The 55172-nt window shown below is 72.5% G+C and carries 41 protein-coding genes; 18 read left to right on the top strand and 23 right to left on the bottom strand.

What is annotated here, in order from left to right:
* The first annotated feature begins 51 nt into the window (after window positions 1-51).
* From ACIBZJ_RS42130 to ACIBZJ_RS42120, 3 genes are all read left to right on the top strand, one after another.
* The gene (locus ACIBZJ_RS42130) at window positions 52-17787 is read left to right on the top strand and encodes a type I polyketide synthase (RefSeq protein WP_395939233.1); all 17736 of its coding nucleotides are present in this window, start codon (window positions 52-54) and stop codon (window positions 17785-17787) included.
* A gap of 92 nt (window positions 17788-17879) precedes the next feature.
* Window positions 17880-18974, top strand: a complete 1095-nt coding sequence (locus tag ACIBZJ_RS42125; protein ID WP_395939232.1) for a Gfo/Idh/MocA family protein — start codon at window positions 17880-17882, stop codon at window positions 18972-18974.
* A gap of 43 nt (window positions 18975-19017) precedes the next feature.
* Window positions 19018-19779 (top strand): FkbM family methyltransferase, encoded by a 762-nt coding sequence (locus tag ACIBZJ_RS42120; protein WP_395939231.1) that lies wholly within the window; start codon window positions 19018-19020, stop codon window positions 19777-19779.
* 46 nt (window positions 19780-19825) lie between these two features.
* Here ACIBZJ_RS42120 and ACIBZJ_RS42115 read toward each other — a convergent pair whose 3' ends face one another.
* Entirely contained in the window at window positions 19826-21091 is a 1266-nt protein-coding gene (locus tag ACIBZJ_RS42115) for a glycosyltransferase (protein WP_395939230.1), read from the bottom strand.
* 156 nt (window positions 21092-21247) lie between these two features.
* On the opposite strand from ACIBZJ_RS42115, the gene ACIBZJ_RS42110 reads away from it, so the two are divergent.
* On the top strand, window positions 21248-22681 hold the full coding sequence (locus ACIBZJ_RS42110) for an NDP-hexose 2,3-dehydratase family protein (protein ID WP_395939229.1): 1434 nt from the start codon (window positions 21248-21250) through the stop codon (window positions 22679-22681).
* A 21-nt stretch (window positions 22682-22702) separates the two neighbouring features.
* Here ACIBZJ_RS42110 and ACIBZJ_RS42105 read toward each other — a convergent pair whose 3' ends face one another.
* The 4 genes from ACIBZJ_RS42105 to ACIBZJ_RS42090 form a co-directional block, all read right to left on the bottom strand.
* Window positions 22703-24571 carry a flavin-containing monooxygenase gene (locus tag ACIBZJ_RS42105; protein WP_395939228.1) on the bottom strand — a complete coding sequence of 623 codons (1869 nt, stop codon included), beginning with the start codon at window positions 24569-24571 and terminating at the stop codon, window positions 22703-22705.
* A complete protein-coding gene (locus ACIBZJ_RS42100; RefSeq protein WP_395939227.1) occupies window positions 24516-24725 on the bottom strand; it encodes a DUF5988 family protein in 210 nt (69 codons plus the stop codon). Before ACIBZJ_RS42100 ends, ACIBZJ_RS42105 begins: the two co-directional genes overlap by 56 nt.
* A 26-nt stretch (window positions 24726-24751) precedes the next feature.
* Window positions 24752-25450, bottom strand: a complete 699-nt coding sequence (locus ACIBZJ_RS42095; RefSeq protein ID WP_395939226.1) for a LuxR C-terminal-related transcriptional regulator — start codon at window positions 25448-25450, stop codon at window positions 24752-24754.
* A gap of 736 nt (window positions 25451-26186) precedes the next feature.
* Complete coding sequence (locus ACIBZJ_RS42090) at window positions 26187-27101, bottom strand: LysR family transcriptional regulator (protein ID WP_395939225.1); 915 nt, start codon at window positions 27099-27101, stop codon at window positions 26187-26189.
* Window positions 27102-27241: 140 nt separating this feature from the next.
* Between ACIBZJ_RS42090 and ACIBZJ_RS42085 the strand changes: the two genes are divergently transcribed.
* A complete protein-coding gene (locus ACIBZJ_RS42085) occupies window positions 27242-27865 on the top strand; it encodes an NADPH-dependent F420 reductase (protein WP_395939224.1) in 624 nt (207 codons plus the stop codon).
* Between the two features lie 139 nt (window positions 27866-28004).
* Here ACIBZJ_RS42085 and ACIBZJ_RS42080 read toward each other — a convergent pair whose 3' ends face one another.
* From ACIBZJ_RS42080 to ACIBZJ_RS42070, 3 genes are all read right to left on the bottom strand, one after another.
* Entirely contained in the window at window positions 28005-28742 is a 738-nt protein-coding gene (locus tag ACIBZJ_RS42080; protein ID WP_395939223.1) for a class I SAM-dependent methyltransferase, read from the bottom strand.
* Between the two features lie 62 nt (window positions 28743-28804).
* Window positions 28805-29275 (bottom strand): group II truncated hemoglobin, encoded by a 471-nt coding sequence (locus ACIBZJ_RS42075; RefSeq protein ID WP_395939222.1) that lies wholly within the window; start codon window positions 29273-29275, stop codon window positions 28805-28807.
* Window positions 29276-29404: 129 nt separating this feature from the next.
* Window positions 29405-30184 (bottom strand): MBL fold metallo-hydrolase, encoded by a 780-nt coding sequence (locus ACIBZJ_RS42070; RefSeq protein ID WP_395939221.1) that lies wholly within the window; start codon window positions 30182-30184, stop codon window positions 29405-29407.
* Between the two features lie 97 nt (window positions 30185-30281).
* On the opposite strand from ACIBZJ_RS42070, the gene ACIBZJ_RS42065 reads away from it, so the two are divergent.
* Window positions 30282-30932, top strand: coding sequence for a TetR/AcrR family transcriptional regulator (locus ACIBZJ_RS42065; protein ID WP_395939220.1), 651 nt, complete (start codon window positions 30282-30284; stop codon window positions 30930-30932).
* 4 nt (window positions 30933-30936) lie between these two features.
* Here ACIBZJ_RS42065 and ACIBZJ_RS42060 read toward each other — a convergent pair whose 3' ends face one another.
* Window positions 30937-31431 carry a MarR family winged helix-turn-helix transcriptional regulator gene (locus ACIBZJ_RS42060; protein WP_395939219.1) on the bottom strand — a complete coding sequence of 165 codons (495 nt, stop codon included), beginning with the start codon at window positions 31429-31431 and terminating at the stop codon, window positions 30937-30939.
* An 80-nt stretch (window positions 31432-31511) separates the two neighbouring features.
* Between ACIBZJ_RS42060 and ACIBZJ_RS42055 the strand changes: the two genes are divergently transcribed.
* Entirely contained in the window at window positions 31512-32075 is a 564-nt protein-coding gene (locus ACIBZJ_RS42055) for an NADPH-dependent FMN reductase (RefSeq protein ID WP_395939218.1), read from the top strand.
* 6 nt (window positions 32076-32081) lie between these two features.
* Window positions 32082-32954, top strand: a complete 873-nt coding sequence (locus tag ACIBZJ_RS42050; protein ID WP_395939217.1) for a dioxygenase — start codon at window positions 32082-32084, stop codon at window positions 32952-32954.
* Between the two features lie 486 nt (window positions 32955-33440).
* Here the strand turns inward: ACIBZJ_RS42050 and ACIBZJ_RS42045 are convergent, their stop codons facing one another.
* The gene (locus ACIBZJ_RS42045) at window positions 33441-34703 is read right to left on the bottom strand and encodes a hypothetical protein (RefSeq protein ID WP_395939216.1); all 1263 of its coding nucleotides are present in this window, start codon (window positions 34701-34703) and stop codon (window positions 33441-33443) included.
* Window positions 34700-35764, bottom strand: coding sequence for a HesA/MoeB/ThiF family protein (locus ACIBZJ_RS42040; RefSeq protein WP_395939215.1), 1065 nt, complete (start codon window positions 35762-35764; stop codon window positions 34700-34702). Before ACIBZJ_RS42040 ends, ACIBZJ_RS42045 begins: the two co-directional genes overlap by 4 nt.
* A 495-nt stretch (window positions 35765-36259) precedes the next feature.
* Here ACIBZJ_RS42040 and ACIBZJ_RS42035 point away from each other — a divergent pair, with 495 nt between their 5' ends.
* The 3 genes from ACIBZJ_RS42035 to ACIBZJ_RS42025 all read left to right on the top strand — a co-directional run bounded on the left by ACIBZJ_RS42035 (window position 36260) and on the right by ACIBZJ_RS42025 (window position 39603).
* A complete protein-coding gene (locus tag ACIBZJ_RS42035) occupies window positions 36260-36403 on the top strand; it encodes a hypothetical protein (protein WP_395939214.1) in 144 nt (47 codons plus the stop codon).
* Between the two features lie 295 nt (window positions 36404-36698).
* Window positions 36699-38465, top strand: a complete 1767-nt coding sequence (locus tag ACIBZJ_RS42030) for a putative bifunctional diguanylate cyclase/phosphodiesterase (protein ID WP_395939213.1) — start codon at window positions 36699-36701, stop codon at window positions 38463-38465.
* A 175-nt stretch (window positions 38466-38640) separates the two neighbouring features.
* Window positions 38641-39603, top strand: coding sequence for a Clp protease N-terminal domain-containing protein (locus ACIBZJ_RS42025; RefSeq protein WP_395939212.1), 963 nt, complete (start codon window positions 38641-38643; stop codon window positions 39601-39603).
* 43 nt (window positions 39604-39646) lie between these two features.
* Here ACIBZJ_RS42025 and ACIBZJ_RS42020 read toward each other — a convergent pair whose 3' ends face one another.
* On the bottom strand, window positions 39647-41506 hold the full coding sequence (locus ACIBZJ_RS42020; RefSeq protein WP_395939211.1) for a sensor histidine kinase: 1860 nt from the start codon (window positions 41504-41506) through the stop codon (window positions 39647-39649).
* Window positions 41503-42192 (bottom strand): response regulator transcription factor, encoded by a 690-nt coding sequence (locus ACIBZJ_RS42015; protein WP_395939210.1) that lies wholly within the window; start codon window positions 42190-42192, stop codon window positions 41503-41505. Before ACIBZJ_RS42015 ends, ACIBZJ_RS42020 begins: the two co-directional genes overlap by 4 nt.
* A 97-nt stretch (window positions 42193-42289) precedes the next feature.
* Here ACIBZJ_RS42015 and ACIBZJ_RS42010 point away from each other — a divergent pair, with 97 nt between their 5' ends.
* Genes ACIBZJ_RS42010 through ACIBZJ_RS41995 form a run of 4 tightly spaced genes read left to right on the top strand, consistent with a single transcriptional unit; the run spans window position 42290 to window position 45907 of the window.
* On the top strand, window positions 42290-43531 hold the full coding sequence (locus tag ACIBZJ_RS42010) for a hypothetical protein (RefSeq protein WP_395939209.1): 1242 nt from the start codon (window positions 42290-42292) through the stop codon (window positions 43529-43531).
* The gene (locus ACIBZJ_RS42005) at window positions 43528-44199 is read left to right on the top strand and encodes an ABC transporter ATP-binding protein (RefSeq protein ID WP_395939208.1); all 672 of its coding nucleotides are present in this window, start codon (window positions 43528-43530) and stop codon (window positions 44197-44199) included. Before ACIBZJ_RS42010 ends, ACIBZJ_RS42005 begins: the two co-directional genes overlap by 4 nt.
* Window positions 44196-45380, top strand: coding sequence for an ABC transporter permease (locus ACIBZJ_RS42000; RefSeq protein WP_395939207.1), 1185 nt, complete (start codon window positions 44196-44198; stop codon window positions 45378-45380). The genes ACIBZJ_RS42005 and ACIBZJ_RS42000 overlap by 4 nt, the downstream gene beginning before the upstream one ends.
* 20 nt (window positions 45381-45400) lie before the next feature.
* The gene (locus tag ACIBZJ_RS41995) at window positions 45401-45907 is read left to right on the top strand and encodes a hypothetical protein (protein WP_395939206.1); all 507 of its coding nucleotides are present in this window, start codon (window positions 45401-45403) and stop codon (window positions 45905-45907) included.
* A 25-nt stretch (window positions 45908-45932) separates the two neighbouring features.
* Here the strand turns inward: ACIBZJ_RS41995 and ACIBZJ_RS41990 are convergent, their stop codons facing one another.
* Window positions 45933-46976, bottom strand: a complete 1044-nt coding sequence (locus tag ACIBZJ_RS41990) for an alcohol dehydrogenase catalytic domain-containing protein (RefSeq protein WP_395939205.1) — start codon at window positions 46974-46976, stop codon at window positions 45933-45935.
* 172 nt (window positions 46977-47148) lie between these two features.
* On the opposite strand from ACIBZJ_RS41990, the gene ACIBZJ_RS41985 reads away from it, so the two are divergent.
* Window positions 47149-48231 carry a sigma-70 family RNA polymerase sigma factor gene (locus tag ACIBZJ_RS41985; RefSeq protein ID WP_395939204.1) on the top strand — a complete coding sequence of 361 codons (1083 nt, stop codon included), beginning with the start codon at window positions 47149-47151 and terminating at the stop codon, window positions 48229-48231.
* Here ACIBZJ_RS41985 and ACIBZJ_RS41980 read toward each other — a convergent pair.
* Together ACIBZJ_RS41980 and ACIBZJ_RS41975 are read right to left on the bottom strand one after the other, a co-directional pair.
* Entirely contained in the window at window positions 48149-48649 is a 501-nt protein-coding gene (locus tag ACIBZJ_RS41980; RefSeq protein WP_395939203.1) for a DUF3291 domain-containing protein, read from the bottom strand. The two genes, ACIBZJ_RS41985 and ACIBZJ_RS41980, sit on opposite strands and share 83 nt — an antisense overlap.
* Before the next feature lie 32 nt (window positions 48650-48681).
* Window positions 48682-49341 (bottom strand): helix-turn-helix transcriptional regulator, encoded by a 660-nt coding sequence (locus ACIBZJ_RS41975; protein ID WP_395939202.1) that lies wholly within the window; start codon window positions 49339-49341, stop codon window positions 48682-48684.
* A 317-nt stretch (window positions 49342-49658) separates the two neighbouring features.
* Here ACIBZJ_RS41975 and ACIBZJ_RS41970 point away from each other — a divergent pair, with 317 nt between their 5' ends.
* Window positions 49659-50030 (top strand): VOC family protein, encoded by a 372-nt coding sequence (locus tag ACIBZJ_RS41970; protein ID WP_395939201.1) that lies wholly within the window; start codon window positions 49659-49661, stop codon window positions 50028-50030.
* Between the two features lie 388 nt (window positions 50031-50418).
* On the opposite strand, the gene ACIBZJ_RS41965 is transcribed toward ACIBZJ_RS41970, so the two are convergent.
* The 3 genes from ACIBZJ_RS41965 to ACIBZJ_RS41955 form a co-directional block, all read right to left on the bottom strand.
* The gene (locus ACIBZJ_RS41965) at window positions 50419-50550 is read right to left on the bottom strand and encodes a hypothetical protein (protein WP_395932393.1); all 132 of its coding nucleotides are present in this window, start codon (window positions 50548-50550) and stop codon (window positions 50419-50421) included.
* Between the two features lie 110 nt (window positions 50551-50660).
* Window positions 50661-51155, bottom strand: a complete 495-nt coding sequence (locus ACIBZJ_RS41960) for an HIT family protein (RefSeq protein WP_395939200.1) — start codon at window positions 51153-51155, stop codon at window positions 50661-50663.
* 50 nt (window positions 51156-51205) lie between these two features.
* Window positions 51206-51379, bottom strand: a complete 174-nt coding sequence (locus ACIBZJ_RS41955; RefSeq protein ID WP_395939199.1) for a tetratricopeptide repeat protein — start codon at window positions 51377-51379, stop codon at window positions 51206-51208.
* A gap of 289 nt (window positions 51380-51668) precedes the next feature.
* On the opposite strand from ACIBZJ_RS41955, the gene ACIBZJ_RS41950 reads away from it, so the two are divergent.
* Complete coding sequence (locus tag ACIBZJ_RS41950; RefSeq protein ID WP_395939198.1) at window positions 51669-52073, top strand: hypothetical protein; 405 nt, start codon at window positions 51669-51671, stop codon at window positions 52071-52073.
* A gap of 21 nt (window positions 52074-52094) precedes the next feature.
* Here the strand turns inward: ACIBZJ_RS41950 and ACIBZJ_RS41945 are convergent, their stop codons facing one another.
* The 4 genes from ACIBZJ_RS41945 to ACIBZJ_RS41930 all read right to left on the bottom strand — a co-directional run bounded on the left by ACIBZJ_RS41945 (window position 52095) and on the right by ACIBZJ_RS41930 (window position 55026).
* The gene (locus ACIBZJ_RS41945) at window positions 52095-52970 is read right to left on the bottom strand and encodes an LLM class flavin-dependent oxidoreductase (protein ID WP_395939197.1); all 876 of its coding nucleotides are present in this window, start codon (window positions 52968-52970) and stop codon (window positions 52095-52097) included.
* A gap of 169 nt (window positions 52971-53139) precedes the next feature.
* Window positions 53140-53496 carry a hypothetical protein gene (locus tag ACIBZJ_RS41940; RefSeq protein ID WP_395939196.1) on the bottom strand — a complete coding sequence of 119 codons (357 nt, stop codon included), beginning with the start codon at window positions 53494-53496 and terminating at the stop codon, window positions 53140-53142.
* A gap of 100 nt (window positions 53497-53596) precedes the next feature.
* Window positions 53597-54727 carry an SPFH domain-containing protein gene (locus ACIBZJ_RS41935; RefSeq protein ID WP_395939195.1) on the bottom strand — a complete coding sequence of 377 codons (1131 nt, stop codon included), beginning with the start codon at window positions 54725-54727 and terminating at the stop codon, window positions 53597-53599.
* Between the two features lie 29 nt (window positions 54728-54756).
* Window positions 54757-55026, bottom strand: a complete 270-nt coding sequence (locus tag ACIBZJ_RS41930; RefSeq protein ID WP_395939194.1) for a hypothetical protein — start codon at window positions 55024-55026, stop codon at window positions 54757-54759.
* Window positions 55027-55172: the final 146 nt, after the last annotated feature.

The following is a 55172-nucleotide window of genomic DNA, read 5'->3' as shown; positions in this document are numbered from 1 at the left end:
GAGTTGTTTGTGCGTGGGGTGGAGTTGGAGTGGGTTCCGGCCGGTCGGCGGGTGGATTTGCCGACGTATGCGTTCCAGCACGAACGCTACTGGCCACCGGCGTCCGCCGGGATCGGTGACCTCGGGGCGGCCGGGCTGACCGCAGCTGGTCACCCGCTGCTGGGCGCCGCCGTCGCGCTGACGGACGGCGGACTGATGCTGACCGGGCGCCTCTCGCTGCAGACCCAGCCGTGGCTGGCCGGGCACCGCGTCGGCGGCACCGTGATCGTGCCGGGCACGGCACTGCTGGAACTGGCCGTCCGGGCCGGCGACGAGGTCGGTGTGAGCCGGGTCGAGGAGCTGACGCTGCAGACGCCGTTGCCGCTGCCGGCCGCCGGCGGCGTGTTGCTCCAGGTCGTGGTCGGGGCCGCGGACGGCGCGGGAGCACGTTCGCTCGAGATCCACGCCCGCCCGGAGAACACGGAGGACCCGTGGGTCTGCCACGCCGTCGGTGTGCTCGTGGCGGGACCGGTTCCGGCCGGCTTCGAGGCGTCCGACTGGCCGCCCGCCGGCGCCGACCGGATTCCGCTGGACGGTGTGTACGACGGTCTCCGCGCCGGTGGCCTCGACTACGGACCGGCCTTCCAGGGTCTCCGGGCGGCCTGGTCCGACGCTGAGGGCACCCTCTTCGCCGAGGTGGCGCTCGGCGCGGACGAGCGAGCCGACGCCGCGCGGTTCGGCCTCCACCCGGCCCTGCTCGACGCCGCCCTCCACACAGCGGCCCTGCCGGGCGCCGCCGGCGCGGACGCGACGCCGAGGCTGCCGTTCGCCTGGCGAGGCGTGTCGTTGCTGGCCACCGGAGCGGCCGTGCTGCGGGTCCGGATGCGCCGGCCGTCGGCCGGGGAGGTGTCACTGGAACTCGCGGACGGCAGCGGGCGGCCGGTCGCGACGATCGACGGATTGGCCCTGCGACCGGTGACGATGGACTCGGCGGAGGACACCGCGGCCGTCGCGCGCCGATCGCTGTTCACGGTGCGCTGGGAGCCGGCGGAGACGGCGGCCGGTCCGTCGCTCGGCGAGTTGCCGCTCCGCGACGAGTTCCCCGAGGGAGAGTTCCCCCCGGTCGTCCGGGTGGACGCGCCCACCGGCGACCCGGCCGACCCGGTGGGTTCGGCGCACGCGGTCGCGTCCTGGGGGCTGGCGACGGTGCAGAGCTGGCTGGCGGCTCCGACCGACAGCCGGTTGGTGATCGTCACCCGGGGTGCGGTCGAACCGGTGACCGACCTGGCCGCGGCGACGCTGCTGGGCCTCGTCCGCTCGGCGCAGACGGAGCATCCCGGCCGCTTCGCGCTGGTCGACGTCGACGACGACCCGGCATCCTGGGCGGTGCCCGTGGACGCGGCCGCGCCGCAGCTGGCGGTGCGGGCCGGACAAGTGCTCGCGCCGGTGTTGTCGCGGGTGAGCCCGGCGGAACAGCCCGCCGTGGAGTTCGACGGCACGGTGTTGATCACCGGCGGTACGGGCGGGCTGGGAGCGCTGCTCGCCCGCCATCTGGTGGCCGAGCGGGGCGTCCGCACGCTGGTACTGACCAGCCGGCGGGGTCTCGACGCCGCGGGCGCGCGGGAACTGTGCGACGAGTTGGCGGAGCTCGGTGCCTCGGTGCGGGTCGACGCCTGCGACGTGGCGGACCGGGAGGCCCTCGCCGCGCTGCTCGCGACGATCGAACCTCCGCTGGGCGCGGTGATCCACGCGGCGGGCGTTCTCGACGACGGTGTCGTGACCGGCCTGACCCCGGAGCGGCTCACCCGCGTACTGCGGCCCAAGATCGATGCGGCGTGGCACCTGCACGAACTGATCGGTGACATTCCGCTGGTCCTGTTCTCCTCGTTCGCGGGCATCGGGGGGTCGGCCGGGCAGGGCAACTACGCGGCGGCCAACGCGTTCCTCGACGCGCTGGCCGCGCATCGGCACGGGCGCGGCCTGCCGGGATCGTCGCTGGCGTGGGGAGCCTGGGCGGATCGGACGGAGCTCACCGCCGGCGCCGACCTCGAGCGAATGGCGCGGATCGGGTTGCCGCCGCTCACCGCGGGCCAGGGACTCGCGCTGTTCGACGCGGCGCGCGCGTTGACCGCAGAACCGCTCGTCCTGCCGCTGCGCCTGGACCTGTCCGCGCTCCGCCGGCACGCGCAGTACCTGCCTGCGCTCTTCCGGCGGCTCGTGCCCGCCACCCGGCGCCGCACCGCGGTCGACTCCGAGCAGACCGACGCGGCCCGGCAGCTGACCGCACTCCCGCCGGAAGAGCGGTTGCCGGCCCTGCTGGATCTGGTCCGGGCCCAGGTCGCGGCGGTGCTCGGCCACGCCGACCCGGCTCAGGTCTCGCCGGACCGCTCGTTCGCGGAGCTCGGGCTGGAGTCGGTGACCGCGGTCGAGTTGCGCAACCAGCTGACCGCGGCCACCGGTCTGCGGTTGCCGTCCACGCTCGCGTTCGACTACCCGACGCCGGTGGCGCTGGCCGAGTACCTGGCCGGTGAGCTGACCGGCTCGGCGGAGGTGGTGCGGCGCGGCGCGGCTCCGGTGCGCCGGGTGGACGGCGACCCGATCGTCATCGTCGGGATGGCCTGCCGGTTCCCCGGCGGGGTCACCTCACCGGAGGATCTCTGGCGGGTCGTCGCCGACGGCGTGGACACGATGGTGCCGTACCCGACCGACCGCGGCTGGGACCTGACCCCCTACCTGGCCGCCGCGGCGGAGTACACCCTCGTCGGCGGCTTCCTGGACGACGCGGCCGACTTCGACGCCGAGTTCTTCGGTGTCTCTCCCCGCGAGGCCCTGGCCATGGATCCGCAGCAGCGACTGCTGCTGGAGACGTCCTGGGAAGCCCTGGAGCGCGCCGGAATCGATCCCACCGCGCTGCACGGCAGTCAGACCGGCGTCTACGCCGGCCTGATGTACCACGACTACGGCACGTCGGCGAACTTCCCCGACGACGCGCTGGCCTTCGTCGGCACCGGTTCGGCCGGCAGCGTCGCCACCGGCCGGGTGGCCTACCTGCTGGGCCTGGAGGGCCCGGCCGTCACCGTGGACACCGCGTGCTCGTCGTCGCTGGTGTCGCTGCACCTGGCCGCGCAGGCCCTCCGCGGGGGCGAATGCGACCTGGCCCTGGCCGGCGGCGTGACCGTGCTCGCCCAGCCGACCCTCTTCGCCGACTTCGCCTCCCGCGGCGGGCTGGCCGCCGACGGCCGCAGCAAGGCCTTCGCCGACGCCGCGGACGGCGCGGGTTACGCGGAGGGCGTCGGCATGCTCGTCGTGGAGCGGATGTCCGACGCGATCCGCAACGGGCACCGGCCACTGGCCGTCGTCCGCGGCTCGGCGATGAACCAGGACGGCGCGTCCAACGGCATGACAGCCCCGAACGGTCCCTCCCAGCAACGGGTGATCCGGCGGGCGCTGGCCGCGGCCGGGCTCGAACCCGCGGACGTCGACGCCGTCGAGGCGCACGGCACCGGCACGGCGCTGGGTGACCCGATCGAGGCCCAGGCCCTGATCGCGACGTACGGGCAGGACCGCGACGAGCCGCTGCTGCTCGGCTCGGTGAAGTCGAACTTCGGGCACACCCAGGCCGCGGCCGGAGTGGCCGGCGTCATCAAGATGGTGCTGGCGATGCACCACGGTGTTCTGCCGCGCACGCTGCACGTGGACGCGCCCAGCACGCACGTGGACTGGTCCGCCGGTGCGGTCGAGCTGCTGACCGAGAGCCGCCCCTGGACGCGTTCCGTCCGTCCGCGCCGGGCCGGGGTGTCGTCGTTCGGTATCTCCGGCACGAACGCGCACGTGATTCTCGAGGAGGCACCGACCGGGACGCCGTCCCCGGCGCCGGACGTCCCGTCGGCCCGTGATGTCCTGGCGGCCCCCTCCGTCCCGGCGCCCGTGGTCGTCTCGGCCAAGTCGGAAGCGGCGCTGGCCGCGCAGGCGGACCGGCTGGCCACCTTCCTGGAGTCGTCCGAGACCTCGCCGTTCGACGCGGCGTTCTCGTCGGCGGGCCGCGCGCTGTTCGAGCACCGTGCCGTCGTCCTCGGAGCGGACGTCGCTGACCTGAGCACTCGCCTGCGGTCGCTGGACGGGGTCCGGGGTGTCGCGCGTCCACGGGGCCGGTCGGTTTTCGTGTTCCCGGGTCAGGGCGCGCAGTGGGTGGGGATGGGTGTGCGGCTGGCGGCGGAGTCGCCGGTGTTCGCCCAGCGTTTGGCGGAGTGCGCGCAGGCTCTGGCGCCGTTCGTGGAGTGGGATCTGCTGGAGGCGCTGGCGCACGAGGACCTGCTGGAGCGGGTCGACGTCGTGCAGTCGGCGTCGTTCGCGGTGATGGTGTCGCTGGCTGCGGTGTGGGATTCGCTAGGGGTTCGTCCCGGCGCGGTGGTGGGTCATTCGCAGGGCGAGATCGCGGCGGCCGTGGTTGCTGGTGCGCTCACCCTGGAACAGGGCGCGCGGGTCGTCGCGGTGCGGTCGAAGCTGATCGCGTCGCGGTTGGCGGGTTCGGGAGCGATGGCGTCGGTGGCGCTTTCGCTCGATGAGGTGGAGCCGGTTCTGCCGGCGGGTGTGTCGGTGGCGGTGGTGAATGGCCCGCGGTCGATCGTGCTGTCGGGTGATCCGGAGGCGCTGGACGGTCTGGTCGACCGGTGGATAGCTGCGGGTGTGCGGGCTCGGCGGATCGCGGTGGATTACGCGTCGCATTCGGCGCACGTGGATGTGCTCGAGGGTGAGTTGCTGGAGGCGTTCGCCGATCTGGAGCCGGCCCCGGCGCGGGTCCGGATGTTCTCGACGGTCACCGGTGAGTGGGTGACCGGTACCGAACTGGGCGCCCGGTACTGGTTCGACAACCTGCGCAACCCGGTTCGGCTCGGCGAGGCCGTGCAACACCTCGCCCCCACCCACGACGTGTTCGTGGAGGTCAGTGCGCATCCCGTCCTGACCGGAGCGATCGGCGACCTGGCCACCGGCGCGGTGGTGGCCGGCACGCTGCGCCGGGACGAAGACTCGCTGCTGCGCGTGCTGACCAGCGCGGCCGAACTGTTCGTGCGCGGCGTCCCGGTCGACTGGACGCCGGTGTTGCCCGGCGCGCGCCGGATCGACCTACCCACCTACGCGTTCCAGCACAAGCGGTACTGGCCGAACGCCGCCGACGCGGCTCCGCGCGACCTGACCGCGGCCGGACTGGTCGCGGCCGGCCACCCGCTGCTCGGAGCGGCGCTCGAACTGGCGGACGGCGGGGTGGTGTTCACCGGCCGGATCCCCTCGCCGCCGCAGCCCCCGCGGGCCGGCCACCGGCTCGGCGGTACCGCGCTCGTGCCCGGCGCCACGCTGCTGGAGCTGGCCGTCCGGGCCGGTGACCAGATCGGCGCCGGCCGGGTCGAGGAGCTGACGCTGCTCGCTCCGCTGCCGCTGCCGGACACCGGCGTGCAGCTCCAGGTCGTGGTGGCCCCGGCCGGAGTGAACGGCCGGGCGGTGACGATCCACGCGCGCCCGGGCGGGTCGGAGGATCCCTGGACGACGTACGCCAGTGGCGTCCTCGCCGTCGGCGCGGTCCCGGCACTCTTCGAGGCCCACCGCTGGCCACCCGCCGATGCCACCCCGCTCCCGCGGGACGGAGCGGACGACGGCACGACCGGTCGGGCCCAGGCCGCGGCCTGGGCCGACGCCGACGGCACGATCTTCGCCGAGGTCGCGCTGGACGAGGACGAACGATCGGACGCCGCCCGCTACGGACTGCACCCGGCCCTTCTCGACGCCGCCGTGAACGTCGCAGCGCTGCTCGGAACCGACGAGCCGGACCGGGTACCCGGCCGCTGGCGGGACGTGTCGCTGCACGCCGCGCACGCCGCCGTCCTGCGCGTCCGGGCCCGGCGGCTGAGCGCGGGGGAGGTCGCTCTGGACCTGGCCGACGGCCGGGGCGAGCCGGTCGCGACGATCGCCGGGCTGACGCTGCGGGCACTACCGGCAGGCGCGACGGATCAGGCTGCGGCGCTCGCACGCCGGTCGATGTTCGCGGTGCGGTGGGAGCCCGCGGCGGCCGGATCGGGGCTTGCGCTGAACGAGTTGCCGGAGGGTGTTTTCGCGCCGGTGGTGCGGGTGGATGCCCCGGCGGGCGACGCGGCTGACCCGGTGGGTTCGGCGCATCGGCTGGCGTCGTGGGCGTTGGCGAGGGTGCAGGAGTGGCTGGCGGCGCCGGCCGACGGCGTGCTGGTGGTCGTGACGAGGGGCGCGGTGGAGCCGGTCTCGGATCTGGCGGCGTCGGCGGTGTGGGGCTTGGTGCGGTCGGCGCAGTCGGAGCATCCGGGCCGGTTCGTGCTGGTGGATGTGGACGAGGATCCGGCGTCGGGCCTGGTGCCGATAGATGTCACGGTCCCGCAGGTCACGGTGCGGGGTGGGCAGCGGTTGGTTCCGGTGCTGGACCGGCTGGTGCCGGTGGAGGGAGCAGGGCTCGATCTCGGTGAGCGGGTGTTGATCACCGGCGGTACCGGTGGTCTGGGGGCGTTGCTGGCCCGTCATCTGGTGGCCGACCGTGGGGTGCGGAGCCTGGTGCTGACCAGTCGTCGGGGTCCGGAGGCTCCGGGCGCGCGCGAATTGGTCGAGGAGCTGGCCGGGTTGGGTGCGTCGGTGCGGGTGGAGGCGTGTGACGTCGCCGACCGCGACGCGCTGGCCGCACTGCTGGCCGCCCACCCCGTCACCGGCGTCGTGCACGCGGCCGGAACACTGGCCGACGGTCTGGTGGAGTCGATGACGGACGCCCGGCTCGCCCCGGTGCTGGCGGCCAAGGTGGACGCGGCGTGGCATCTGCACGAGCTGATCGGTGCGACGCCGCTGGTGCTGTATTCGTCGTTCGCGGGGATCGGTGGGTCGGCCGGTCAGGGTAACTACGCGGCGGCGAACGCGTTCCTCGACGCGCTGGCCGCGTACCGCCAAGGCCTCGGGCTGCCGGGTGTCTCGCTGGCCTGGGGAGCCTGGGAGGATCGCACCGAGCTCACCACCGGTGCCGACTTCGAGCGGATGGCGCGGATCGGGTTGCCGCCGCTCACCGCCGAGCAGGGCCTGGCCCTGTTCGACGCCGCACTGGCGCAGGCGGCCGAGCCACTGGTCGTCGCGCTCCGCATCGACCTGTCCGTGCTGCGACGCATCGCCCGTCACCTGCCGCCGCTGTTGAGCCGGCTGGCACCCGCCCCGGTCCGGCGCACGGCCGCCGACGGGGAGGCCACCGACGCCGCGGCCGAACTCGCCGCGCTCCCGCCCAAGCAGCGGGTGCAGGCCCTGCTGGAGCTGGTTCGTCGGCAGGTTGCCGCGGTGCTGGGGCATGCGGAGGCCGCCGAGGTTTCGTTGACGAGGTCGTTCGCGGAGCTGGGCCTGGAGTCGGTGACCGCGGTCGAGTTGCGTAACCGGCTGAGTGCCGCGACCGGATTGCGACTGTCGTCGACGCTGGCGTTCGACTATCCGACGCCGGCGGCCTTGGCCGAGTACCTGGCCGGCGAGCTGGGTGGCTCGGTGGAGGCGCCGCGGACCGCTGTGCCGCCGGTGCGCCGGGTGGACGGTGATCCGATCGTCATCGTGGGCATGGCGTGCCGGTTCCCGGGTGGGGTCAGCTCGCCCGACGACCTCCTCCGGATGACGGCGGCGGGGGTCGACGCGATAGCGCCGTTCCCGGCCGACCGCGGCTGGGACCCGGACGCGGTCCCCGCCGAACTCGGCGCCGCCGCGGACTACGCGCGCGTCGGCGGGTTCCTTCCGGACGCGGGGGACTTCGACGCGGCCTTCTTCGGGGTGTCGCCGCGCGAGGCGATCGCCATGGATCCGCAGCAGCGGCTGCTGCTGGAAACGTCGTGGGAGGCGCTGGAGCGCGCCGGCCTCGACCCGGTCGGGCTGCGCGGCAGCCGGACCGGCGTCTTCGCCGGTCTGGTCTTCAACGAGTACGGACAGAGCGCGCAGTTCCCCCGCGAGTCCATTCCGTTCCTCGGCACCGGCAACGCGAGCAGCGTCGCCACCGGCCGGGTGGCCTACCTGCTCGGCTTGGAAGGCCCCGCGGTCACGATCGACACCGCCTGCTCGTCGTCGCTGGTGGCCATGCACTGGGCGGGCCAGGCACTGCGGTCGGGGGAGTGCGACCTCGCGCTGGCCGGCGGCGTGACCGTGATGGCGAACCTCAACCTGTTCCTCGGCTTCGCGGTCCAGGGTGGGTTGGCGGCCGACGGCCGCTGCAAGGCGTTCGCGGACGCCGCCGACGGCACCTCGTGGTCCGAAGGCGTCGGCATGCTGGTCCTCGAGCGACGATCGGACGCGGTCCGCAACGGACACCGCATCCTGGCGACGGTTCGCGGCTCGGCCGTGAACTCCGACGGCGCCTCCAACGGGATGACCGCCCCGAACGGACTGTCGCAGCAGCGGGTGATCCGCCAGGCCCTGGCCTCCGCCGGACTCGCGCCGTCGGACGTGGACGCCGTCGAGGCGCACGGCACCGGCACGACGCTGGGCGATCCGATCGAGGCCCAGGCGCTGCTGGCGACGTACGGCCCGGAGCGGGAGACGCCGCTCTGGCTCGGCACGGTCAAGTCGAACATCGGGCACACCCAGGCCGCGGCCGGGGTGGCCGGCGTGATCAAGATGGTCGCCGCGATGCAGCAGGGCGTGCTGCCGGGGACGCTGCACGTCGACCGGCCCTCCACACACGTCGACTGGGAAGCCGGCAACGTCGCGCTGCTGACCGGGACCCGGCCGTGGGAAGCGAACGGGCATCCCCGCCGGGCCGGGGTGTCGGCGTTCGGGATCTCCGGGACGAACGCCCACGTCATCCTCGAACAGGGACCGGTCCTCGCGCCGGAGCCGGTCGGCGGGGGAGCGCCGGCCGACCGGTCCGGTCCGGTTCCGGTGCTGCTCTCGGCCCGCTCGGAAGCCGCGCTGACCGCGCAGGCCGATCGCCTGGCGGACTGGTGGGAGGAGTCCGGCGCCGACGTGCGCACGGTCGGGGCCGGCCTCGCGCGGTCGCGGTCCTCGCTACCGCACCGGATGGCCCTCCTCGCCGGTGACGCCGTCTCGGCGGTGGAGCTCCTCCGCTCCGGCGGGTCGGTGCGGGGAGTCGCCGGTCGCGGTCAGGTGGTGCTCGGATTCGCCGGGCAGGGCGGCCAGCAACCGGAGATGGGGCGTGCGCTGTACGAGCGTTTCCCGGTGTTCGCCGCGGCGTTCGACGAGATCCTGGAGAACGTCGACGGTGCGCGCGCGGCCTGGTCGGATCCGGAGTCGATTCAGGACACCCGCTGGGCCCAGCCACTGCTGTTCGCGCTCGAGGTGTCGCAGTACCGGCTGCTGGAATCCTGGGGTGTACGTCCGGACGGGCTCGTCGGCCACTCGATCGGTGAACTGGCCGCGGCCCACGTGGCCGGTGTGTGGTCGGTGGAGGACGCCTGCCGGATCGTCGCGGCGCGTGGACGGCTGATGCAGGCCCTGCCGCCGGGGGGCGCGATGGTCGCGGTCGCGGCCCCGGAGGCGCGCGTCGCCCCGTTGCTCGCCGGCCGGGAGCACGAGGTGGCGATCGCCGCGATCAACGGCGCGGAGGCGGTGGTGCTCTCCGGCGTCGAGGACGCGGTGCTGCGCCTCGCCGACGGGCTCGGCGTGCGGACTCGGCGGCTCCGCGTGTCACACGCGTTCCACTCGCCGCTGATGGATCCGATGCTGGAGGAGTACCGGCAGGTCCTGGCCGCGGCGGCGTTCGCCGAGCCCGAGCCGATCATCGTCTCGACCGTCGGCCCGCACCCGGATTGGACCGATCCGGACTACTGGGTGCGGCAGGTCCGCGAACCCGTGCGCTTCGCCGCCGCGGTCGAGGTCCTCCGGCCGCGTGCGGACGTGTTCCTGGAACTGGGTCCGGACGCCGCGCTCAGCGGCACGGTCGGTCAGGTGCTGCCACAGGTGGTGCCGCTCGCCCGCTCCGGGCAGGACGAGGTCAGCAGCGCGCTGAGGGCCCTCGCCACCGTCCACGTGCACGGCGGAGCGGTCGACTGGACCGCCGTCCTCGGTGCCCCGGCCCCAGGTGCCGAAGCCACGGATGCCCGGGCCACTGCGCTGCCCGCGGTCGATCTGCCTACCTACGCGTTCCAGCACCGGCGGTACTGGCCGGCCGGTTCGGCCGGAACCGGCCCGGCCGGTGGCGCGCTCGGTCACCCGCTGCTCGCCGACGCCGTCGAGGTACCGGAAACCGGCGCCCTGGTGCTCTCCGGACGGCTGTCCCGGGCCACCCAGCCCTGGCTGGCCGATCCCGGGGCCACCGCGGCCGCGCTGGTCGAGCTGACGATCCGCGCCGGCGACGAACTGGGCTGCGGCCGGATCGCCGAACTGACGGTCGAGACGCCGCCGGTCGTGCCCGCGTCCGGGGCGCTCCAGGTACGCATGGTGGCCGACGGCCCCGGCGCAGACGCGACCCGGCCGGTCGCCGTGTTCACCCGCCCGCACGGCGGTACGGACGAGTGGACCTGCTGGGCGCGCGGGACGCTGACGGCGTCCGGCGAGCCGGCGGTGCGCACCGAGTGGGCGCAGACGTGGCCACCGGCCGGCGTTTCCCCGCTCGAGGCCGACGGATCCGCCCCGGCCTGGACCGACACCGAGGGCACGATCTTCGCCGAGGTCGCGCTCGACGACGACGACCGGTCCGACGCGACCCGCTACGCGCTGCACCCCGCCCTCCTCGGTGCCGTCTGCCGCCTCGGCGACGGCGAGCCGGGCCACGACGGCGAGCCGGGCCACGACGGCGAGCACCGTCGGGAGGTGTCCGGCTGGCGGGATCTCTCGCTGCTGGCCGCCGGCGCGTCGGTGCTCCGGGTCCGGATCCGGCGGGAGTCGGCGGACCAGCTGTCGCTGGAGCTCGCGGACGGCAGCGGTGCACCGGTGGCCTCCCTCGGCGCGATGACCTGGCGTGCGGTGGCCGCACCCCCGTCCGCTCCGCCGGCGGCAGCCGCCGCCCCGTTGTACGCGGTGCGGTGGGAACCGGCGGAGGCCGGATCGGGCCTGCCGCTGAACGAGGTGCCCGAGGGTGTCCTGGGGCCAGTGGTGCGGGTGGACGCCCCGGCGGGCGACGCGGCTGACCCGGTGGGTTCGGCGCATCGGCTGGCGTCGTGGGCGTTGGCGAGGGTGCAGGAGTGGCTGGCGGCGCCGGCCGACGGCGTGCTGGTGGTCGTGACGAGGGGCGCGGTGGAGCCGGTCTCGGATCTGGCGGCGTCGGCGGTGTGGGGCTTGGTGCGGTCGGCGCAGTCGGAGCATCCGGGCCGGTTCGTGCTGGTGGATGTGGACGAGGATCCGGCGTCGGGCCTGGTGCCGATAGATGTCACGGTCCCGCAGGTCACGGTGCGGGGTGGGCAGCGGTTGGTTCCGGTGCTGGACCGGCTGGTGCCGGTGGAGGGAGCAGGGCTCGATCTCGGTGAGCGGGTGTTGATCACCGGCGGTACCGGTGGTCTGGGGGCGTTGCTGGCCCGTCATCTGGTGGCCGACCGTGGGGTGCGGAGCCTGGTGCTGACCAGTCGTCGGGGTCCGGAGGCTCCGGGCGCGCGCGAATTGGTCGAGGAGCTGGCCGGGTTGGGTGCGTCGGTGCGGGTGGAGGCGTGTGACGTCGCCGACCGCGACGCGCTGGCCGCACTGCTGGCCGCCCACCCCGTCACCGGCGTCGTGCACGCGGCCGGAACACTGGCCGACGGTCTGGTGGAGTCGATGACGGACGCCCGGCTCGCCCCGGTGCTGGCGGCCAAGGTGGACGCGGCGTGGCATCTGCACGAGCTGATCGGTGCGACGCCGCTGGTGCTGTATTCGTCGTTCGCGGGGATCGGTGGGTCGGCCGGTCAGGGTAACTACGCGGCGGCGAACGCGTTCCTCGACGCGCTGGCCGCGTACCGCCAAGGCCTCGGGCTGCCGGGTGTTTCGCTGGCCTGGGGAGCCTGGGCCGACCGCACCGAACTGTCGTCCGGGGCGAACTTCAGCCGGCTGGCTCGCGTCGGGTTGCCGCCGCTCACCGCCGAACAGGGCCTCGGCCTCGTCGACGCCGCACTGGCACACCCGGGCGAGCCGCAGGTCGTCGCGGTGCGGCTGGACCTGCCGACCGTGCGGCGCAACGCCAGGCACCTGCCGCCGCTGCTGCGGAGCCTGGTTCCCGGCGCGGCGCGGCGTACCGCCACCGACCGGGCTACCGACGAGGCCGCCGCCCGCCTGGCGGCGATGTCGCCGGAACAGCGGGTGCAAGCGCTACTCGACCTCGTCCGCGCTCACACGGCCGCCGTGCTCGGGCACGCCGACCCGGCCGAGATCGCACCGGCGATGACGTTCTCCGAGTTGGGGATCGAGTCGCTCACCGCGGTCGAACTCCGCAACGGGCTCGCCGCGACCACCGGGGTGCGGCTCCCGGCGACGCTGGTCTTCGACTACCCGAGCCCGCAGGCGGTGGCCGAGTTCCTCGACCGCGAGTTCTTCGGCGCCCAGGACGAGCCGGTCGCCGCTCCTCCCGCGGTCCGGGACGCCGCGGAGGACCCCGTGGTCATCGTGGGCATGGCCTGCCGCTTCCCGGGCGGGGTCGGTTCACCCGAGGATCTCTGGCGACTGCTCAGCGACGGCACCGACGCGATGGGGCCGTTCCCGGCCGACCGGGGCTGGGACCTGAACCGGCTCTCGGCCGGTCTGCCCGGCGACCTGACCTCGCTGCAAGGCGGGTTCCTCGACGACCCGGCGGGGTTCGATGCGGAGTTCTTCCGGATTTCCCCGCGCGAGGCCGCCTCGATGGACCCGCAGCAGCGGCTGCTGCTGGAGACCACCTGGGAGGCGCTGGAGGACGCCGGACTGCGCCCGCCGTCGCTCCGGGGGTCCCGGACCGGCGTGTACGTCGGTACCAACGGCCAGGACTACCAGGCGTTGATGCTCCAGAGCGGCGTCGACGCGAACGGGCACGGCTCGACCGGCCTCTCGGCCAGCGTGATGTCCGGCCGGCTCTCCTTCACGCTCGGCCTGGAGGGCCCGGCGATCACGGTGGACACCGCCTGCTCCTCGTCGCTGGTGGCCCTGCACCTCGCCGGTCAGGCGCTGCGCGCCGGGGAGTGCGACCTGGCGCTGGCCGGAGGCGTCACGGTGATGAGCACTCCGATGGCGTTCGTCGGCTTCGGCGCCCAGGGCGCCCTGGCCGCCGACGGCCGGTGCAAGTCCTTCGCGGACGCCGCCGACGGCACCGCCTGGTCGGAGGGCGTCGGCATGCTGGTCGTGGAGCGCCGTTCGGACGCCGAGCGACTCGGACATCCGATCCTGGCCGTCGTGCGCGGCTCCGCGGTCAACCAGGACGGCGCGTCCAACGGCCTGACCGCGCCGAACGGCCCCTCGCAGCAGCGGGTCATCCGGCAGGCACTGGCCATCGCCGGGCTGACGCCGTCCGACGTGGACGCGGTGGAGGCGCACGGCACCGGCACGACCCTGGGTGACCCGATCGAGGCCCAGGCGCTCCTGGCCACCTACGGGCGCGACCGGGAGACGCCGCTGCTGCTGGGCTCGGTCAAGTCGAACCTCGGGCACACCCAGGCGGCGGCCGGCGTCGCCGGAGTCATCAAGACGGTGCTGGCCCTGCGGCACGGGACGCTGCCGCGGTCCCTGCACCTCGACGCGCCGTCGACCCGAGTGGACTGGGAGGCCGGGGCGATCCGGCTGCTCACCGCGCAGGAGCCCTGGCCGGACGGGGAACGTCCGCGCCGCGCCGGGGTTTCGGCCTTCGGCCTCTCCGGGACGAACGCGCACGTGATCCTGGAGCAGGGCCCGGTCACGGCGTCGGCTTCGGTCTCCGTCCCACCCGACCCCGGTGGTCCGCTGCCCGTCGTCCTCTCGGGCCGCTCCGATGCCGCGTTGCGCGCCCAGGCCGCCCGGCTGGCCGCGGTGGCCGCGGACGAGCCGCTGCCGGACGTCGCCTTCTCGGCGGCGGTGACACGATCGATGCTCGAGCACCGCGCCGTCGTACTGGCGAGCTCGGCCCCGCAGCTGGTCGACGGGCTGACGGCCGTGGCCGGCGGGTCGGCGGTCGCCGGGGTGGTGACCGGCGCAGTGGTCGGTCAGGCCCGGGTGGGCATGGTGTTCGCCGGTCAGGGCGCGCAGCGCGTCGCCATGGGTCGGGAGCTCTACGAGCGGTACCCGGCGTTCGCGACCGCGTTCGACGAGGTGCTCGACGAACTCACGGGGGCACGGGCCGCCTGGGCCGACCCGGAGCGGGTGGACCGCACCGAGTGGGCGCAGCCGCTGCTGTTCGCGTTCGAGGTCGCGCTGGCCCGCCTGCTGGGGTCCGTCGGGGTCCGGCCCGCGCTGATGGCCGGCCACTCGGTCGGCGAGTTCGCCGCGGCGTATCTCGGCGGGGTCTGGTCGCTGGCCGATGCCTGCGCACTGGTCGCGGCCCGGGGCCGGCTGATGGGTGCGCTGCCCACCGGCGGCGCGATGGCGGCGCTGCGCGCCCGCGAGGCCGATGTTCTGCCGCTGCTGGCCGGGCGTGACGACGTGGCGCTCGCGGCGATCAACGGTCCGAACTCGCTGGTGCTCTCGGGAACCGAGTCCGCGGTGGACGAGGTCGTCGCCGCGCTCGGGGCCCGTGTGCGGCGGCTGACCGTGTCGCACGCCTTCCACTCGCCGCTGATGGAGCCGATGCTGGCGGAGTTCCGCGCCGTGGCCCAGGAGATGGCGTATGCACCGCCGAGTGCGCCGATCGTCTCCACGGTCACCGGCGAGCTCCTCACCGAGGCGCAGGCACGGGACCCCGAGTACTGGGTGGCGCAGGCGCGCCGGCCGGTGCGCTACGCCGACGCGGTGAGCACACTGCGCGGGGGCGGGGCCTCGATCCTGCTGGAGGTCGGTCCGGCCGCGGTGCTCTCCGCGCTGGTCGAGGGCACCGTGCCGAGCCTGCGCAAGGGGCGGGACGAAGTGGCGACGCTGCTCGAAGCGCTGGCCCGGCTGTCCGTCCACGGCGTGGACGTCGACTGGCCGGCGCTGTTGCCCGCCGGCCGCCGAATCGCCCTGCCGACCTACCCGTTCCAGCACCAGCGCTTCTGGCCGGAGCCCGCGGCCGCCTCCGTTTCCCGTCCCACTACGGCGACCGACCCGGCCGACGCCGACCTCTGGTCGATTCTGGAGCAGTCGGACGCGACCTCCCTGGCCGCCGATCTCGCGGTCGACCCCGATGCGGTCGAGGCGGTGCTGCCCGCGCTCACCTCGTGGCACCGGGAACACCGGGACCGGTCGGTGGCGAAGTCGTGGCGCTACCAGGTGACCTGGGAACCGATCGCCGTGCCGGCCGCGGAGCTGACCGGCCGGTGGCTGCTGCTGGTCCCGCCGGCGCTGCACGCGGAGGACTGGACGGCTCGGCTCAGCGAACGGTGGGGGCTCGAGCGGCTCGAGGTGCCCGCGACCGACCGCGGTAGCCTCGCCGACTGCCTTCGCGATCGGACGGCGGACGGCGTCCTCTCGTTGCTCGGCCTCGACACCGGCGACACGGTCGCGGCCGGCGTCGGCACGACGCTCGCGCTGGTGCAGGCGGCCGGCGACGTCGGCCTCCAGATCCCGGTCTGGACGCTGACGCGCGGCGCGGTCGCGGCCGATGCTGCCGACGGCCCCGCCGACCCGGCGCAAGCCGCGGTCTGGGGAGCCGGCCGCGCCGCCGCACTGGAGTACCCGTCGACCTGGGGTGGGCTCATCGACCTCCCGCTCGACCTCGACGCGGGCAGCCTGGCGTCCCTGGCCGGGATCCTGGCCGGGCGGACCGGCGAGGATCAGGTCGCGCTCCGCGGCGGCGAGGTGTACGGCCGCCGGCTCGTACCGGCGCCGCTGCCCGGCCCGGACGTCGAGTGGCGGGCCCGGGGAACCGTGCTGGTCACCGGCGGCACCGGTGCGCTGGGTGCGCACGTGGCGCGGTGGCTGGCCCGGCGTGGTGCCGAGCGGCTGGTGCTGACCGGCCGCGGCGGTCCGGCGTCGCCCGGCGCGGAACAGTTGCGCGCGGAGCTGGCCGAGCTCGGGGTCGAGGCCGAGATCGTCGGCTGCGACCTCGCCGACCGGGAAGCGGTCGCCGCGCTGCTGGCGTCCCACCGTTTCACCGGCGTGGTGCACGCGGCCGGGGTCGGGCAGGCCGACCTGATCGACGCCACCACTCCCGCCTCGGCCGCGGCCGTCCTGGCCGGCAAGGCCGTCGGTGCCGCGCACCTGGACGCGCTCCTCGGCGATCAGGAGCTCGACTTCTTCGTGCTGTTCTCCTCGATCGCCGGTGTCTGGGGCAGCGGTGGCCAAGCCGTCTACGGTGCGGCCAACGCCTATCTGGACGGCCTCGCGGCGCAGCGGCGCGCCCGCGGGCTGGCCGGCACCTCGGTGGCCTGGGGCCCCTGGGACGGCGGCGGGCTCGCCGCGGCCGAGGGCGCCGGGGACTACCTCGCCCGCCGGGGTGTGCTCCTGATGGATCCGGCGGTGGCGCTGGCGGCGCTCGAACGAGCGGTGGCCGCCGGAGACGTGTGCGTGACCGTGTCGAGCATGGCCTGGGACCGGTTCGTACCGACGTTCACCGCGATGCGGCCGTCGGCACTCTTCGCCGCGCTGCCCGCGGTGCGAGCGGCGGCCGAGACCGCGGCCACGGACGTGGCCGCGGCGGACGAGCTACGGGCGAGCCTCGGCGCGCTCCCGGACGACGAACGGTACGCGGCCGTCCTCGACCTGGTGCGCACCCGGATCGCGGCCGTGCTGCGGCTGGCCGGCGCGGACGCCGTTCCGGCCGACCGGGCGTTCGCCGAGTTCGGGTTCGACTCGCTGACCGCGGTGGAACTGCGCGGCGCCCTGGTGGACGCGACCGGCCTGGAGCTGGACGCGACGCTCGCGTTCGACCACCCGAGCCCGGCCGAGCTGGCGGCGTACCTCACCGGCCGGCTGGCGTCGGACGTCCGGGGGGCCGGAAGCGACGCCGACCCGTCCGGGTCCGGCGACGACGGCATCGGGGGCCTGATCCGCGACGCCCTGCGCAGCGGGGACCGCCGGGAGCAGGCCGCCGAGCTGATCCGGGCCGTGGCCCGGGTCCGCCCGACCTTCCGCGGCCCGGACGCCTCCGGGTTCGCACCCGCGGCGAGCCGGCTGCACGGTGCGGCGGAGGACCCGCTCCTGATCTGCCTGCGGACGCCGGCCGTGATCTCGGGCTCCGACCAGTACCGGCACCTGGCCGCGCACCTGCCCGGTAACTCGGTCGTCGAGATCCCGCTGCCGGGCTACCGCAAGGGGGAGGCCCTGCCCGCCGACGCGGACGCGGCACTCACCGCGCTCGCCCACAGCGTGGACGCGGCGGCGGCCGGCCGGCCGTACGTGTTGCTGGGCTACTCCAACGGAGGGCGGCTCGCACAGAACCTCGCCCTGCGGCTGGAGGGCGGTCCCCGGGCGCTCGTGCTGCTCGACGCGTTCGACCTCGGGGACGCGACCGACCGGGAACACCTGGGCGGGCACGTGCTCGGACTCGGGCTCGACGCGGAGTCCCGCTACGGCGAGCTGAGCCTCTCCGCCACCTCCGCGATGTTCCACTGGATCGAGCTGACGACCGGCCTGAGCATCGACGATCCGGTGGAGGTGCCGGTGCTCTTCGTCCAGTGCACGCTCCCGATCGCCGAGGGTGCCGAGCCGCTGGTGGCCCGGCCGTCCTCGCCGGCCTACGAGGTCCGCACGGTCGAGGCCCGGCACTTCACGATGCTCACCGACCACAGTGCCCGGACCGCGGCGGTCATCAACGGGTGGCTGGACCCGGGGGATTCGACGATCTGAGCCGGAGCCGGCGCCGCTGATGCTCGGGAAATCCTGGCGGCGCGGGCGGCAGCATGAACGCACGGCCCACTACAGCAGGTGAGGAGTCGTCCGTGTCGCGACGAAGACTGCGGGTCGGCATCGTGGGCACGGGCGTCGGGCTGCGCACGATCCTGCCCGGCTTCGCGAGCACCGGCCGCGCCGACGTCGTGGCGCTGGCCGGGAGCTCGCCGGCGCGGACGCAGGAGCTGGCCGCACGGCACGACGTCCCGATCGCCTGCCGGAGCGTCGAGGAGTTGTGCGCGGTCGACGAAGTCGACCTGATCGTGCTGGCGGCGCCGAACCCGCTGCACCTGGAGCACGCGTCGGTCGCGCTGCGGACGGACAAACCCGTGCTGCTGGAGAAACCCCTCGGTCTCGACCGGCGGGAAGCCGATCAGATCGTCGCGCTGGCCCGCGGGCGGCAGGCCCGGGTGCTGGTCGACCACCAGCTGCGGTTCCTGCCCGAGTTCAGCGCCTTACGGGCCCGGATCGCCGCGGGGAGCGACCGGCCGTACCTGTTGCGCCTGCATCAGCAGGCGACCGGCTGGGCCACGCCGGACACCGCCTGGAGCTGGGCGTTCGAGCCCGGCCAGGGCGGTGGCACCCGCCTCGCGATGGCGTCCCACCTCGTCGATCTGGCGTGGTTCCTCCTGGGCGAGTGGCCGGCGGCGGTGGCCGGCCTGCTGCACACGGTCCACCCGATCCGCCCCGGCGCGGACGGCACGCCCCGGCCCGTCCGGGTGTCCGAGGCGCTCAGCGCGCACCTCACCACGGTCGCCGGGCAGAGCGTGCTCCTCACGGTCACCGCGGCCGCGACGACCGCCACCCGCTTCGACCTCGACGTCTACGCGAACGGGTTCGAGGCCCGCTACGCGCAGGAGGACGGGCTGCGGTGGCGCGCCGGTGCCGAAGCTCCTACGGAGCAGGTCGGGCCGACGTTCGCCGCCGGCCGCGGAAGCCTGTTCAAGCACGCGTTCGCCGTGTCCGCCGAATCGATCGTCGCCGGGCTCCTCGACGGCGACGACGCGGCGCTCGCACCGGCCGCCACGGTGGCTGACGCCGCCGCCACCCAGTCCGTCCTCGACGCGTTGCTCACCGCCTCCCGCACGGCGCGGACCGTGTCGCTGGGCCCACTCGCCCCGGACCGCTCGTCGCCCCTCGTCTGACGCTCGACCGACCGTCGGCCCACCCTCGTCCGAGAGGAACACCATGACCATCGCGAACGTGGACCCCGTTCCGCTGTCCAACGGGCTCACGTGCCACTTCGCCTCACCGCTGATGCGCCGGACCGGGGAGAACATCATCCGGGAGATCTTCACCCAGCGCCGCTACGTCCGCCCCGGCTTCGAGCTGCGCCCGACGGACGTGGTGGTGGACATCGGCGCGAACGTCGGCCTGTTCGCCCTGTGGGCCGCGCCGCAGGTGCGCCGGGTCATCAGCGTGGAACCGGCCCCGGCCGCTTACGACTGCCTGCAGGTCAACGTCGAGGCCAACGGTCTGACCAACGTCACCACGGTGCGGGCCGCGGCCGGCCGGGACGGGGGGACGCTCGACATGGTCACCAGCCCGGGGTGGGAGGTGCTCTGCCACGCGGAGGGAATGCAGCAGTCCGCGCTGATGCGCTTCTTCGAGCGAGCCGCGCTCAAGCATTACGACGGCGGCGGCGCGGTGACGTTCGAAGCGGAGCAGATCTCGCTGGGCCGCCTCCTCGACGAGCAGAACGTCGACCGGGTCGACTACCTGAAGATCGACTGCGAGGGCGGCGAGTACGAGATCCTGCGTCACCTGGACGCCGCGGACTGGGCGCGGATCGACAAGATCGCGATGGAGTTCCACGAACTCGCCGCGCACCAGCGGCACTCCGAACTCGTCTCGATCCTGCGGGACAACGGCTTCACGGTCGAGGTGCGCAAGCACCCGATGCGTTACCGGCTCTACAAGCTCGGCGAGATCTGGGCTCGGCGCCGCTGACCGGTAGCCCGGTGGCGGCGCGACGCCGCCACCGGCCCCGATCTCCTCAGCGGTTCTCGGAGCGGGTCGCCTCCGGCGCGAAGATCCGTTCCAGCACGTCGCAGGCGGTGCCGATCCCGTCTTCACCGCGGATCCGGTCGGCCAGCCGCGCTGCCCGCTCCCGCATCTCCCGGTCGGTCACGGCGGGGCCCAGTGCCGCGGTCAGCGCTTCGCCGGTCAACCGGCTGCGGGGAACCGGCCGGGTGCCGACGCCGAGGGTGTGCAGGCGGGCGGCCCAGAACGGATGGTCGAACGCGGCGGGCAGCGTCACTTGCGGCACGCCCGCCCGCGCACAGTAGGACGCCGCCCCGTAGCTGCCCGCGTGGATGACCGCGGCCGCCCGCTCGAACAGCCAGGGAAAACTGACCTCGGTGCGCTGCAGCACGTCGTCGGAGCCGCGGTGTTCCGGGCCGCCGACGACCACCAGCGGCCGGCCCAAGCTGCGGGCGGCTCCGATCGCGGCGGCGAGTGTCTGCTCACCGTCGAACACCGCCCAGGCTCCGCCCAGCGTCAGGACGACCGGCGCCGGACCGGCGGCCACGAAGGACGCCAGCTCCGGATCCTCGGTGTCGACCGGCCGGTCGTCGAACCAGAAACCCGTGAGGTGGCATCCGGCCGGCCAGTCCGCCGGCCGGGGGATCACCGCTTCGCTGAACGCGTACAGCACCGGCACGGATCGGCCGTACTCCCGGAGACGGTTCACCCGGGGGACCGGGGCCCGGCCCCGGGAGCGCAGGTAGGTGTTGGCGGTGCGCCTCGTGATCGATCCGAACAGTGCGCCGACCAGCTTGTGCGTCAGCAGGTTGAACCGGGGGCCACGTTGGACCTGCGGACCGATCGCCGAGCGGAACTCGCGGGTCGCCATCGTCGGCATCTGTGAATACGCGGCCCAGCGCGCCGGGACGTCGAGCAGACCGGCCATCTGGGTGTTGGTGCCGGTGAGCATCACCTCGGCGCCGTCCACGGCCCGTTCCAGGCTGGCCATCAGTGTGGTCACCTGCTCGGAGGTCGGCGGCGGGATCGTCCTGAGGTACCGCAGCGCCGACGAGCTCTTGCTGATCGCCTCGACGGTGGCCGGCCGATAGGTGTCCTCGCCCATGCCCGGGGGCGGGGTGATCGGCCGGTAGGACAGCCCGGCGTCCTCGACGGCGGGCCGGAACGACGCGGTCGTCCCGACCGTGACGTCGTGGCCCCGCCCGCGCAGACGCCCGCCGAGCGTCACGAACGGCTGGACGTCGCCGCGGGTACCGAACGCCAGCATGGTGATCCTCATCGCCGCGTCTCTCCATCCCGGAAGGACCGTTCACGTGCGGCGACCCTAACTCCGCGAGGTCTAGCCGTTCTGCTAGTCCCTCTCCGGGTTAGCTGACGTCGGCACAGTCGCGCGCAGCCCACCCACCGACGCTCGGAGCCCCTCAGGAGGCCCTCCGTGGTGAGCAATCCAGCCTTTCTCCTGTCGGGCAGTGCGCGGGTCGCGTCACCCTTCAACCTCGGTCCGCCGGACGGCCGCGTGGCCGGCGACGGGACCATGATGTCCGAGGTCGATGCCTGGTGGTCCGCCCGTACGAGTGCCTACCCGTACGTCGTCTCGCGGATCCCGTTCGCGGAGCTGGACGGCTGGCGGTTCGAGCCGGAGAGCGGCAACCTCGTCCACGAGACCGGGCGGTTCTTCACCGTCGAGGGCCTGCACGCACGCGGTGACGACGGCGTGGTCTGGGAGCAGCCGATCATCCACCAGCCCGAGGTGGGCATCCTCGGCATCCTGGTGAAGGAGTTCAACGGTGTTCTGCACTGCCTGATGCAGGCGAAGATGGAACCCGGCAACATCAACGTCGTCCAGCTCTCGCCGACGGTCCAAGCCACCCGGAGCAACTACACCCGGGTCCACCGCGGGGCGGTCCCGCGGTTTCTCGACTACTTCTGGGGACCGAGCCGCGGCCAGATCCTGGTCGACGTCCTGCAGTCCGAACAGGGCGCCTGGTTCTGGCACAAACACAACCGCAACATGGTCGTGAAGACCACTCAGGACGTGCCCGAGCACCCCGACTTCCGGTGGTTCGCTCTGGACGAGGTGCGCCAGTTGCTGCGCGTGGACAACCTGGTCAACATGGACTCGCGCACGGTGCTCTCGTGCATGCCGATCTGGCGGTCGCAGGAGACGCCGTCGAGCCAGGACGCGTTCCACGACGGTCTGCTGCGCTCGTACGAGGCGCGCGGCGGCTGGCCGGCACTGCACACCGAGACCGAGATCCTCAGCTGGTTCACCGAGATGAAGGCCCACCTGGAGTGGAGCGCCCGGCTGGTACCGCTCAGCAAGGTGTCGAACTGGCAGCGGGGCTCCGACGAGCTCGTCGACGACGACGCGGCCCGCTTCCGGGTGATCGCGGTGCGGGTCGAGGCGGCCAGCCGCGAAGTCGCCGGCTGGACCCAGCCGCTGCTCGCGCCGTGCGGGCAGGGCGTCGCGGCGTTCCTGGCCCGGCCGATCAACGGCGTGTTGCACGTGCTGGCCCAGGTCCGGCCCGAGCCCGGCCTGCTCGACATCGCCGAGATCGCGCCCACCGTGCAGCTGCCGGGCGCGGCCGGGGCGGGGGCGCCCGAAGAGCCGGCGCCCTTCGTCGACGCCGTGCTGTCGGCCGACGCGAGCCAGATCCGGTACGACGTGGTGCAGTCCGAGGAGGGCGGCCGCTTCTACCACGCCGAGACGCGCTACCTCGTCGTCGATGTCGGCGAGCAGTTCCCGCTCGAGGTGCCGGACGCGTTCCGCTGGCTGACCGTCCGCCAGCTGATCAACCTGCTCCGCCACGGCCACTACCTCAACGTGCAGGCGCGGAGCCTGTTGTCCTGCCTGCACAGTCTGTGGTGACGACGGCCGGTGGGCCGTCGCTCAGCGGAACTCGAGGCCCTCGTACGCGCCGCTGTCCCTCCAGCGGGCGAGCAGGGCGAAGAACGCCAGGGCCCCCTGCGGGTGCCCCAGGTTCAAGCGGCTGCGCGGCTCCAGGTCGTGGCCCTCGTTGTTGTAGTAGCCGGGGGTGCAGTCCCGCGGGCGGAGCTTCGCCAGCGGGTTGGTCTGCAGCAGCCGGATCCAGGCGTCCTCGGCACCGGCGCTGACCTCGACCTCACGCGCACCGCTGGCGAGTACGTGCCCGACGGTCTGCGCGATCGCCTGCGCGGCCTCGCGGTAGTTGTGCGGCACGTTGGAGAGCAGGCTCGCGCCCTGGAGCTGCTGCACCAGGAACGCGTTCGGGAAGCCGTGCACGTGGATGCCGTGCAGCGTGCGCATGCCGTCGGCCCAGTGCCGGGCCAGCTTGGCGCGGCCCCGGCCGGTCACGCGGAAACCGGCCCGCTTCGTGTACTCGGTACCGACCTCGAAGCCGGACGCGAAGACGATGCAGTCGACGGGATACTCGGTCCCGGCGACGACGAGGCCGGTCCGGGTGATCCGTTCGACGCCCTTGCCGTCGGTCTCCAGCAGGTGCGTGTTGGGGCGGTTGAACGCCTGCAGGTACTCGTCGTGGAAGCAGGGTCGCTTGCACGTCTGCCGGTACCACGCTTTGAGGCCGGCGGCGACGGCCGGATCCTCGACGACCGCGTCCACCCGGTCGCGGATGCGTGACATCACCTCGAAGTCGGCGGCCTCGTAGGCGGCCAGCATGGCCTCGAGCGTCCGTTCGGTCTCGGGGATCCGGCTCATGCCCGCGTTCACGGTCCGGCTCAGCGCCGTCCAGCCGTCCATCACCAGGTCGTCGGCCGGCCCGCCGATCCCCTGGCTGGCGGCGAAGTTCTCCAGCCAGCGCCGCTGCCAGCCGGGCCGGGCGACCTGCGCGAACCAGTCCGGGTCGATCGGATGGTTGTCCCGGACGTCCACCGAGGACGGCGTGCGCTGGACGACGAAGAGTTCCCGGCAGTCGCGGGCCAGCGCGGGCACCAGCTGCACCCCGGTCGCTCCGGTACCGATCACGGCCACCCGCCGGTGGGCGAGTCCGCTGAGCGGCGCGCCCGCGGGATCACCCCCGGTGTACGCGTAGTCCCACCGGCTGGTGTGGAACGCCCGTCCGGCGAAGTCGGCGATGCCGGGCACACCGGGCAGCTTCAGCGCGTGGAGCGGACCGACGCCGAGGGTCACGAACCGCGAGGTGAAGCGGTCGCCCCGGTTGGTGCGCACGATCCAGACCGCTCGCGTGGCGTCCCATTCCAGGTCACGCACCTGGGTGTTGAACAGCGCGTTCTCGTAGAGCCCGTAGTGTTTGGCGATGCGCTGGCAATGCTCGAAGAGTTCCGGGCCGTGGGCGTACTTCTCGCTCGGCCGGTGGCCGGTCTCTTCCAGCAACGGCATGTAGACCATCGAGGCGGTGTCGCACTGCGCGCCGGGGTAGCGGTTCCAGTACCAGGTGCCGCCGACGTCGCCGGCCTTGTCCACGATCCGGACGTCGTCGACACCGGCGTCCTTCAGCGCGGCCGCGGTGATCAACCCGGCGAAGCCGCCGCCGATGCAGGTCACGGTGGTGTGATCGGTGACCGGGTCCCGTTCGGCCGGCCGGCTGAACGGATCGTCGAGGAAGCCGGCGAGCGCGCCCACGGGCTTCACGTACTGCTGGTTGCCGTCCGGGCGGATCCGTTTCTCGCGTTCGGACCGGTAGCGACTGCGGAGGACGTCCAAAGCCTCGGGAGCGGTCAACGTCCCTCCTCGTCGCGTGGGCTCACTCGGCGATTCTCGTGCGGTCGCACCACTGAAAAACCGGGAGTTTCGCGCCATCGAACAGCCGGAAGGTGCCGTTATGGGCGTAATGCTCGTATCCGTTGCCGTGCTCGATCTTGATCTTCGTGTCCAGGCCGCCGGCCGCGGCGAGGTAACTCATTCCGAGGAACTGGCTGGGTCCGCCGTCGAGAAAGACGATCGTCGTGGTCACGTCGTACTCCGTTCTCGTGTTGCCGGTCAGACCGTGAAGTCGGGAAGCACCCGAGGCGGCCACGTGCCGAGCCGGAAAATGCCCATCGAGTAAGCCTTCGAGACCAGCGCCGGACGGTTGTTGACCTTCAGCTTCCGCAACAGCATGGCGACGTGGTATTCGACGCCGCCCCGGCTCAGGAAGAGCGCGGAAGCGAGCTGTACGGTCGACACTCCCGCGGCGACGCCTTCCAGCACGCGAGTTTCCATCGGAGTGAACAGATGCTGACGCCGTGCTAATTGCTCGTCGCCCTGGCCGTGGTCCGGGCTGAACAGGACGACGATCTTCTCGATCATTCCCGCGCTGCCGGTGACAGCGATTCCGGTCAGCTCGCTCGCGAACGTCGTGTCGTCGGGCCGAAGAACGATTATCGGCTCGTCGAAACGGCCCTTCTGGCCGGTCGCCAGCCGGTCGAACTGCTCGCCGATCTTGTTCTGGTAGCTGGGGTGGAGCAGATCACAGAACTGCTGACCACAGATCTCCCAGGACGCGCGACCGAACTGCCGGACGAGTTCGACGTTGATGTCGACGATTTTGCTCATCCGGTCCAGGTTCGCGACGCACATGCCGGGCCGGCCGGTGCGGGCGCGAGCGCGAGCACGGTCGATCGGGGTGGCGTCCGGTGACGTCGAGGTGCTCCCGGCTACTTCGGCGTCCATCTCGAGTGCGGTGGTGCGGGCGGCCATGACACACCATGCCCTTCGTGGAGTTGGTTTTCGGGATGCGAAAACGAGCAGAGTCGTCCTGTGATCGTTATTGCTTTCGCGCGTCCATCGTCGTGGACGAAAGGCAAACTCGAATCAGCGCTGTGGGCGTGCGAATCGTGAAGTGATCGTCGCGCCGCGCAGAATTGGGTGTCGGTCTCCATTGCTGGTAATGGTCCGAACCTCCCTTACGCCGGAATGTGACCGGATTCTTTCCTGAACGGAATTATCTAGCACCGGCCCAAGATGTGAACAGGCTCACACCAGGGGTATCGACGCCCGGTTTTGCCTAGATGGCTGCCTGGGTCGTGTGCGTTCACGAGCGCAGATTCAGCCGGTCTGGGCCGCGGAGCGCCCGAATGTGCGCGCGGACGGCCCGGTTCGTGCCCGAATCAGAACCGCGGGCGGAGCGCTGCGGTGCAACGTGGACATCGTCCCAGGCCGAGCGAAGCAGAGTTGCTGGTGTTGCGCCGCCCCGGGCGCTCCGGGCGACTCACCGGGCACGGCCGACGGCCGTCACCCGCGAGAGGTGGCGAAGGCCGGAAGATCCAGCCGCCAGTCGTTGCTCCGGGAGAACCGGCCCGGCGGGAACTCGAAGCCGCACTCGCCGACGAGCTCGAACCCGGCCCGGCGGCAGACGGCTTCGTCCTGCCACGTCCGCTCGGCACAGCCGACGCTGCCGGCCGCATCCCCGTCGGGCCGGGGGCGGTCCGGCCGGTCAGCCGATCTTTTCGGCCGCTCGGTGAAGCGGCACCTCCGGCCTCTCGTAGGTACCGCACGCCGCCGTGATCTCAGCCGCCTCCCGAGCGGCGGCCAGGAAGTCGCCGACCACCGGCGAGGTGCGGGACGCCGGTACCGCGAGGCACACCTGATCGGGCGCCAGATCCGTGACGGACACATAGGTGACGTTCGGATGCGAGTGGAACACGGTCGCCGACCGGGCCAGGAACGAGAAGCCTCGACCGGCCGCCACGTGCTCGAGCGTCTCGTCCACTCCGCGCACCAGGTACCCGGCGTTGGGGTGCGGGCGCCTGGTGGGCTGCGTGCTCGGGTCGGGATGCCAGATCAGCGGCTCGCCGGCCAGATCGGCCTGGGCGATCTGCTCCTCACCCGCCAGCCGGTGACCGGCGGGCAGCACCGCCACCAGCGGCTCGGTGTACAGCGGGACGACGCGCAGGCCGGCCTCGTCGATGGGCAGCCGCACGTAGGCGACGTCGATACGCCCGTCGAGCAGCATCGCGGCCTGGTCGTCCCCTTCGATCCGCTGCATGTCCACGACGACGTCCGGGTGCCGGGCCTCGAACGCCCGCGCCGCCGGGATGACCGGGATGCCGGCCCGGAACCCCACCACGAGCCGCCGGCTGCCCCGGGCGGCCGTGGTCACCCGTCGGCGCGCGGCTTCCGCGGAGGCCAGCAGCGGACCGGCATCGTCCCGCAGCTGCCGGCCGGCGTCGGTCAGTTCCACGCCGTGGCGATCCCGGGTGAACAGCGCGGCGCCGAGATCCTGCTCCAGCGCGCGGATCTGGCGGCTGAGCACCGGCTGCGCGATGTGGAGGTCGTCGGCGGCGCGGCCGAAGTGCAACCGATCGGCCACGGCGACGAAGTAGCGCAGCTTGCGCAGGTCCAGATCCACGACGCCTCCCGGACCGGTGATGCCCCCACGGTATCACCGCGGCCGAAAGAGGTCTTGGACGTCCCTTCGGCCCGAAGGCACGCTCGGGAGGTGGCCGAGGGACTTCCCCCGCACTCCTCCGACAGAGACGAACACAGCTCATGAGCAGCATCACCCTCATCGGTACCGGGAACATGGCCCGTGCCCTCGGCACGCTCGCGGTGGCGGCCGGCCATACCGTCGAGGTCCTCGGACGCGATCAGTCCAAGGCCGACGACCTGGCCACGGCCCTGGGCGGCGGCGCGACGGCGGGCAAGTGGGGTGCCGTCCCGGCCGGGGACATCGTCGTCACCGCCCTGTTGTACGCGGCTGTCGTCCCGGTCGTCGCCGAGTACGGCGACGCGCTCGCGGGCAAGGTCATCGTCGACATCAGCAATCCCTTCAATGCCACGTTCGACGGGCTGGCCCATCGCGAGGAGACCTCGATCGCGCGGGAGGTCGCCGAGGTGGCCCCGGCCGGCGCCGGCGTGGTGAAGGCGTTCAACACCATCTTCCGCAACGTCCTGGAAAACGGCCGGCCCGCGGTCTTCCTCGCCGGAGACGACGCGCGGGCCAAGGCCGCCGTGGCGGCCTTCGTCGAAAGCCTGGGGTTGCGCCCGCGGGACGTCGGCGGCCTCGCGATGGCGCATTGGCTGGAAGGAATGGGCCTGATCACGGTGAGCCTGGCCGGCCACGGGGTCGGCCATTGGGACTTCGCCCTCGGCGTCGACGAGTTCACCGGCTGAGCTGACTCTGAGGTAGCCCGGCGAGTCGCCTCCACCGGGAGGCGTCCGTGCGGTTCCGGCCCCGCGCGTGACGCCGGTCAGCGCGCACTGCGGATCGAGTCGGAGCGTCCGCCGGCCCCTCGTCCCGATGGCGGCCGAACTAGGCAGGCTTCCGCCAGACCGAGACGTGGGCTTCGCTGTCGGAGGTGTAGGGCGTGCCGTTCCAGTCCGCCGCCCGTCGCTCCAGCTCGAGGCCGGCCAGCCGGGCCATGAGGTCGCATTCGGACGGCCAGACGTAGCGGAAGTTGCTGGCGCCGTAGCGCACGGATCCGTCGTCCTGCCGCCGGTAGTGGTGCGAGGTGCCCTGCTGGGTGACCAGGTCGTAGGTGTCGAATCCGGTGTGCCCGGCGGAGACCTCGAACGGCACCGCCGTCTGCCCCGGCGGCATCCGCCGGATGCCCGGCACTCCCAGCTCGACGACGAACCGTCCGCCCGGCGCCAGATGGCGGGCGGCGTTGGCGAAGCACCGCGCCTGCTCCTCTTGCGTCCGGAGGTTACCGAGGCTGTTCCAGACCACGTAGACCAGCGCGAACCGGCCCGCGACGGTGGTGGTGGCCATGTCACCGACGACCACCGACACCCTTCCGTCGGCATCTCGGCGACGCAAGTGATCCGCCATGGGCGGGGACAACTCGATCCCGCTCACCGCGACCCCTCGGGCGGCGAGCGGGATCGCGACGCGGCCGGTGCCGACGGCGAACTCCAGAGCCGCGCCGGATCCGGCCAGTCGCTCCAGGAAGTCGACGGCGGGATCGAGGACGTCGGGCGCGTACATCGCCGCCGAGGTTTCCTCGTAGCGGTCGGCGTCGTCCTGATCCCACAGATCGCTACTCGTCATCGCCCAAGGCTCGTTCACGGCCGGTCCGGGCGCGACCCATTAACGCCGCTCCCGGTCCGGCTTCAGTCGCCCGGAACGTAGGGCGGGGCGACACCCCAGCCCCAGTGCAGGACGGGCACGTGGTAATCGAGGTCCGCGCCCGGTGCCGAGTTGATGACCGCGAACCGGGTACCCCACTCGACGTAACCGACGAACGCGGCCCGGAACTCCGGGTCGGACGGCAGCTGTGCGTCGTCGGCGGCCAGACTCATCAGCGACGCGAACCGGAACCGCTGCTCGGGTGTGATGGCGAGGTTGGCGTGCCGGTTGATCATGTGGTGGTGACCGCCGTAGTTCTCGGTGTATCCCTCGGCGCCACCGAAGACCTCGATCCACCATGCGACGACGTGTTCGCGGTGCTCGGCCGACACTCCACCGGGGAACAGCGGGGAGATCAGCTCGTCGTTCTCGACCCGGTCGTAGAACGCGTTGATCAGCCTGGTGAAGGCGGCATCGCCGCCGGCCCAGTCGTGAAGGCTCGGAGTCTCTGACACGTGCGATCCCCTAACCGGCCGGGACGTTCGCGGATGGGTGCCCGGGCCGGCGGCGGAGATCGGCCGCCACCGCCCGCTCGGAGTCATGGTCGCCGGTCGGCGACGGGCCGTGGGTCGTCAGGGTCCGCCTCACTGCTTCTGTTCGTCCGGTGAGGCGAGCGGGTCGGGAACGGCGTCCGCGGTCGCGGCCGCACGCAGTTTGGCCGTCTCCGGGCCGCGAAGGGCCTGGCCGTGGCCGAAACACACGGTGTCGACGTCGATCGTGGCGAAGCGGCGGAAGGAGGCGCGGGCCTCGGGGCGGTCGTCGTTGAACGGGCCGAGAACGACGTGGCCTTCGTACTCGGTGGCGACGTCGCCGGTGAACAGCACGCCGTCCTCCTCGAACAGCAGGGCGATGCTGCCGTCGGTGTGCCCCGGGGTCGAGATGACCCGGGCGTCGAGAGCAGGGAGTACTTCGTCGTCGGCGAGTTCGCGGTCCACCGGGCAGGCGGGCGCGTCCGGGATCGAGCCCGCGATCTGGGCGTAGAGGCCCTCCTCGGCGTGCGTCAGTTCGGGCAAGGTGCCCTGGTGATCGCCTCGGATGATCGCGGCATCCGAGTGGTGTGCCCAGACCTGGACTCCCGGCCAGGACGCGACTTCGGCCGCCGACCCCACGTGGTCAGGGTGCCAGTGCGTCAGCAGCACGTGGGTCAACGCGTCCCGGTCCAGACCCCAGTCCCGCAGGGCGGCGGCAAGCGCGTTGCCCTGACCGGCGATGCCGGTGTCGATCAGCACCACACTGCGGCCACGCCGGAGCAGGTACGCCTGCCCGGGCCCGCTGTCGCGCACCATCCGCAGGTCAGGACGGAGATCAACAATGTTCACGAGCATCTCGATTCGGTCGAGGCGTGAGCCAAGACCTTGGCTCACACCCGTGAGCTTACGGCCGTGATCTCAGAGAACACAAGCCTCGGGAGCCGACGCTGAAGCGGGAGTTTCCCCTCCGTGGATAGGTAAGCTCACAGCCGTGAGTACAGCGGCCACGGGTTCCCGGCGACGCAACCCCCGCGGCGCCGGGCAGGCGCTGCGCGGGGAGATCGTCGCGGCGGCACGGGCGATCCTCGTCGAGGAGGGCTACGAGAGCGCGGTGACGCTGCGTGGCGTCGCCCGGCACGTCGGCATCGCCCCGCAATCGATCTACCCGCACTTCCACGGTCCGGAAGAGATCGTGCAGGCCGTCACCGTCGAGACGTTCGCCGAACTGGGTCGCTTCATCACGGCCGCGAAGGAAGGCATCGAATCCCCCCGCGACCGGCTGCTCGCCGGGTGCCGTGCCTACATCGCCTTCGGCCTGAACAATCCGAACCTGTACGGGCTGCTGTTCCGCCGGAACCGCCTGCTTCGCGGTGAGGAGGCCGGCCCGGCCGCGGCCGGCGAGCCGGACACCCGCAACCCCGACGCGGGACCGTTCGCCGCCCTGATGGACGGCATCCGCCAGTGCATCGCCGACGGGTCCTCCGGTGCGACCTCGGTGCTCTCCACCGCCGTCCAGCTCTGGACGGCCATGCACGGCCTCGTCGTGCTCCGCGGCGGCGGTTACCAATTCCCCTGGCCCGACCTCAGCGAGACCGAAACGGAGCTCATCAGCTCGATCGCGAAACTGCGCGACCCCGCGTAGCCCTCTAGTCGAGGGCTTCCAGCCGGGCGGTGACGTGCTTGCTCGCCTCACCGAGGGCCAGCAGCTCCTCCCGGCCGAGGGCGTCGATCAAGAGCTCGCGAACACGCTGCACGTGGCCCGGCGCCACTGCGGCCAGGTGTGCGTGCCCCTCGTCGGTGAGCACCGCGAGTGTGGAGCGGCGATCGGTGGGATCGGGTTCGCGGCGCACCAGGCCGCGCCGCTCCAACCGGTTGATCATGTGCGACAGGCGCGAGAGCTCGACGTTGACCATCTCGGCGAGGTGGTACAGCCGCATCGACCGCCCGGGCCGCTCGGAGAGGCCGGCGAGCACGTAGTACTCGACGTAGCTCAGCCGGGCGTCGCGTTGCAGCTGTCGATCGAGTGCGGCCGGCAGCCGGGCCATGAGCTTGGCCAGCGCCCTCCACGCGTCCAACTCGTCGGGCGCGAGCCAGCGGGGCTCGGCGACGTCGTCCTGTCCGCGCTGCCTCCGTGTGGCCATGCCGACATCGTAGCGGTGTTGCTTGAATTTTCATGTCATGCTTAGCTTCACATGAATTTTCAAGTGATGGAGGACGGAACGTGAGCGACACAAAGATCGCGATCATCGTGGGCAGCACGCGGCCGGGTCGCCGCGGCCGGGCAGTGGCCGACTGGGTTCTCGAGCGGGCCGCGGGCCGGACCGCCGCCGACTACGACATCGTCGACCTGGCCGACTACCCCCTGCCGCACCTGGACGAGCCCCTGCCGCCGAGCCGGGGCAACTACGCCGGTGAGCACACCAAGGCGTGGGCCGCCACGATCGCCGGATACGACGGGTTCGTCTTCGTCAGCCCGGAGTACAACCACTCCACCTCCGGCGTCCTGAAGAACGCGATCGACTACCTCTACGGTGAGTGGAACAACAAGGCCGCCGCGTTCGTGTCCTACGGCTCGCTGGGCGGCGCCCGCGCGATCGAGCACCTGCGGGGCATCGCCAGCGAGCTCCAGATCGCCCACGTGCGGACGCAGCTGTCGTTCTCGCTGTTCACCGACTTCGAGAACTTCTCGGTGTTCCGCCCCGGCCCGCAGCACGATGCGGCCGTCGGCACGTTGTTCGACCAGCTCGAGTCCTGGACCGGTGCGCTCAAGCCCCTTCGGGCCTGATCCCGGATGACCACCGTCGCCGCTCCCGCTGCGGCCTTCGACGAATTCCTGCGCGACGAGGCACCGGCCGGACGGGACCGGCGTCACTGGACCCCCGCCGACGGACCGATGCCCGCGCTGTACCTCAGCCACGGCTCGCCGACGGTCTTCGAGGACGCCACGTGGATCAGCGAGTTGTTCGCGTGGTCCCAGTCGCTTCCCCGGCCCACCGCGATTCTCCTCGTCAGCGCGCACTGGGAGTCGGCGCCGCTGCGTCTCTCGGCCTCCGGCGCCGGCACGCCGTTGGTCTACGACTTCGGCGGGTTCGCCGAGCGGTACTTCCGGATGACCTATCCGACGCCGGACGCCGGCGCGCTCGCCGCCCGCGTCGCCGCGCTGATGCCCGACGGTGAGCCCGTCCATCAGCCGGCCGGGCGTGGCCTGGACCACGGCGCGTGGGTGCCGCTCAAGACGATGTACCCCTACGCCGACGTCCCGGTGCTGCAGATGTCGTTGCCCACCCACGACCCGCTCCGGCTGATGGACATCGGGCGCCGGTTGCGCGGCTTGCGGGAGGAGGGCGTCCTCGTCATCGGCTCGGGCTTCATGACCCACGGCGTCCCGTACCTCACGCGCGACAACTTCGTGCACAACACCGTGCCGGCCTGGTCGTCGGAGTTCGACGCCTGGGCCGCCGAGGCGCTGGCACGCGGCGACGTCGAGACCCTCGTCAACTACCGCGGTCTGGCACCGGCGGTGCACTTCGCTCATCCCACCGTCGAGCACTACTCGCCGCTCTTCGTGACCCTGGGCGCCGCGACCGACGCCGGAACGCCCGTCCGGACGACGATCGAGGGCTACCGCTTCGGCCTGTCGAAACGCTCGTTCCAGGTGGCTTGACCAAGGGAACGCCATGACGATTTACGACGACCTCGTCGCCGACGCCGTGCGTCGCCACCCGGACCGGCTCCAGGGGTTCGCGATCCTCGCGACTCTCGGCCCGGCGACGGCTGCGGCCGAACTGCGGCGGGCGGTCGCCGCGCCTGACGCTCGTGCGCATGATCACGATCCCCAGCCAGAGGTATCCGCGCCGGAGTGCCGACGTGCCACGCGCCGCGAGCTCAGCCACTGACCGTCGCGCCTCGCACTCCCGCACTGCGGGGCGCGACGGCCGGGGCTGACCTCAGCAATTACCCACCGTTACCGTTGCTGCCGGTGGCCGAAGTGGTTTCGATCTTGTCCAGCTTGCGGATCTCGATTTCGCCCATGTCCTCACCTCCTTCTGCCCTCGCGCTTGCCCTGCGGGGATGTGGCCTAGGCGCTCGTGCCGCATTGGGACGTGGTCTCGACCTTGTCGAGCCGGCGGATCTGGATGTCCTCCATGAGTCACCTCCTCTCGGGTCGGTGTCGGGTCACCCAGGTGGTGACCTTCGGTCCGTGGCGTCCCCACCAGGCCCGGGTCCAGAGCGTCCAGCCGGTGATCGCTACTCCTGAGACGACGATCGCGTCGACCCGTGCGGAGAGGGGGCCGTCGGCGAGCCCGTGGACGCATCGGAGTAGGACGGTCAGGCCGGTCGGCACTGTCACCGCCGCGGCGAACGTCAGGCAGAGGACGGTGCCTACGGCGAGCAGCGGTGCGTAGGCACGCACGGCGCGTTGTTCCCTCGGGCGTAGGCAGGTACTCGGATCGGTGGGCGCCGCACCGCGGTGCGTGTGGCCGCGGAGGGTGTCGCCGCGGAGGGTGTGGGCCACGCGCCGGGCCCGATAGCGGACGTAGGCGCCGCCGTCGGCGTAGAGGTTCGCGCAGCGGGTGAGGTCCTGCATCAGGAAGTACAGGTCGGTGCGCATGAACAACAGGAACTGTGTGGGGACCATGATCAGCGAGATCAACGCCACTGCGGCGAGCAGACGGTCCGCGGCGGTACCCGGATCGACCGCGGCCCGGCTGAGCACGGCCGCGCCGGCGACCGCGAGGTTGACGGCTATCCCGCTCAGGTAGACGGTCGTGCGGACCCGGCGCGGGGCTACCCAGATTCCGGTGACGTCGGTCTGGACGCTGAGGAACTGCAGCCGGGTCCCGAGCCGGATCGTGCCGGGCACTCCGACGGCCCGGGCGGTGAAGAGGTGCGCCAGCTCGTGCACTGTGAGGATCGTCCACGCGGCGGCGGCGTTGCCGAGGACGATCAGGCTGGTGTGGGTGTTCCAGAACAGGTCGTGGTAGGAGGGGAGCAGAGCGGGTCTCAGTGTGACGGTGATCAGCGCGGCCAGCGGTATCGCCAGCGCGATCACGGCGGTGATCGGCGAGAGCGTCCACCGGGTGTGCGCCGGTCGTAACCAGGGCCAGGTCGGTCTGATCGGGGCCGGCCCGTCGAGCGGCTGACCGTCGGCCGCGGCGACGAAACCGAGACCGACGAGGTTCGCCAGGAATCCGGCGGCATTGATGTCGCGACCGTGCAGACGCTTGAGTTCGGCGGCCACCTCGTCCGCGCTCAGCCCCTCCTCGAACAGGCGAAGGGCCTCGATCGCGATCGGCGGCAGTTCGACGAACTCTCCGGTCTCGACCCGCCCGACGTACCAGACGTCCTCGTCCCGGCGCATCCGGAGCGGATGCAGGCGTACCCGGGTCCCGCCCGTGACCGCAGCGGTCACGGGCGGTCACCGCAGGCCGGGCAGTCCGCGCGACGGTCCGGGCTGAGCACGAAGTGCTGGTCGGGAGCGAGGACGTTGAGTCCGTAGGTCTGCCCGGACCGGACCGGTAGTACCCGGCTGGCGACGGCGATCGCGAGGTGGGCGGCGAGATGGCCGGACAGGCCGGCCGTCGGCGCGCACACGGCGTTGCTCCCGCGCCGCTCGACCGTGTACTCGCCGGCGATGCCGGCCGCGGCGTGGCGCTCGTACTCGGTCAGCCAACCGCACTCGTAACAGGCCCCGTGCCCGGGAAGGTACGCGGTGGCGTACGGGATCGGTCCGTGATACCCCGCGTCCACCCAGGGTGTCTGCGCGTCCAGGCAGGCGCGATTGGCCCAGGCCCGGATCGCCCCGGGCTGGTCGGCGGCGAGCACCAGCAGATCGCAGCCGGCCAGCAGCGGCCGGAAGTCCTCGGTGCCGGTGAGGCTGAGCGACTCTCCCGTGACCCGGATGTCGGAGTTCATCGCCTGCAGCCGCTCCACGGCGACCTCGACCTTGGCCCGGCCGATATCCGCCTCGGTGAACAGGAACTGGCGGTTGAGGTTGGAGAGCTCGACCACGTCCCGGTCGACGCAGTGGATCGCGCCGAAGCCGCTCGCGGCCAGCGCCAGAGCCGCCGACCCACCGGTGCCACCGACCCCGACGACCGTGACCCGAGCCGCACGCAGACGTAGCTGCGGCGTCCAGCGTGTGGCGGTCGGATCCATGCTCGCCCACCGGTAGAACCGCATCCCACGGTCGTAGCGTTCGCGTTCGCGTTCGCTGAGCTGCGGCGGATCCGGCACGGTGGTGTCCTCGACGTGGCCGGAGACGGCGAAGACGTCGATCGCCCGGCGCACCGCATCCGCGCGTTCACCGGGATGAGTCCCGGTGACGTGCGCGACGAGTTCCTCGTCGGTCCGGGTGCCGTCCATCGCGGTGAGCAACGTCCAGACCGCGCCCGTGCGGTCGTGCACCTCACCACCGATCCCATAAACCGATCCGCCGATCCGGACACGGTTGTTCGTGGCTTGCACGAGCACGTGTTCAGGTTTGACCCGAAGCCGGCGCATGGCTGAAGAAGGCATGATTCGACGCTCCCCGTAAGCCCCGATCAGAAATCCTGCGAATAGCGCAACGACGGTACGCGGACCCCTGCGCGAATGACGGCCGGAGCGGTAAAAGCGACCGTCAGACGGAGAGCCGCCCGACTTGCGTGCACGAACTGCACAATCGGCGAAACGAGTGACTCACCGTCTACAGTGCTGCGAGTCGCGGTCCAGTGTGGGGGCACGAGCTGTGCTTATGTCAATGACAGGTGCCTGCCGTGACCATCCCGTGACCTTTCCGTGCCGAGCACGCGCGCCGACGGAGGGCACGGCAGGGGAGAGCTTTCGACGTAAAGAATGGGGCTCGGAAAAAGTCTCTAATGACGCCGGGGGCCGAGACCGATACTCTCGAATTTCGTGGATCCTCCACTCCGGAAACGAGGGAGATCGCTCATGTTTCGGACCCAGGCCCACCCCTACCTTCTGCCGGTGATGATCGCGCTGGCATCCGCTGCTCTCGTCGTCACGATGGCGGTGACCGCCGTCATTGTCGTGATCCTGCAACAGAACGGAATTGCGCCCGCGATCGCGGGCACCCTCGGATCGCTGGCCGACTGGATGATATGGCTCTGACTAGGCGGTAACGGCAGACGTGCTCAGCCGGCCGGGCCCCGGGGCAAAACCGCGACGCCTGCCCCGGGCGCCGCCGGTGGGGGAGTGGCGTACACGCGTTCGAGTCGCCTCGGACGCGCCGAAGCGTCAGGGCACCTGAGTCCCGCGCTCCTGCTCCGGGGGCTCGACGCGGGTGCGCTCCGACGGTATTCGCCCCGGGGAGAGCTCATCTGGCCGCCCGGGCGGTCGATGTCCCGGCCAAGGGGTCCGCGACCTGCACCCCTGCAGCGTTGGCCGGGGTCCGAGGGGGCGCGGTGTGTCGTCCGATCTCGCAGACCGGCGGAAGCGTCGTGCGTTCGCGGTGCGGGGCTCGATCATCGCGACGCGGGGTGCGCTGGCCGCGACGACGGCGGGCGGCTGGGGTCTGATCGGTGTTCTCGGGGTCCTGACCGCCCTGCTGACCCCCGGTGACGAGCCGGCCGGACCGGTCTGGCTCCTCTCGGCTCTCTCGCTGGCCGTCGGCGCGGTGTTCGCTCTGGTCGGCACCCGACTCTCCACCGGGGCCTACTACGGGACGGCCCTGGCCTCGGTGCTCCTGCTCGGTGGGCAGATGTGGCTGCAGCGCGGCCATCCCGAGGGTGCCGCCTCCGCGCACCTCCTGCCGCTGCTCTCGATGTACGTGTTCGCGTTCTTCGCCGCTCCGCCGGCGTTGCTCGCCGAGGCGCTCGTCCTCGGGGTGGCCGTGACCGTGGGGATCGGCCGGCACGGCCTGCCGGCGACGGAGATCGCTGCCCTGATCGTGTTGAACGTGGCCGTGGCCGGTGTGGTGCACTGGCTCGTCCGTGCCGCCGCGGACGCCGACACCGACCCCGTCACCGGACTGCCCAGAGGTCGCGCCCTCGACCGCCACCTGACCGCGGCGCTCGGCAACGCCCGTCCGCGGCAACCGCTGACCGTCGCGCTGCTGGAACCCGACCGGCCCACCGGGCCCCGCGACCAAGAGCACGAACAGGCCTTCCGGGCGCTGATGAGCCGCTGGAACGCCGATCTGCCCGGCGGAGCTCTGCTCGCACGGCACACCGACCGCGGTATCGCCCTCGTGCTCGCCTCGTCGCCCGCCGAGACGAATGCGTACGTCGACCGCTGGCGAGCGGAGACCCCCGAAGCGCCGTTCTCGGCCGGCATCGCCGCCGCCCGCCGCGACGACGTACCGGCGCTACTGCTCGGCCGTGCCCACACCGCCCTGTACGAAGCCCAGCGGGACGGCGGTGATCGCACCTACTTCAGCCAGGACGACTACGCGAGCAACTGGTCGGAGATGGCGACCGCGCTGGCCGCCGGGGAGTTCAGCGTCGCCTACCAGCCGATCGTCGACGCCCGCACCCGCCGCGTCGTGGGCGCCGAGGCCCTGCTGCGGTGGAACCGGCCCGACGGCCCGGTCTCTCCGACCGAGTTCATTCCGCTGGCCGAACGCAGCGGCTTCATCGCCGAACTCGACCGCTGGGTCCTGCACACCGCCTGCGTCGCCGCGGCCACCTGGCCCGCCGACGTCCCCGCGAAGATCACGGTCAACGTCACCGGGCGCGACCTGCACACCCCTGGCTACCACCAGCACGTCCTGGACATCCTGCGTGACGCCGGCCTGCCGCCGACCCGGCTCGTCCTCGAAATCACCGAAAGCACGCTCGAGGCCGACACACCGGAGGCCCTCGACGTTCTGCATCAGCTCCGTGCCCACGGCGTACGGATCGCCATCGACGACTTCGGCACCGGCTACTCGTCCCTCGGCCGCCTCCAGCACCTTCCGGCCGACATCCTCAAAGTCGACCGCAGCTTCGTGACGCCGCTCGAGCCCGGCCAGACCGATGCGCCCGTCGTCACCGCGATCACCGCGCTCGCCCGCGCGTTCGGCCTGCGCACCGTCGCCGAAGGCATCGAACACGAACATCAGGCGACGCTACTCACCACGGCCGGATGCGACGAACTCCAGGGCTGGTTGCACGGGCGCCCCGGACCGGCCGAACACATCCGGAACGCGCTGACCGCCCAACGCGACCCGGGCGAGCTCGCCGACGCGCGCTGACGGCGCACCCGGCGTCACGGCCGCGCTCGCCTCCGCCGGAACCCGTCCCCGGCCGGCGCGGCGATCTGCGCCGTCTCTGCCTTTCGGTAGAGGCGCGGATCCGTCTCCGGTCCGACGCCGCGACGAGCGGAGCCCGCCACGCTGGAACCCGACCGACGAGGAAGGACGACCGGCGATGGCGGACGAAATCACGGTGGGAGATCGGCTGACGCGCACTCTGGCGCGGTCGCGGGGCCTGAGCACGGGCCCGGTCGGCACCGGGCACCTGCTGTACTCCCTCGCGCACGACAACGCCGCCGCCGCGCTGCTCGACGCGTTCGACGTCACCCCGATCGTCGTCTTCACGGTTCTGAAGACGGCCGGGCGGCCGGTGGGCGAGCCCGACGCGGGAGCGCTCCCCGACCCGGACGCCCCGGCCGCAGAGCGACCCTCGCACGACGGTGCGGCGGCCACGGGCACGGACGGCCGGGTCGTTCCGCTGTCCGCCGCGGCCGCTGCCGCGGTGCGGTCGGTCACCGACGACTCCCGGGTCACGTTGCTCGCGGCCCTGCTGGAAGACCCCGGGTCCGAGGCGTGCGCGGTCCTCCGCGACAGCGGCGCCGACGTGGACGCGGTGCGGCGGGCGGCTCAGACCGGCGAGGCCGAGCGCGGAGCAGACCGCCTGCCCCCGGAACTGCGCCCGGCTCGCGACGCGCTGCTCGGGCGGGTGCGCTATCGCGGTCGCGGCATCAGAGACCGGCTGCTGTTCTCGGTGTTCGCGCGAGGGGTCAACCACGCGGCGCACCCGGTGATGTGGGCACGGGCCGAGGCCGACGAGCGGGCCCGCGGCGAGAAGCGCGCCACCCGCACCGACGACCTGCTGCTCGCGATGCTCGTCACGCACGCGGTCGCGTCCGCGTACCCGCATCTGGCGGTCCCGGGGGCCGGGAACTACGGCGGTGGCGAGACGCTGCTCGCCCGCGGCATCGACCACGGCCGGGTCCGCGGCGCGGCGCTGGACGACCGGCCCGACGAGGTGCCGGCGGACGAGATCCTCCGGCCGGGTCCGGAGTGGCCCGAGAACACGAGCGTGCTCCTCGAGCGCCTCGGAGCGCCTCCGGGCAACCGCTCCGCCCGCATCCTGGCTGCCCTGGCTTGACCGGCCGCAGCCGGGCAGCCCGCCGATGCACCCGGTGACCGGCTCACGGTTCGGTCGGCAGGGTCAGTGTGAACGTCGAGCCGCGTCCCGCGGTGCTCGTCGCGGTGAGGTCGCCGCCGTGGGCGCGGGCCAGGTGCCGGGCGATCGGCAGGCCGAGGCCGCTGCCACCGCTCGCGCGGGTGCGCGAGGTGTCGGCGCGCCAGAACCGGTCGAAGATCCGGGGCAGATCCCCGGCCGCGATGCCGGCGCCGGTGTCGGTCACGCTGATCCGCAGGGAGCCCCGAGACTCGGCCAGGCGCACGGTCACGGCGCCGTCGGGAGGCGTGTGCCGGACCGCGTTGGACAACAGGTTCCCGACGATCTGCCGCAGCCGCACCGGATCCACCCAAACCTCCGGATCCACGCGCCCCTCCGGATCCACCCGCCCGTCCGGGTCGGTCCGCTCGTCCGGGTCGGTCCGCTCGTCCGGGTCGGTCCGCTCGTCCGGGTCGGTCCGCCCGTCCGGGTCGGCCCGGCCCTCCGGGTCGGCGTCGCCGACGAGCGTCAGCCGCACCGGCGTCCGGCCGCGATGCGCCTCGATCAGCTGTTCCAGCAGATCCCGGACGTAGGTGGGCTCGGGATGGACGCGCAGCGTGCCGGCATCGGCGTCGGCGAGGTCGCGGAGATCGTCCACGACGTGGTTGAGCAGGATCGACTCCTCGACGAGCAGATCCAGGACGTCGGCGTCGACCGTGACAACGCCGTCGCGGGCGGTCTCCAGCCAGGCCCGGATCGTGGTCAGCGGGGTGCGTAACTCGTGCGCGATGTCGCTGACCATGTCCTTCCGCTGCTGTTCGACGGCCTGCCTGCGGGCAGACAGGTCGTTGAACGCCTCGGCCAGGTATCCGATCTCGTCCCGGGTGGTCACCGGCACCGGCTGCCGGGCGTCCTGCCGGGCGGCGTCGGTCAGCGTCCGCAGCGGACGGACGAGGCGCCGGCCGACGACGACGGTGGCGGCGCAGGCGACCAGGAGCACCGCCACGGTGGTGCCGACGATCCCCAGGACGCTCCGGGCGGAGAGCGCGACGGTCGGCGCGGGAGCGACCTCGCCGGTGACGAACAGCAGCGCGGGCGGCGCGACGTACGGCGTGAGCTGGGCCCGGCGTTCGCGGTCGAGGCAGCCCCGGACCTCGTTGTCGGGTTCGGCGCCGGCCACCGTGAAGCCGGGCGTCACGGTCAGCCCGCGGCGGCCCGAACACCGCGCGACCGCTCTGCTCAACTCGGCCAGCGGAGCCCGTTCCGCGCCGACCGGTGTGTCCAGCCCGGTGGCCGTGCAGGCGGCGGACTGCTCGGTGTCCGCGCTGATCCGCTGGACCGTCGGCCGGCCGCTCGGCGTGCGGACGATCTCGGCGGCCACGCCGGTCTTCCGCAGGCACGCCACCAGGTCGGCGGCGGCGTCGTCGAGCGTCCGCCGGTCGGGGCCGGTGACGCGGTAGGGGCCGACCGCGCGGGGGTCGATCAGCCCGCCGGTCGTGCGCGTGATGCCCGCGTCCAGCGAGAGCGGGTCGACGGTCGCGGTAGGCACGTCGGAGACCGCGGCGGCCTCGGCGGCGTCGGCGGGGAACGCGGCGATCACCCGCCGCCGGGTGTCGGTCAGCGCGACCCGGCTGCCGGTCAGGTCGGCGAGCCGGCGGACCGTGGAGGCGGCGCCGCTCCAGTCGGTGTGCGTCGCCGCGTACTCGACCAGCGTGTCGTAGACGTCGGTGTCGGACGTCAGCGTGCGGCTCCGTTCCTGGGTGACCGCGCGGCGGGTCAGCTCGGTCGACAACCAGGCGGTGGCGCCGCTCGCACACACCGCGATCAGCATCGACGCGGCGAGCAGCCGCACGATCAGGCTGCGGCGCATCGGTACCGAACGGCTCACCGGCCGCCGTCGACCATCTTGTAGCCGACGCCGTACACCGTCACCAGGTACGCCGGGCGACGAGGGTTCGGCTCGATCTTCCGGCGCAGGTTCGCGATGTGGGTGTCGATCGCCCGCTCGGTGGAGTCGCGTCCGTAGCCGTTGGTCTGTTCGAGCAGGTTCGTGCGGGTGAAGACGCGTTCCGGATGGCGCACGAGCGTGGCCAGGATCGCGAACTCGTCCGGTGTGCAGTCGACGATCGTGTCGCCGACCCGCACCTCCCGGCGTGGGGCGTCGACCCGGATCGGGCCGACGCGCAGGACGTCGCGCGCGGCCGGTTGCGGGTCGGCGCGGCGGAGCAGTGCGCGGATCCGGGCCACCAGCTCCCGGGGCCGGTACGGCTTGGCCAGGTAGTCGTCGGCGCCGCGGTCGAGGCCCGCGAGCAGGTCGTCCTCGCTGGTGCGGGCGGTGAGCACGAGTACCGGCACGGCCGACTCGCGACGCAACGCCGTGCACACGTCCAGGCCGTCCATCCCCGGCATCATCACGTCCAGCACGACCAGGTCCGGCCGCAGCCGCCGCGCCTGCTCCAGCGCGGTGGGGCCGTCGTGCGTGATCGTGGTGCGGTAGCCGGCGGACTCCAGGTAGCGGCGGAGGATCTCCGCCTGTTTCCGGTCGTCCTCGGCCACCAGGAGATGGGCGGACACCCGGCCGACTATAGGCCGCGACCAGCGTGAACGCGCGGTGCGACGGATATCTCGCACGCCCACAACTTCCTGACAATCACCCGACAGCATCCTCGTCATGCACTCGGATCAACCACGTCGGCGTCTGCTGATCGGGGCGGTGGTCGCGCTGGCCGCACTGGGCCTCGGCGCGGCCGGGTGGGCCGGTCTGTCCAGTACGCCGGAGAAGACCACCACGGCGTCGCGGCCGGCCGCGACCGTCGCGGTCACCCGCGCCGATCTCTCGACCGGCCGTTCCTTCACCGGGACGCTCGGCTACGGCCCCGCGCGCCCGCTCAAGGCCGGCCGGGACGGTGTGGTGACGTGGCTGCCCCCGGTGGGCACGGTCGTCCGGCCGGGCGAGACGCTCTACCGGGTCGACGACGACCGGATCCCGCTGTTCGTCGGCAGCCCGCCCCTGTACCGGACGCTCGGAGTGCGCAACACCGTCGGCCGGGACGTCGCCATGATCGTGCGCAACCTGAGCGCGCTCGGGTATCGCGTCGGCCGCCAGCCGAAGCCGGGAACGTACGTCGGGCAACCGTCTCCGGAGCCGACCGGCTCCCCGTCGCCGAGTGGCGGATCGAGCCCGGAGCCCAGCGCGGAGTCGAGCCCGGAGCCCGGCGCGGAGTCGAGCCCGGAAACCAGCACCGGCGCCGACGCGCGACCGGCGGCGGATCTGCGGGTTCGCGTCCGGGAGGGCGACGGGGTGCTCACCTCCGCCGTGATCCGCGCGATCACCGCCTGGCAGCGCGACCTCGGCGTCGCCGAGGACGGCACCGTCGGTGTCGGCGACGTCGCGGTGCTGCCCGGCGCGGTCCGGGTGGACGCGGTCAGCGCCCAGCCCGGCGACGCGACCGGCGGCGAACTGCTGCGGGTCACCGGGACCACCAAGGTCGTGACCGTCGCGGCGACGCCGGACGACGCCGGCGTGTTCGCCGACGGCACGACGGCGACCGTCCGCCTGCCCGGTGGCACCGACACGACCGCCGAGGTCACCGCTGTCGCCACGGTCGTCCCGGCCGACGCGGCCACCGGCGACCAGCGGCCGGCGCTCTCCGTCACGCTGACGCTCGACCGGCCGGCCGCGGCCACCCGCCTCGACGCCGGCGACGTGGACGTCGAACTCGCGGGCGAGAAGCGGCAGGGCGTCCTCGTCGTCCCGGTCACCGCGCTGCTCGCGTTGCGCGAGGGCGGCTACGCGTTGCAACGCACGGACGGCAGCCTGATCGCGGTCGCGACCGGCCTGTTCTCCGACGGCCTGGTCGAGGTCAGAGGCGACGGCGTCACCGAAGGCCTGAAGGTCGTGACCACGTCGTGAGCGCGGTGCTCTCGGTCCGGGACGCTTGCCGGCGCTATCCCGGCGGGGTCATGGCCCTCGACCACGTGAACCTGGACATCGACGCCCACGAACTCGTCGCGATCGTCGGGCCGTCGGGCTCCGGCAAGTCGACGCTGCTGAGCCTCATGGGGACGCTCGACCGGCCGACGTCCGGCACCGTGGAACTGGCCGGACACGACGTCGCGACGCTCACCGACCGGCGCCTCTCCGCGCTGCGCGGACGCTGGCTGGGCTTCGTGTTCCAGCAGTTCCACCTCACCGACGGGCTGACCGCGATCGAGAACGTCGCCACCGGCCTGCTCTACGCGGGCGTGCCCCGGCGGCGCCGGCGGCCGCTCGCGGAGGCCGCGCTGGAGCGGGTCGGGCTCGCGCACCGCACCGGCCACCGGCCGTCCGAACTCTCCGGTGGAGAACGTCAGCGGGTCGCGATCGCCAGGGCGATCGTCAACGAGCCCGCGCTGCTGCTGGCCGACGAGCCGACCGGCGCACTCGACACGGCCACTGGCCGGGCCGTGCTCGAGTTGTTCCACCGCCTGCACCGCGAGGGTTCGACGATCGCGATCATCACGCACGACCGGGAGATCGCCGCCGAGCTGCCCCGGCGGGTCGAGGTCCGCGACGGCCGGATCGTGAGCGACTCCCGATGACACCGGAACCCGTCCGGCTCGGCCTCCGCGACCTGCTCTCCCTCGGCACGATCGGCCTGCGGACGCGACGCCTGCGGGCCGTGCTGTCCGCGCTCGGGATCGCCGTCGGCATCGCGACGATGGTCGCGGTCACCAGCATCCCCGAGTCCAGCGGGCGCGCGCTGATGAACCGGCTCGCCGCGCTCGGACCGAACCTGCTGCAGGTCGCGCCCAGTCAGAGCGCCGGCGACGACCCGACGTTGCCGGTCGAGGCACCGGCGATGGTCAGCCGGATCGCGCCGGTCACCGCCGTGGCCGCGGTGGCCAACACGCACGCGGTCGTACGGCGCTCCGACCTGCTCGACCCCAAGGACGGTTCCGGGCTGACCGTGCTGGCCGCCCGTCCGGGCCTGCTCGGGGTCCTCGGCGCCCGGCTGAAGGAGGGGCGGTTCGCCGACGAGGCGTTCCCCACCGTCGTGCTCGGGTCGGTCGCGGCGACGCGTCTCGGGGTGCCGGCGATCTCGGCGACACCTCTGCTGGTGTCGATCGGTGACGTCCGGTTCACCGTCGTCGGGATCCTCGACCCGACGCCGCTCTCGCCGGAGATCGACCGGGCCGTGCTCGTCGGCTGGCACGCGGCCGCCACGCAACTCGCCTTCGACGGCCGTCCCACCGTGCTCTACGTGCGGGCCGAGGAATCCGCGGTCGAGGCGGTCCGCGACGTGCTCCCGGCGACCGTCAGCCCCGGCAATCCGGGCCGGGCCGTCGTCAGCCTTCCCTCGGACGCGTTGATCGCCAAGCGTGCCACCGAGCAGACGTTCTCCGTCCTGTTCGTCGGCCTGGCGCTGGTCGCGCTGCTCGTCGGCGGCATCGGTGTCGCCAACACGATGGTCATCTCGGTGCTGGAGCGTCGCGCGGAGATCGGGCTGCGGCGCGCGCTCGGTGCGAACCGGGGCCAGATCCGGGCCCAGTTCCTCACCGAGTCCGTGGTGCTCTCCGGTCTGGGGGGCGCAACCGGCACGCTCCTCGGCGTCGCCGGCACCGCCGGGTACGCCCTGCACAACGGCTGGCCGGTCGTCGTACCGGTGAGTGCCGTCGGCGCTGCCCTCGGCGGCGCGCTCCTGGTCGGCGCCGTCGCCGGCGTCTACCCCTCCGTCCGCGCCGCGCGACTCACCCCGACCGCCGCGCTCGCCTCCGTCTGACAACTATCCTGAAGGGCCTCATGATCCGCACCCGCCTGTTCGCCGTGGCCGCTCTGACGCTGCTCCTCGCCGCCTGCGGGGGAACCGCGGCCGATGACGAGCCCGAAGTGGCCACCCTGCGGTCCGGCAGCCCCAGCCCCTCGCCGACCACGGGCGAGCGGCCGTTGATCCGCCCGGACACGTCCGCGGAGGAAGAGGAGCGGCTCAACGCCGTCTGGCTCTCCTGCCTGAAGGCGCACGGTCACCCGAAGCAGGCCGATCAGCCTGTGGACCTCCCGAAGGACGAGTTCGAAGCGCGGGCCGCCGTGGCCGAGAAGGCGTGCCTGAACAAACAGCCGGAAGAGCTGTGGGAACGGTCCAAGCGCACCGATCCGAAGTACGCCGACAAGCTTCGCGACTGGATCACCTGCGTCCGGGCCGCGGGCATCGACGCCTGGGAGTCCGACGGATTCATCACGTACCAGAGCCTGCCCAGCGATCCGGACCTGAAGAAGGTCGATGCCTGCGAGGCCAAGGCGTTCAGCTGACGCACCCGGCGGGCGCGCTACCGGCTCACGGGGTGATCACGACCTTCAGGGCCTCGTGGTCGGCCGCGTGGCCGAAGACGTCGTAGGCCTCGTCGATCCGGTCGAACGTGAACCGGTGGGTGCCTATCCGCTCCGACGGGATCCGGCCGCTGCGCACCATCGTCAGCAGCGTCGGGATCGACACGGTGTCGACGAGGCCCATCGTGAGCGTCACGTTCTGGATCCAGAGTGCCTCCATGGGCAGCTCCACCGGAGCACCGTGTACGCCGACGTTCGCGATCGTGCCGCCGGGCCGGACGAGAGCCGCGGCCGTGCGCAGCGTCTCCGGGTAGCCGACGGCCTCGATGGCGACGTCGACCCCGAGCCCGTCCGTCCGGGCCAGCACGTCGTTCACCACGTCCGGGCCGGCCTCGATCGCGTCGGTGGCGCCGAACTCCAGAGCGGTGGCCAGCCGGAACTTGTTGGTGTCGACTGCGATGACCTTCGACGCGCCCCAGAGGCCCGTGGTGAGGATCGCGGACAGGCCGACCGCACCGGCCCCGACCACGGCCACGGTGTGACCCGGGCGCACCTGACCGGCCAGCACGCCCACTTCGTACCCGGTCGGCAGCGCGTCGGCGAGGAAGATGGCCTGCTCGTCGGTGACGTCGTCGGGCACGGCGTAGAGCGACGTGTCGGCGTAGGGCACGCGGACGAGTTCGGCCTGCGTGCCGTCGATCAGGTGCCCGAAGATCCAGCCGATGCCGCCGACGGTCTGGCAGTGCGAGGGCATGCCGCGCTGGCAGTACGCGCAGCGTCCGCACCGGGTGATCGCCGGAACCAGGACCCGGTCGCCGACCGTGAAGCCGTTGACCGCGTCGCCGGCCGCGGTGACCGTGCCGATGGCCTCGTGGCCGAGGATGCGTCCGTCGGTCACCGCGGCGACGTCGCCCTGCAGGATGTGCAGGTCGGTGCCGCAGATCGTCGTCGTGTCGACGCGGACGACCACGTCGGTGGGTTCCTGGATCGTGGCGTCGGGGACGTCTTCCCACGCCTTTCGCCCCGGACCGTGATAAACGAGTGCCTTCATGTGTGCCTCCGTTGGCCGGGCGGGCGTGCGCAACGGACGCTAGGGCGGTGAGCGAGCGACGCCTGTCTCAGATTGCGACGCCCACCGGACGGGGTGCGAGGCCGGACCCGCCGGGCGCCTCCTTTCCGGCTCCGCCGGTGTCGGTACGGGAGAGGCTCCGGAGAGGGGAACAGTGGCAGCGGAACTGATCGCGAAGGCCAGGGCGGGGGACGGCGACGCCTTCCGGGAGCTGACCGAGCCGTACCTCCGGGAGCTGCAGGTGCACTGCTACCGGATGCTCGGATCGTTCCAGGACGCCGAGGACGCCCTCCAGGACACGCTGCTCGCCGCCTGGCAGGGCCTCGACGGTTTCCAGGCCCGCTCGTCGATCCGTACCTGGCTCTATCGGATCGCCACCAACCGCTGCCTCAACGCGCGCCGGTCGGCCGGCCGGCGCCCGGCGACGGAATCGGTCCTGCCGAAGTTCGAGCGGCCGGAACCGACCGGGCTCGCCGACGTCGTCTGGCTCCAGCCGTTCCCCGACGACCTGCTCCGCGGCGCGATCAGCGCACCACTCGGCCCGGAGGCCCGCTACGAGCAGGCGGAGGCCGTCTCGCTGGCCTTCGTGAGCGCGCTGCAGGTCCTGCCGCCGCGCCAGCTGGCCGTGCTCATCCTGCGTGACGTGCTCGCCTTTCGTGCCGACGAAGTGGCCGAGATGCTCGACTCGAGCGTCGAGTCGGTGAAGAGCGCCCTCAAACGCGCGCGGGCCGGCCTCCAGGGCTACCGCGCCGCCGACGACCACGAACGGCCGCCCGCGCCGGGTTCGCTCGCCGAGGAGGGGCTGGTCGCGAAATTCGTCCACGCCTGGGAGTCCGCCGACGTCGACGCGCTGGTGACCCTGCTGACCGACGACGCGTTCATGTCGATGCCGCCGACGCCCTTCGAATACCAGGGCCGGGACGTCGTGGCCCGCTTCTGCCACGGCATCTTCCGCGCCGGTCGGGCCTTCGATCTCGTACCGACCCGGGCCAACGGGCAGCCGGCGTTCGGCGCTTACCTCCGGTCGGGCGACGGCGTCCGCCACGGAACCGGCCTCTACGTCCTCACGCTCCGCGGCGACCGGATCTGTGCCCTGGCCCGGTTCGAGAACACCGTGCTGCCGTGGTTCGGGCTACCGCGGTCGCTCCCGCCGCTCACGCGGAACGACCCTCCCGGGCCGGAACGGCCGGAACGGCCGGCCGGCCTTCCGGGGGCGGAAAGGTCTGGCGGAACGTGAAGGCCTGCGGGGACGGACACTCGGCAACCGACGCGAGGCGTGCGCACGCCTCCTCCACTGTCGGGACGTGGCCGGCCGGAACCCACCAGAGGACGAGTGAGGCCGGGAAGTCGTGCGGCCGGAACCACTCCCGGCGGCGCCGCACGTAGTCCAGGTGCGGGCTCCGGTACGAGTAGGCCCGCAACGACTCGACCGAGTCCCACACGGACATCGTGACGATCACGTCCGGGCCGAGCGGGCGGACGGTGGTGGCGTCGCCGTCCGGGCCATCGGCCAAGCGCCAGACGAAGCCGGGGGAGGCGTCGGCCAGCGCGTTCATCGCCTCGAGGCCGGCGGTGAACTCCGACATGGATGGATCGGTCAGCGGCGCACGGAGGCGGGCGACGTTGAAATGAGCCAGACGGTATGCGCTCGTCATGGGGAGAGCACACCAGCTTCTCCGCTCTAAAGTCAATCAATATTTGTTTTAGAAACCACGACGCAGCACCGGCCGGGAGCGGCATCCATCCGGGCGTGCCACTCCGTGGACGCACCGGCCCCGTCGAGCAAGCCGGCGATCAGGGCCAGGTTCATACCGCACACCAGCGGCGGGAATTGATCGGCGAGGCGGTGGAACGGGCAGTTGTTCAACCGGATCCCGGTCGGTGTCTCCTCCGGGACGTAACCGTGTGCGGTCAGCAGGTCGAGCACACCGTCGCCGGACGGCGCGCGGCGGCCGTGCTCGCGGGCGACGTCGAACAACGCTGCATCCGCGCCGCTGCGCTCCACCGCCTCGGCCAGCAACTCGGCGGCCGTCCGGTAGTTGCGCGGCGGCACGCTCACCACCTGCTCGGTCGCGGACGCCCGGTACAGCTTCGCCGGTCGTCCGGCACCGGGCCCGGCCCGGCCGTTGCGGCGGGCGTAGGACGCCTCCAGCAACCCGGCGTCGACCAGTTTGTCCAAGTGGAAGGCGGCCAGCGTCCGGCCGACGCCGAGCGTCGCGGCGACCTCGTCCCGGCCGATCGGACCGGCACCGGCGGCCAGCACGGCCCGGTAGGCCGCTCGTCGGACGCCGTCGGCCAGCGCGGCCACCGCGTCGAGGCCGGATTCGGGTTCGTCCACCGCCGTCATCGGCCCATCGTATTGCCAATCACCGTTGGTGGTAGACGCGCCGGCCGGCGCGCGCTCACTGGTCCCGCAGCCATGTACAGCTGCGCGGCGACGGCGGCATTGCTCCGAGGCATTCGAGCGCTTCGCTCGCGAATGGATGCGGTCGTCGCCAAGCACGGCGGGCTGCACCACGGCTACTTCCGGCCGGCCGGCGGACGTTCATGCGTCCGCTCCTGCCCACCGACAGAACACCTCGACGGCCGCTCGGTGCGGCCGAGCGCCGCGGGGAGGCGCGGAGCTTCGGATAGGCTGCGCCCGAACCCGGAGATCGGAACTCGATGCGTCTCGTCGTGGTGCTGGACTGCGTCGATGCGGACGCGTTGGCCAACTTCTGGACCGTCGCTCTCGACTACCGCCGCGGACCGTTCGGGTCGCCCTACGTGCGGCTGACCGATCCCCGCCGTCGGTGGCCCGATCTGCTGTTGCAGCAGGTGCCCGAGCGTAAGAGCGGCAAGAACCGGATGCATCTGGATCTGCAGGTCGTCGACGTCGAGGCGGAGGTCGAGCGCCTGGTCGCGGCCGGAGCCGGCGTCGTCGACCCGGCACACGACGACGACGGGTTCGTGACCGCGGTCCTGGCGGATCCGCAGGGGAACGAATTCTGCGTGATCCGACCGCCGGACGGTGACGACCGCCTCGCCGAGATCTGATCGACCGCCACCCGCCTCGCGTCGGCCGCACTCCCCGGCCGCACTCCCCGGCCGCACTCCCCGGCCGCGCGGAGCGTCCGGACGGTTCCGCGGCCCGGACGGTTCCGCGGCCCGGACGGTTCCGTGGCCCGGACGGTTCCGTGGCCCGGACGGTTCCGTGGCCCGGACGGTTCCGTGGCCCGGACGGTTCCGTGGCCCGGACGTGGAGTGGCCCGGATGGTTCCGTGGCCCGGACGTGGAGTGGCCCGGATGGTTCCGTGGCCCGGACGTGGAGTGGCCCGGACGGTTCCGTGGCCCGGACGTGGAGTGGCCCGGACGGTTCCGTGGCCCGGACGTGGAGCGGCCCGGAGCGCGGTTTCGCGTTCCGGGCCTTCGCTTCTCGGGGAGGTCAGCTGCAGTAGCTGTAGTCCCAGCAGTCGTTGTAGTGGCGCTTCTTGTGGTGGCGACGACGCGGCCGGCAGTCGTAGTCGTAGTTGTCGTTGCAGTCGTACGAGTAGTCGTAGTCGTAGCAGCCGCTCATGTCGTCCAGCCTCCTGAGGTTGTTCGGCGGGGTGTGTCCCCGTCCTGGAACCAGGTTCCCTCCGAACGGGCCCGGGCTCGATCGCGGTGGTGACGCCACGAACGTTCGGTTCACGACATTCGCCGGCCGCCCGGAGGGTGCGGCCGGTCGGCGGCGACGGGCCGCCGGGCGAGCGCGGCCCGCAGCGCGAGGGCGACCTCATCGCGATCGACCTCCGACAATTGCTCGCTCAGCGGTCGTCGGGCGTAGTGGAACACGGCGGGTCCGCGGTGTTCGGCCGGCAGGTCGGCCAGGCGCGGCACGACGTGGAAGTGGACGTGGGCGAATCCGTCTTTCTCGGCGAACTGCATGACGTAGGTCTTCTGGCAGCCGGTCTCCTCGCGCAGCGCTCTGGACAGTCGGACCTGCCAGGTGCCCAGCGTGGCCGCTTCCCGGTCGGTCAAGCCGGCGACGGAGGTGACGTGCCGCCGGGGGAGCAGGACGAGCCAGCCGCGTAGCGCGCTGTCGAACGCATGGACCACGCGCCAGTGCTCATCGGAAACGATGTTCTCGCGCGGCGGCAACGCGGCGAAGCGTTCCTCTTCCTGACATGCGTAGCAGTCCATCGGTCAAGCGTGGGGCCACGGGCGCTCGGCCGCGGCGATCCAGGCTCCCGCTACCGAGCCTCGCTCTCCCTGCACCGGTCGGCCAGGTCTGCGGACTTGTGGGTTTCGGGATGGTGGTCACCGAGCGTGCGGCGACGTCGCGCCAAAGTGTCCAGGGCCAGCGCGCGCGCTTCGGCGCGGCGATCGAGCGCGAGCAGGCAGGTAGCCGTCGTATGCGCAGCCATGAGTGTCGTCCGGTGGTCATCACCCTGTTGGCGGCGCCGCCGCATGACGGCATGGGCCGCCAGCTCATATGTCGCACGTCGAGCTCGACGCTGTACCCCGCAGAAATCAACTGCTGGGCAATCCATTCCGCCCAAACCGTATCCGGACCCGCGTGCGAGATGAAAGCGTCGACGCGGTTGTCGCCGGTCGGCCCGTCTGGTCCTCGGTTCGGCACGTCACCCCCCGGCTCCGGCCCAAACCTTTCACCATCAGTATCGGCCCCACGTCCATTCACGAATCGGAGGTCCGGTGGTCGAGAGAACGGGGCTCGGTGAGTGGGCCGGGCAGTCCCTGGAGGAGCTCGAGGCCTGCACCGCCGCTCACCGCGGGAGGGTCCTGGACACGGTGCGGGTCAGGGCCCAGTTCCAGGCTCGACAGTCGGACCAGCCCCGAGACCGCCTCGGGCCTCCCACCGATCCTGTTTTCCGCGCCGCCGCGATCGCCGCCGACACGTTCGCTGCCCTGACGCTCGAACCCGCTGAGGCGCTGAGCGTGTCGGCCGACTGGCGCGGTCTGCCCCTCGCGGAGATCGGCCTGCTGCGGAGGCACAAGAACCTGACGGGGCACGCGAGCCGCCTGGTCGGGCTCCTGCCGTCCGGACCGGCGAGGGATCGGCTCGTCGTCTGGATCGACGTACGGCAACGGTTGCCCTGATCCGGGTCGCCGAGGCGACCGTCACCGCCCGGACGACCCCCGGTGCTGGGGGGGATCGCCGGGACGGACTACGGACGCGAGCGCTTCGACCTGATCGACGTCCTCGCCGTAGCAGTACAGGACGAGTTCATCGGCACCGAACTCGCGGTACGCGGCCACGGCGTCGGCGATCTCGGCCGGGTCGCTCAGCGGCATGCCCCATCCGGGTCGGCCGGCGAAGGCGTAGTAGTCGGCGATCGCGCGCCGCGCCTGCTCGACCGTCTCCGCCGATCCGATCGCGGTGTTGATCTGGCAGACCAGGCGGGGGCGCCCGGGACGCCCCGCCGCGTCCCAGTCCTCCCGGACGGTCTGGACCAGCCCACCGGCCCAATCCAGCGGCGCGGCACACAGGAAACCGTCACCGTGACGGGCGGCGCGACGCAGCGCCGCGGGAGCGAACGCTCCGATGAGGAGGGGCGGACCGCCGGCGATCGACGGCTGCGGGCCGATCTCGGCCCCCGCGTACGGCTCACCTCGCCAGATCGCGCGCAGATCGGTGAGTTGCCGGTCCAGAAGGCGGCCGCGCTGGTCGATCCGTGTGCCTGCGGCGGCGAAGTCGTCCTCCCGCCCGCCGATCCCGATGCCCAGGACGAACCGCCCGCCGGACATCCGATCGAGGGTGGCGACCTGCTTGGCCAGCAGTGCCGTCGAACGTAGCGGCCCGAGAAGCACCTCGGTCTGCAGCCGGATCCGCGTCGTCGCGCCGGCCAGGACCGACAGCGCGACCAACGGCTCGGGGTTGTCGTAGGCGAGACGGTCGAGCAGCGCCAGCGACGCGAAGCCGGCCGACTCCGCTCGTACGGCCCAGTCGACGAGGAGCGCGGGGTCGGTGATGGGCAGGCCAAGGCCGATGTCCATGAGAATCTCCGAAAATGGGCAGCCGACAGAGACTGTCGCCCATCTCCTCCCCGCGCCAGCGGGGCCGCTCGTCCCACTGCGACGTACTTCGCGGACGAGCAATTCGGAGCCGAGAGAACGCTAGCATCCGGCCCGGCCGGTCGGGAACGAACCCGCCGGTTGCCGGCGTCTACTGGCCGAACGTGGACCGCAGGTGGGCGTTGACCATCACGTTCATCCGTTTGCGGAGAGCGCCGACGAGGCCGGGATCGTCCAGGGGCGCGGGCGTGAGAAGAGTCCAGCGCAGCAGGGTCTCGTGCTCGTGAGCCGACAGCTCGAACCTGATCTGCGCCCCGGGCAGCGTCGGCCACAACGTCGACCAGACGACCAGGCTCGGCTCGTCCGACTCGATGACCCGTGGCCGTCGCTCGCCGTCGCGCAGGTTCAACCACGGGCGCGCCGGATCGCGGTCCGGCTGGATCAGCGCTTCGAAGACCACTCGCGGCGGCGGCGGCTGACGGCGGGCTCGGGAACCGATCTCGATCACAGCCAGAGGCTACGACCGGCCGGAGGCCGGGCGCCCGGCGCGAGGGGGAGACAGGCCCTCGGCCGTCGGACCACCGACGGTCGAGGGTGGCCGTCTCCGGTCAGGGCTGCAGTTCAGGTCGCGGGGCGGCGGGAGACCCGTTCGCCCGGGCCGCGTCGGGGTGGATGCCGTCGCGCAGGGCGTCGAAGATCGCGATGCCCTGGCCGACCAGGCCGGCTGCCATCTGGCTGACGCCCTCAGCGCCGTTGACCACCGTCACGTTCGCGTTGGCCAGCCCCTGGGCGGCCTGGCGGACGATCTCCGGCAGCTGGTCGATCAGCATCCGGTCGAGCGCGACCCGGCCGTAGGAGGCGGCCGCCTCGGCCTGGATCCGAATCTGCTCGGCCTCGGCGGCCGCCACGATCCGCACCCGCTCGGCCTCGGCCTCGGCCGGCCGGACCACCTCCGCGACCAGCTGCTGCTGCCGCAATTCGGCCTCGCGCTGGGCCAGCTCGGTCTGGGCGGCGATGACCTCGCGCTGGGCCTGCGCCTGCGAGAGCGGCCCGGCCTGGGCGGCCTCCGCCTGCGCGGTGTCGATCTCGGCCTTGTACTGCGCCTGCACGATCGCGGTCTGCCGGGCGTACTCGGACTGCCGACGCTGGGACTCCTGCTGCGCCTCGGCCGCCGCCTGGTTGGCCCGGGCTTGTGCGATCTGCGCCTCCCGCTGGATGGCCGCGTTGTGCGGTGCCGCCATCGCCGCGATGTAGCCGATCTTGCCGTCGTCGATCGACTGGATCTGCAGGGCATCGACGGTCAGCCCGATCTTCGACATCTCTTCCTTCGACCCGTCGAGGATCTCGGTGGCCAGCTTCTGCCGCTCGGTGATGATCTCTTCGACGGTCATCGAGCCGATGATCGACCGCAGGTGGCCGGAGAAGATTCGTCCGGTCAGCACCGACATCTGGTCCTGGTCGGAAAGGAACCGCTGACCGGCCGCGACGATGCTCTGGACGTCGGTACCGACCTTGAACGCGATGACGGCCCGGACGTTGAGGCTGATGCCCTGCTTGGTGACGCAGAGCTCCTCGACCTCCGACTCACGCATCGCCAGCGTGAGAAACCGTGCCTTCCGGAAGAACGGCACCACGAAGGCGCCGTGCCCGATGATGACGCGGAACGGCGCCGCGTCCCTGTTCTTGCCGCCAGAGATGAGCATCGCCTCGTCAGGCGAGGGCACTCGATACCCGAACATAGTTCGGACTTCCTCTCGGAAACCGGGCCTCAGTCGGTGGGGCCCGGAGGGGGAACCTCAGGAAGTGGACGGGGTGCCCGTTCGCCACGGCTGTCCCAGGCGACGACGTCTACGGTTCGCGCGCCGCGTACGTCCACCACCAGAACCCGGGTGCCCCGCGGGATCGCCGCGTCGGACCAGGCCAGGTAGGCCTCGGGGGCGCCACCCACGATCAGGAGCACCTCGCCGGCTCCGGCGGTGCCGCGAGTCGGGACGATCAACTGGCCGACGCTGCCGACGACCGTGCTATCCCCGTCCACAAGCGTGAGGATAAGCCTGCCCGTCACGTCGGGGGGGGGGGGGGGGGCGCCGCCCGCCCCCCCCCCCCCCCCCCCCCCCCCACCCCCCCCCCCCCCCCCCCGCCACCGGCCCGCGGGGCCCGGCGAGTGACACACGGGACAACACC

This window comes from Cryptosporangium sp. NPDC051539 (assembly GCF_044454545.1).
GTDB lineage: Bacteria > Actinomycetota > Actinomycetes > Mycobacteriales > Cryptosporangiaceae > Cryptosporangium.
Note: the sequence above shows the minus strand (reverse complement) of the source record. Positions and strands in the feature narration are given on the sequence as shown.

Bases quoted from the DNA above. Each gene is read 5' to 3' on its own strand.
- ACIBZJ_RS42120 (WP_395939231.1), top strand. From the start codon at position 19,018: ATGACCATCGCGAACGTGGACCCCGTTCCGCTGTCCAACGGGCTCACG.
- ACIBZJ_RS42115 (WP_395939230.1), bottom strand. From the start codon at position 21,091: ATGAGGATCACCATGCTGGCGTTCGGTACCCGCGGCGACGTCCAGCCG.
- ACIBZJ_RS42105 (WP_395939228.1), bottom strand. From the start codon at position 24,571: ATGGCGCGAAACTCCCGGTTTTTCAGTGGTGCGACCGCACGAGAATCG.
- ACIBZJ_RS42095 (WP_395939226.1), bottom strand. From the start codon at position 25,450: ATGGCCGCCCGCACCACCGCACTCGAGATGGACGCCGAAGTAGCCGGG.
- ACIBZJ_RS42085 (WP_395939224.1), top strand. From the start codon at position 27,242: ATGAGCAGCATCACCCTCATCGGTACCGGGAACATGGCCCGTGCCCTC.
- ACIBZJ_RS42080 (WP_395939223.1), bottom strand. From the start codon at position 28,742: ATGACGAGTAGCGATCTGTGGGATCAGGACGACGCCGACCGCTACGAG.
- ACIBZJ_RS42060 (WP_395939219.1), bottom strand. From the start codon at position 31,431: ATGGCCACACGGAGGCAGCGCGGACAGGACGACGTCGCCGAGCCCCGC.
- ACIBZJ_RS42050 (WP_395939217.1), top strand. From the start codon at position 32,082: ATGACCACCGTCGCCGCTCCCGCTGCGGCCTTCGACGAATTCCTGCGC.
- ACIBZJ_RS42025 (WP_395939212.1), top strand. From the start codon at position 38,641: ATGGCGGACGAAATCACGGTGGGAGATCGGCTGACGCGCACTCTGGCG.
- ACIBZJ_RS42010 (WP_395939209.1), top strand. From the start codon at position 42,290: ATGCACTCGGATCAACCACGTCGGCGTCTGCTGATCGGGGCGGTGGTC.
- ACIBZJ_RS42000 (WP_395939207.1), top strand. From the start codon at position 44,196: ATGACACCGGAACCCGTCCGGCTCGGCCTCCGCGACCTGCTCTCCCTC.
- ACIBZJ_RS41995 (WP_395939206.1), top strand. From the start codon at position 45,401: ATGATCCGCACCCGCCTGTTCGCCGTGGCCGCTCTGACGCTGCTCCTC.
- ACIBZJ_RS41990 (WP_395939205.1), bottom strand. From the start codon at position 46,976: ATGAAGGCACTCGTTTATCACGGTCCGGGGCGAAAGGCGTGGGAAGAC.
- ACIBZJ_RS41980 (WP_395939203.1), bottom strand. From the start codon at position 48,649: ATGACGAGCGCATACCGTCTGGCTCATTTCAACGTCGCCCGCCTCCGT.
- ACIBZJ_RS41975 (WP_395939202.1), bottom strand. From the start codon at position 49,341: ATGACGGCGGTGGACGAACCCGAATCCGGCCTCGACGCGGTGGCCGCG.
- ACIBZJ_RS41970 (WP_395939201.1), top strand. From the start codon at position 49,659: ATGCGTCTCGTCGTGGTGCTGGACTGCGTCGATGCGGACGCGTTGGCC.
- ACIBZJ_RS41965 (WP_395932393.1), bottom strand. From the start codon at position 50,550: ATGAGCGGCTGCTACGACTACGACTACTCGTACGACTGCAACGACAAC.
- ACIBZJ_RS41960 (WP_395939200.1), bottom strand. From the start codon at position 51,155: ATGGACTGCTACGCATGTCAGGAAGAGGAACGCTTCGCCGCGTTGCCG.
- ACIBZJ_RS41955 (WP_395939199.1), bottom strand. From the start codon at position 51,379: ATGGCTGCGCATACGACGGCTACCTGCCTGCTCGCGCTCGATCGCCGC.
- ACIBZJ_RS41945 (WP_395939197.1), bottom strand. From the start codon at position 52,970: ATGGACATCGGCCTTGGCCTGCCCATCACCGACCCCGCGCTCCTCGTC.
- ACIBZJ_RS41935 (WP_395939195.1), bottom strand. From the start codon at position 54,727: ATGTTCGGGTATCGAGTGCCCTCGCCTGACGAGGCGATGCTCATCTCT.